The sequence below is a fragment of the Nocardioides immobilis genome (assembly GCF_003515065.1).
GTDB classification, from domain to species: domain Bacteria; phylum Actinomycetota; class Actinomycetes; order Propionibacteriales; family Nocardioidaceae; genus Nocardioides; species Nocardioides immobilis.
The window spans coordinates 1-56420 of record NZ_QXGH01000010.1 but is presented as its reverse complement, the minus strand read 5'-3'; the positions used below and the strand labels follow the sequence as shown (position 1 = coordinate 56420).

Sequence of the window (56420 nt, the reverse complement as noted above, 5' to 3'; positions counted from 1 at the left end):
TCTGTCCCTCGAACGCCGCGACCGACGCCGTGAGGATGCAGACGCCGCGATCACCGTCGACCGGCTCGTTGCGGGCCATCCGAGCGGCGGCCAGGCGCAGGACGTTGAAGGTGCCGATCAGGTTGATTCCCACGACCTCGGAGTAGAGCTCGAGGTCGCCCGGCGACCCGTCGCGGTTGACCAGGCGGACCGCTCCCCCACGACCGGCGCAGTGCACCAGCGCCCGGAGCGGAGCCGTCGCCTCGGCCGCGTCGTAGACGGCGTCCATCTCGTCGACGTTCCTGACATCGGCAGGCACGAAGGAGACGCGGTCGCCCAGCTCCTCGGCCACCACCTTGCCGTCGGACGAGGGCAGGTCGGCGATCACGACGGCAGCGACGCCTGTCTCGAGGAGCCGCTTCACCGTGGCCAGCCCGAGGCCGGACGCGCCGCCGGTGACGACTGCCGAGGATCCTGAGAGGTCCATCTGGACCAACCTTTCGTATTTTGAGGCTTTGTGTCTCTATATTAGGGGGCACGACCGACAGGGTCAATCAGAGTGAGACCACAAAGCGAGGGAGCACCATGAATCCGGACGACCACCTGCTCTGCGACCGCCGCGACGGCTACGCCGTCGTGACGCTGAACCGGCCGGACCGGTCCAACGCCCTCAGCCACGCCCTCGTCGCCGACCTGCGGGACCTGCTCGAGAAGCTCGAGGCCGAGGACGACGTCCGGGCGATCGTGCTCACGGGCGCGGGCCGCGCCTTCTGCGCAGGCGCGGACCTGAAGGGTGGACCGAGTGACGCCGAGGACGTGATCCGGCGGCTCTACGTCCCGCTCGTCGACCTGCTCACCGAGATGGGCACGCCCATGATCGCCGCGATCAACGGGGCCGCGGCCGGAGCCGGCCTCTCCCTCGCCCTCCACGCCGACCTCCGGGTCGCCGCTTCGACTGCCTCCTTCAGCATGTCCTTCGTCAAGGTCGGTCTCGTCCCGGACGTGGGCGCATCGTGGCTGTTGCCGCGCCTCGTCGGAACGACCCGGGCCGCCGAGATGGCGCTGCTCGGCCGGAAGATCACGGCTGAGCAGGCGCTGGCCTGGGGCCTTGTCAACGACCTGGTGCCGCCGAACGACCTGCTGTGGCGGGCGACCGCCCTGGCGGCAGAGATCGCCGCCCTCCCGGCCTCGGTCGGCTGGGTGCGCCGCCTGCTCCGCGACAGCGGCGCCGCCACGCTCGCGGAGCAGGTCGATGCCGAGGCGACCGCGCAGGGTCACGCGCAGCGGCACCCGCACTTCGCCGAGGCGAAGCAGGCGTTCGTCGAGAAGCGGGAGCCGCGGTTCTGGTAGCGGCTCAGCCCTGGACCGCGACCCCGCTCGCGATCAGGTCCTCCACCTCGTCGACGCCCCAGGCGAGAAGGACCTCACGAGTGTCCCGGCCGATCGCCGGCGGCGCCTCAGGTACGGCGGACGCCGTACGGCTGAACCGCGGAGCGGGCGCCGGCTGCACCACACCTCCCACCTCGACGAAGGTCGAGCGCTTGGCGAGGTGCGGGTGGTCGGCCGCCTCCCGGAGCGACAGCACGGGCGCGACGCAGGCGTCGGTGCCCTCGAACAGCTCTGACCACTCCGCCTGCGTGCGCGCGGCGAACGCATCTGTGAGAGCGCGCCTGATCTCCGGCCAGCGCTGCGGGTCCGAGCGGTCGGCGGCCTCAGGCTCGAGCTCGAGAATCTGAAGGAGCTCGGCGTAGAACTGCGGCTCCAATGCGCCGACCGCCATCCAGCGTCCGTCGGAGGTCTCGTAGGTGTCGTACCAGGGGACGCCGCCGTCGAGCATGTTCACGCCCCGCTGGTCGCGCCAGAGACCGCCGGCCATCATGCCGTGCAGCAGCCCGGTCAGCGAGCTGGCGCCGTCGACGATCGCGGCGTCGACCACCTGACCCCGACCCGAGCGAGCGGCCTCCCAGCACGCGGCGAGCACGCCCATCACGAGGAACGTCGAGCCACCCCCGAAGTCGCCGACGAGGTTGACCGGCGGCACCGGCGCTCCGCCGGCGCGCCCGACCGCATGGAGCGCTCCCGTGATCGCGATGTAGCCGATGTCGTGGCCCGCGGCAGCCGCCAGCGGTCCGTCCTGGCCCCAGCCCGTCATCCGCCCGTAGACGAGGCGCGGGTTGACTGCCCAGCAGTCGTCGGGACCCAGCCCGAGGCGCTCGGTGACACCAGGCCGGAACCCTTCCAGCAGCACGTCCGCCTGCGCTACCAGGCGCAGGACGGTCTCGACCCCCCGCGGCTGGCGCAGGTCCAGCACGACCGATCGCCGGTTGCGCCGCAGCACGTCCTGCTCCGGCGGCACCGAGCTCCCCTGCCTGCCGGGACGCTCGATACGTACGACGTCCGCTCCCATGTCTGCGAGGAGCATGGCGGCGTAGGGGCCCGGCCCGATGCCGGCGAGCTCGACGACCTTCAGGCCGGCGAGCGGACCCTCCCCGAACCGGTCCGCAGCACCAACAGTCGTCACTCGGCGTACAGCCCCTCGATCTGGTCGGCGTACTTCACGTGGATGATCCGCCGCTTGAGCTTGGCCGTCGGCGTCAGCTCGTCGGAGTCGGGCAGCCACGCCGACCCGAGCACGGCGAACTTCTTGATCTGCTCGTTGCCGTGGAGGCGCTGGTTGGCGCGGTCGACGATCGCTTCGACTTCGGCCAGCAACGCCGGCGACTCCACCAGCTCCTCGAGCGAGAGGCCCTCGAGGCCCAGTCGCTTCGCGTGCACCGGTGCCGCCTCGGGGTCGAGCGTGATCAGCGCGGTCACGTACTTCCGCGCATCGCCGATCGCGACGACCTGACCGATGAGGGAGCTCTCGCCCCGGACCGCGGACTCGATGTTGGCGGGCGACATGTTCTTGCCCGCCGAGCTGATGATGATCTCCTTCTTGCGGTCGACGATGGCGATGAAGCCTTCCTCGTCGATCGACGCGATGTCGCCGGTGTGCAGCCAGCCGTCGCTGTCGAGAGCGTCTGCCGTCGCCTCCGGCTGCTTGCGGTAGCCGGCGAAGTTGAGCTCGCCGCGGCAGAGCAGCTCGCCGTCATCGGCGAGGCGGACCTCGACGCCCGGGAGCGGCTTGCCGGCGGTGCCTGTCTTGTAGTCGTCGACGCGGTTGAAGACGTTGAGCGAGCCCTCAGTGAGGCCGTAGGCCTCGAGCATCGGGACGCCGACGGCGCGGAAGAACTGGGAGAGCTCGGGGCTCGACGGCGCGCCACCGACGAACGCCGCCTTGAGGTTGTCGAGTCCCAGCCTGCCCAGGAACGGCGCCAGCCTCGGGAGGATCGCCTCGTGGCGCTCGACGAGCTCGGCGGCCTCGGCTGTCGGGACACCGCTGCCGGCCTCGACCGCGCGGACCCGCGCCAGACCGACTTCCACGACCTCCTCGAGCTCAGCGCGCTGTTCGTCGGGCTGCGCGGCGATCATGCCCTCGATCGCGACCTGCAGCTTCTCCCACAGCCGGGGGACCGAGAAGAACGCATCGGGGTGCGCGGTCCCCAGTGCGATCGGCACCTCCTTCATGTCCGGGCAGGCGGTGATCGTCGCGCCGTACCCCAGAGCCATGTAGTGCGCGGTGATCCGGCCGCCGGCGTGAGCCATGGGGAGGAACGAGATGATCCCGTCCGTGGGCATCGGCAGCGCGGCGTCGAGCGCCCTCTGCTCGGCCATCACCGTGCGGTGCGTCCACTGCGCGCCCTTCGGCGGACCCGTCGTGCCGGACGTGTAGATGAGGGTGACCAGGTCGTCGGGCCCGACAGCTCGCCACGCCGCCTCGAAGTCGAAGCCCTCGGCCGGCGCGGCCTCGACCGTCGCGAGGCTGACGGTGCCGTCGACGTCGCCGGCACCGTCGACCAGGATGACCTGCTCCACCTGGCCGTCGAGCGATGCGACCGCCTCGAGCACCTTGGGCAGGAAGGCTTGCTCGGTGACGACCAGTCGTGCGTCGGCGTTGGCGAGCTGGTGGGCGATCTGCTCGGCCGGCGAGCTGTTGAAGATTGCGAACGGCACCGCGCCCAGGTGCACGGCGCCGAAGTCGACCAGGTGACACTCCGGGGTGTTGGGCAGCATGATCGCGATCGTGTCCCCGGCGCCGAGCCCGGCGCCGGCCAGACCGGCGGCGATGCTCCGGACCCGGTCGCCCATCTCGGACCACGTCAGCTTCACCGACCCGTCGATGCTGCGCAGGGCGAGCTTGTCGCCGTACTGGGCGACGGTCCTCTGGAAGGCCTCCGGAACCGTGGCGGCGTGAAGCGGGCGGACGGCGGTGTCGTTCATCTCATTCTCCTGATCAAGGGGGTTCACTTGACGAGTCGCGCGAGGCGGCGCCGGGCGGCGCACCTCCGGTGACGACCTGACCCGGCGCCCGAGCCGGCGTCGCCAGTCGTGCATGCCGAGCAGCCGGAGCGCCTTGTCGGTCACGGCCGCCTTGAGCGGGGTGTACGGGTACCAGTGGAGCTCGCGCTTCAGGTCGACGCGCTCGCTCACGAAGGCCTGCTGCCGGCAGTACTTCCGGATGCTGTTGGCGCCTCCGAAGCGGTGACCGAGTCCCGACGACTTCCAACCGCCCATCGGCAGGGGGAACTGGAAGACGTTCGTCATCGCGTTGTTGACGTTCATGCCGCCGGTCTCGACCTGGCGGCCGACGCTGAGCCCGCGTTCGGCGTCCTTGGTCCAGACGCTGCCGGCGAGCCCGTACGGCGAGTCGTTGGCCAGCCGGACCGCCTCGTCCTCGTCGGCGACCTTCATCACCGGCAGCAGCGGTCCGAAGGTCTCCTCCGTCATCGCGAGCATGGTGTGATCGACGTCGACGAGGACCGTCGGCGGGAAGAACAAGCCCTTGCTGCGCCGCTTGCCGCCGGTCAGGACAGTCGCGCCCTTCGCGACCGCGTCGGCGACGTGGCGCTCCACGATGGCCAGCTGCTTCTCGTTGGCCATGGCGCCGTAGTCCGTGCCGAAGGAGCCCTGCTCGTCATGGCCGACGCGCAGGCGCTCCACGTTGTCGACGAGACGGGCGACGAAGTCGTCGTACACGGCCTCCTGGACGTAGACGCGCTCGACAGCCACGCAGGACTGACCGGCGTTGAACAGCCCGCCCCACACGGCGCCGCGCGCGGCGCGGTCGAGGTCGGCGTCGTCGAGGACGATCATCGCGTCCTTGCCGCCGAGCTCCAGGCTCGCCGGGATGAGTCGCTCGGCCGCACGGATCCCGACCCGGCGCCCGGTCTCGGTGGATCCGGTGAACTGGATCATGTCGACCTGCTCGACGACCGCAGCACCCGCGTCTCCCAGCCCGGTCGCGACACCCAGGACCGGCGGCGCGCCGATCTCCTCGTTCCAACCGCGCACGACCTCCGCCCACGCCAGAGGCGTGACCTCCGAGGGTTTCGTGAGGACGGCCGCGCCCGCCATGAGGGCGCCGGGCACGTCCATCATCGGCATCGCCAACGGGTAGTTCCACGGAGTGATGATGCCTACGAGCTGGTGCGGACGCCGGATCAGTCGCAGCTTCTTCGTCATGGCGGAGACGTTGTGCGGCGCCGGGGTCTCCTCCGCCAGGAAGCTCGCACCGTTCTTCGCGCAGTAGTTGATCACCTCGACGGCCACGAGGAGCTCGATCTGGGCATCGCCCCAGCTCTTGCCGGCCTCGCGGTGGACCAGGCCGAGGATCCGCTCGCGGTTGTCCACGATCCAGTCCAGCCACGCGAGCAGGTGCTTCTTCCGTCCGTCCGGCCCCAGCGCCTCCCAGGCGGGCTGCGCCTCTCGCAGACGCGCGGCAAGGCTAGCCACGTCCTCGGCCGTCATCTCGGGGACCGTGCCGACGACGCTCCCGTCCGCCGGGTTCTCCACCGCGATCTCCGCCGCCACTGTCACGCTCATGGGAGCAGGTTATGAGAATACTCGTCTCAATACAAGACTTATGAGACTGGATCATCGATAATGATGGTGCCGGACACGGCGACGACGCCACACGGATTATGAGAGAAGGCGTCGGTAATCTGGAGCCGAGAGCCGCGACGAGCGGCACCCGCGCACAGCTGCCAGGGAGACACCCATGACCGCAGAACCGACGCCGAAGAAGACTCGTCCGCGAGGACGCCCCCGCCTCGACATCGACCCCGATGCCGTGGCTGACGCCGTCGCCGAGCTCTTCGCCGAGGGCGGTCTCGAGGCGGTGTCGATCCTCGACACCGCGGAGAAGCTGTCCGTCAGCAGGGCGACGCTCTACCGCACCGTCCCGACCAAGGAACACCTGATCGGCATCCTGTTCGAGCGCAGCACGGGCGAGCTCACCCGCAACGCCCGGGCCACCGTCAAGGAGATCGACGATCCCGCGGAGCAGCTACTCAACCTGGTCCGGCTCCAGGTCGACGCCGCGATCCGGATGCGGCGCTACATGCCGGTGTTCTTCGGTGGCGGCGACCTCCCGCCCGACGTCTTCGAGCGGTGGCACAAGTGGAGCCGCGAGTACGAGAAGATCTGGGTCTCCGTCGTCAAGGACAACATGGAGAAGGGCGCCCTCGCGGACGCCGACCCCGTGATCACCGCGCGGTTGCTGCTGGGCTCGTGCATCTGGGTGTCGCGGTGGTACCGGCCCAAGGACAAGTACAGCCCCGAGGAGATCACCGAGGTCGCCCTCAACCTGGTCCGCGCCCTGCAGTCCCCGGCCAAGCCGACCGCCGAGAAGCCGGCGAAGAGGGCTGGCGTCCGCGCGCCGCGGAAGTAGCTCGGATGGATCAGGCGCGGCCCAGGATGAGGTCCGACGCCCGCTCACCGATCATGTAGCACGGAGCGTTGGTGTTGCCGCCGGTGATGCTCGGCATGATCGAGGCGTCAGCCACGCGCAGGCCCTCGATGCCGCGGACCTTGAGATCGGGACCGACCACGGCTCGTTCATCGACGCCCATCCGGCAGGTGCCGACCGCGTGCATGACCGACACGGCACGCCGCCGGATCTCCTCCGGATTGTCCTTGCGCACCTCGGTTCCGGGGTAGATCTCCCCCTTCACCGACGACCCGAACGCCGAGCTGGCCATGATCGCCCGAGCCATCTCGGTGCCCTCGGCCAGGACCTTGAGGTCGTCGGGCTCGTTGAGGTAGCCGTAGTCGATGACCGGAGCGACCGTCGGGTCGGCCGAGGCCAGCCGTAGAGTGCCGCGGCTCTTGGGATAGATCAGCGTGGAGAAGACGCCCAGGGAGGGGCGCGGGTCGGGCTTCTGCTTGCCGTGATAGCCGGCACCGGGGTCGGGGTAGCTCCACGGAATCGCGTGCAGCTGGATGTCCGGCACGTCCGTCGCCAGCGAGCTGCGGACGAAGCCGACCGACTCGAAGATCGAGTGGTTGAGGAAGGTGTCCTGGCCGACGAGGTTCTTGGCCATGCCCTTGAGGAAGAACCCGGGCGTCGACTTGTGCGTGATGGTCGAGAGGTGGAACGACAGCGGGTGGAAGAGGTGGTCGTGCAGGTTGTCGCCTACCGGCAGGTCCGCGACGCAGGCGATGCCGAGGCTGGCGAGGTGATCGGCCGGGCCGATGCCCGAGAGCATGAGCAGCTGCGGACTGTTGACGAAGCCGCCGGAGACGATGACCTCCTTGCCGGCCCGGATGGTCCGGCGACCGCCGCCGCGACCCTGGTCGATGACCTCCACGCCCACGGCGCGGTTTCCCTCGAGGACGATCTTGGTGGCGAGCACCTCCGTCTGGACCTCGAGGGTTCGGGGGGCGAGGTCGTGGACGTAGCCGCGCGTGGAGGAGTAGCGAATGCCATCTCTCACGTTCTCCTGCAGGACGGAGATGCCTTCCTGCTCCGCCCCGTTGTAGTCGTCGTTGATCTTGACGCCCAGGGCCTCGGAGGTGGCCTGGATGAACTGGTGCGTGCCCTCCTGGACGATCCGGCTCCGCGAGACCTTGATCGGCCCACCAGCACCGCGGTAGGCGTTCTCGCCGTCCTCGAAGTCCTCGGACCGCTTGTAGGCGGTGTTGACCTCGTCGGCCGACCAGCCGGCGTTGCCCTCGGCGGCCCAGGAGTCGAAGTTCGCGCGGTTGCCGCGCACGTAGACCATTCCGTTGACCGAGCTCGAGCCGCCCATGACCTTGCCGCGCGTCACCAGCATCTCGCGGCCGCCTGCACCAACCTGAGGCGTGGACCTGTAACCCCAGTCGAACGCCTTCTCGAGGCGCTCCTCGAAGTGCATGGGCGCCACCATGCCGGGCTTCCGCGTGAAGTAGCCGTGCACTCCCCTGTCGTCGGACCTGCCGGCCTCCAGCATGATCACGCTCGCGCCCGACTGGGCCAAGCGGCTGGCGACGACAGCACCGGAGCTGCCAGACCCCACCACCACGTAGTCGGCTTCATTGCTGTAGGTCGGTCGCTTGGGCATGGTCAGGATCCAACTTTCCGGTACGGCACGTGGCGCGGCGTCAGCCGACGCAAGGACGGGTGTGAGAGGCAGGTCAGGCTGGAGCGAGGGCGGCCAGCGAGCGCTGGTAGCCGATGATGCTGCGGTTCATGTTGAAGGCGACGGCCCCGACGAGCTCCCCGTTGCGGTGGCCCTCCGCCAGCAGGGACGGCCTGTCCGGGTCCTCCTCGACGATGGTCCAGGTGTCGACCGCCCGCAGGAACCCGGCCGACTTGATCTTCACGTTGTACTGGTCGGACCAGAAGGTCGGGACGGACGCCAACGGGGCGCGCTCGCCCACGGGCAGCAGCAGGTTGCGGGCAGCGAGGTCGGCCATGTCCCGGGCGTTGGACCAGTGCTCGATGCACGCGGCGCCGTCGGCGTGCCGGTGTGGCCACGCCGCGATGTCACCGGCCGCGAAGATCTCCGGTACGACGGCGCCCTGGTCGTCGAGCACCGCGCAGGCGGCGTCGCACAGGACGACCCCGCGGTCCATCGCCAGGCCGGCGTCGGCGAACCACTCGGAGTTCGGGGTGGAGCCGACGGCGACCAGGACGACCGTCGCCTCGAGCAGTTCGCCGTCAGTGAGGCGGACGCCGGTGACCCGGCCGTCGCCTTCGATGGCTTCCACACCGCGCCCGAGCCGGAAGCGGACTCCCTCCGACTCGTGGATCCGCGCGGCCCGGCTGCCGATCTCCGGCCCCATGACCGGCATCGGGTGCTCGGCGACGTCGACGATGGTGACGTCGACGTCCTCCTTGCGGAGGGTGGCGGCGACCTCGCAGCCGATGAAGCCGGCCCCGATGATGACCACGCGCGCGCCGGGGCCGATGTCCGCGCGGAACGCGGCGGTGTCCGCCAGGCCCCTCAGCGTGTGGACACCGGCCGCCGGAACCGCGCCCTCCCACTGCCGCGCGCGACGTCCGGTCGCGATCAGCAGCCCGTCGTAGGCGACCACGGAGCCGTCGTCGAGGACGACGGCCCGACGCTCGCGGTCCAGCCGCACTGCTCGGCGACCCAGCCGCCAGGTCACGTCAGGTGCCTCCCCCGGCAGCGCGCACTGCGCCTCGGTGAACGTTCCGGCCAGCAACTGCTTGGACAGCGGTGGCCGGTCGTAGGGCAGGTGCTCCTCGTCGGCGACCACCGTCACCGCACCGTCGTAGCCGGCCTCCCGCAGCGTCTGCACGAAGCGGAAGCCGGCCAGCCCCCCGCCGACCACGACGACGTCACGCACGGTCTCAACCCTCGATCGTGATCGCGGCGACCGGGCACATCTTCGCCGCCTGCGCGACGGTCGCCCGGTGCTCCTCCCCCGGCTCGGCGTCGAGGACCTGGACGACCTCGTCGTCCTCCCCGATGTCGAAGATGTCGGGGGCAGCGACGACACAGTCGCCGTGGACCTCGCATAGGTTCGTGTCGACGGTGATCTTCATGGCGTGCTCCTGCAGGTTTCCGCTTGCGCTGGGTTGATGGGTCCCGTCACCGAGGGGTGACGGTGACGGGCAGCTCGTAGACGCCGCGCGAGTAGGCATCACGCACGTAGCTGATGGGGCCAGCTGGCTCGATGTTCGAGGTGCGCTGGAAGAGCTCCTCGAACAGGATCTTCATCTCGAGCGCCGCCACGTGCTGGCCGAGGCACTTGTGCGGGCCGCGGCCGAAGCTCACGTGCGGGTTCTCGATGCGGTCCGGCTGGAACTCCTCCGGCCGGTCGAACACCCGCTCGTCGAAGTTGCCCGCGGCGAACAGCATGGCGACGATGTCGCCTTCCTTGACCTGCTTGCCGTGCAGCTCGTGGTCCCGCGTCGCAGTGCGGACCAGGTGGGTGAAGGGGGAGGCAATCCGCACCATCTCCTGGATCACCGTCGGCGGCAGGTTGTTCTGGTGCGCACGCATCCAGGCCATCGCCTTCTCGTTGCGCATCAGCTCGTGCATCCCGTGCGACATCGCGGTGCGCGTGCTCTCGGCGGCGCCGCTGGCGAGGAGCGCGACGTTGCCCACGATCTCCTCGGGCGACATGAGCGGGTCGCCACCCTCGCCAGAGGCCACCAGGCGCGTCATGACGTCGTCGGCCGGATTCGCCCGCTTGAGCTCGGCGAGCTCCTCGGAGTAGACCATCAGGTTGCCGATGGCCTCCATCACCTCGTCGAAGGACGCAGTGATCCGGGTATCGAACGGCGCGGCGAACTTGTCCACCCAACCGAAGAACTTGACCCGGTCCTCCTGGGGCACGCCGAGGACGTCACCCAGCGCCTCCATCGGCATGTTGTGCGCGATGGTGTGCACGAAGTTGAACGTGCCCTTCTCCAGGGCGTCGTCGACGACGTCCTTGGCGTACTGGCGGAACTTGCCCTCGAGCTTGCGGACGTAGCCCGGCGTGAATCCCTTGGCGAGGACCTGGCGCTGGCTCCGGTGGCGCTCGCCGTCGGTCGTCAGCATGGCCGGCATGCCGCCGTTCTTCGGGTCGATCGGGACGACCTGCCAGATGTTGACGTAGCCGCGGTCGGCCGCATACAGCTCGGTGTTGCGGTCGACCTCCCAGATGTCCTCGTTGCGGCTGACCACCCAGGCCCGATCGATGAGCATCGGGTCATCGAACTCCTGGAGGTAGCACGGCTCCTCGTCACGGAGGTGGCGGTACTGCTCCAGCGGCAGCCCGAACGTCGTCGGGTCACCCTCGGCGTAGGTGTCGTAGTCGAAGATCCGGAGCTCCGGAACGGCGGTGGTGGTCATCAGCAGCTACCTCAAAGTATTTTCTAGCCCGTGTGTCTCATAAAGATACTGGGTGTCTCAAAAGGGTGTCAATGCACGCTGACACCCGAATCGGACGGGGATCAGGACTCGCGCCCGATCGAGACCAGGTGGCTGCGGTAGAGCTCGTAGGCCGGCTGGAGCGCAGGCACCAGCCCCATGAGCTTGGCGACGCCGCCGGACACCTTGATCTTGCGGCGCGCGAGGGCGACCGGGAGGTTGAGCTGGCCCATCCAGAACTTGTGGCCGTCCTCCGCCGACATGGTCAGGTCGACCTCGGCGGTGCGGCCCTCGGCGTCCTCGCCCACGTAGAGGACCGGCGGGTCGACGGTCGCGTCCAGCAGGAAGACCCCGTCGGGGTCCTCGTGCGCGACCTTGAACGAGGTGTTCGCCGAGACGAACTTCTTCCCGACGACCGGGTCGGTCGTCAAGGACTGCATGAACGGGGTGAAGACGGCGTACATGTCGTCGGACGACGTGAAGACGGTCATCGGGGTTCCTCTCGAGATGGGTGGGGTGGGCCGGCGGCGCCGGTCCGGTCAGACGGGTTCGAGGGCGCTGATGCGCCACTCGCCGTCGACGTACTTGGCGGTGACGGCGAGGCGGCTGCCCGAGACCCGCGGCTGGGCGAGCTCGGAGCTCCGCGTGGTCACGTTGACGAAGAGCAGCAGCTCGACCTCGTCGTGCTCGGCGGAGACCACGCCGCTGGCGGAGACGCGGGCGTCGGTGACGACCTTGACCTTCTTGGCCGCGGGGGCGATCTCGTCGGTCACCAGGGACGTGTAGTCGTCGGCGAAGGAGCCGGTCAGCCAGTCGCGCTCGCGGGCCAGGTCGTCCTCGATGTCGCGGTAGTCGTAGCTCAGGAGCTGCTCGACGTGGGCGACCACGTCCTTGCGGGCCTGCTCGCCGCCGTCCTCGTTGGAGTCATGGCGCGCGTTGGCAGCAAACAGGAAGGCCGCGACGGCGAACAGGACCAGGGGCACCAGCCACGGCCGCCAGCCGCCGGGGATCCTCCTGCTGAGAGTCAGCGAGGGGGTCGGCCGGGTGACCCTGACGGCGCGCCGCCCGGGCTTCGACTCGGTGTTATCGACGGTGTTCTCGCCAGTGTTGTGGACGGTGTTCTCGAGGGTCTGTGTTGGGTTGCTCATGCGACGAACTCCATTCCGGTGATGAGCCAGCGGTCGCCGTTGCGGTCCAGCTCGACCCGGACCCGGTAGTTCTTCGCGGTCGTCTTGTCGCTCTTGCCGTGGGCGACCTCGGCCGAGGTGGCGACGAGTACGACGGCCGTCTCACCGTCGTACTGGTCGACGGCCACGGACTTGACCTCACCGGTGGCGCGGATCTTGTCCTCGTTCACCACGTCGGCGAAGGTGTCGGCGAACCCGTCGAACTGCCGCTTGAAGTCGCCGCTGAGCCGTTTGCCCATCGCCTCGAGCTTGTCGTCGATGGTCTCGGAGTCCAGGGTGGTCAGGTCGAGCACCTGGTCCCGGGCGACTGCCACGGCCTCGTCGCGCCGATCGTCGTCTTGTCGGTCCTGGTACCAGACCATGCCCTGCCAGACGATCGCGGCGACCGCGGCCAACGTGACGACGAACAGCGCCGTGCGCGAGTCGAGCCCGGACAGCTTGGGGAGCTTGATGTTGGGCTTCATTTCTTCACCAGTCCTCGAACGAGTTCTTGCCAGGTCGTGGCGCCGGGTGGTTCGCCGGCGAGGAGGTAGGAGGTCAGGCCCAGCTCGACCGAGCCGGTCGGAGCCGGCTCGTCGCCGGCCTCGTACGCCGACCGACCGGTGCCGTCGAGTGCCGAGGTCTGGTCGAAGTGCAGGCCGCAAAGCGCTGCTGTGGCGCCGGTGCCTCCGTTGGGGCAGGGGTGGTTGCGTGCGCCGCGAGGTGCTCTGATGTCGTCGGGAGCGACCTTGCACCACGAGTTGTTCGGCGGGTCGGCGGGCGAGAGGTCGTCGGGGTTGCGCATCTTGTCCGCGTCCTCGAAGCCCTCGGTGCAGGTCGGCGGGTCGAGGCCGGCCTTGAACCACAGGTTGGCCGCCGACCTGGTTCCGCTCCGGCGCGAGACCGGGATGGCGGCGTTCACCGACGTGGTGACCGCGGGCAGCACGATCAGCAGGTGCTCGACCCCGTCGCGGTAGACGCGCAGGACCTCGCCGACCTCGGCAAGCTCGGCGACCAGCCCGGGCGCGACGCCGGTGAGGTCGACGGCGAATCCGCCCATCGCCTCCATGAAGGGCGCGCCGGCCTCGATCAGCCCGCGGAGGTCGTCGTCGTTGGCCTCGAGCTGGCCGGTGAAGGAGTCGAGAGTGGAGGCGTAGGAGCGGATCGCCGGGTCGAGCTCTTGCTGCGTGCCGAGAACGGTGGTGGAGTCGTCGATCAGCTGGAGGGTCTGCGGGAGGTTCTCGGCGGCGGCGACGTGGAAGGCGCTGCTCGCGTCGATGAACCGGCCGAGGTCGTCGCCCACGCCGTCGAGGGCTGCGTCGAGCTCGGCGACCACGGTGCGGAGGTCCTGGCGTGGGATCGAGGCGAGGAGGTCGTCGACCGAGGTGAGCAGGCTGTTGGTCGTGGTCGGCAGCACGGTGCGGTCGGCCGGGATGTTGGCCCCGTCTTGGAGGTGCTCGGTGGACGGGTCTGCGGGCGGGAGGAAGTTGACGTACTGCTCGCCGATGACCGATGCGCTGCGCACCTCGACCGTCGAGTTGGCCGGCAGCTGTGTGCCGTCGTCGACCTGGAGGTGGGCGACCACGTTGCCGTCGTCGGCGAGTTCGACGTCGGTGACCTTGCCGACCTCGACCCCGCGGTAGGTGACCATGGCTTGGGGGTAGAGCCCGCCGGCGTTGGTCAGCTCGACGGTGAGGTCGTAGCGGCCGATCCCGACCTGCTGGGGCAGCCGGACGTAGTAGAGCGCGGTGATGATCAGCGTGACGGCGGTGATCGCGACGAAGACCATCAGTTTGGCCTTGGTGACCTTGGACAGCATCAGTTGCCTCCCAGGAGCGGGTTCAGGAGACCTGAGAGGCCGCCGTTGTCATCGGCCGCGGGCTCGTCCTGGTTCTCGTTGCCGGGTGACCGGTCACGACCCCCGTCACGACCACCTTCACGGCCGGGGTCGCGGCCGCCGAGGAGCCCGTCGACGCCGTCGAGGAGCCCGTCCAAGGGGTCGGTGGACAGCGGGTCGTCGGCATCGACAGCAGGGCCGGTTGGTGATCCTTCGAGGACGGCCGGGAAGAGCCCGTCCAGCGGCGTTCCGCCGAGCCAGTGGTCGGTGAGGTTGCCCGGGCTGACCTCGATCTCGGAGATCAGGTTCATGTAGTCGCCGTAGATGACGTTGTCGGCGGCACGGGTGTTGAACGGGTAGGTCAGGCCGTCGAGGCTGTCGGCGAGGGTGTCGCCGTGGTCGGCGAGCTCGCGGGTGATGACGGCCAGGTTGTCCAGGTTCGCCTGGAAGTCCCGCTTGGTGCCGCTCACGACCCGGTGCGCGACGTGACCGAAGTCGTCGAGCGACTGCAGGGTGCGGACCAGCTGGCGACGCTCCTGGCTGATGGTCCGGAACCCGCGCGGGAGCTCTTCGAGGAGCCGTCCGACCTTGGTCTTGTCCGACACCACGGTGCGTGAGATGCGGTCCAGCTGGGTGAGGGTGGCGGCGATGTTGTCGCGCTGGCGGTCGAGCCGGGAGGTGAACCGGCTCACGGTCGTCATGAAGGAGCGGATGTCCTTCCCGCGGCCGCCGAACGCTGCGTTGAGCTCGTGGGAGATGGTCTGCAGCTGCGGGAGGCCGCCGCCGTTGAGGAGCAGCGAGGCCGCGGTGAGGACCTCTTCGGTCTCGGGGTAGCGAGAGGTGCGGTCGAGGCCGATCTCGTCGCCGGACTCCAGGTAGTCCGCGTCCCAGGCTGCCGGACGGTTGGCGGGGTCCTTGAGCTCGAGGTACTCCGCGCCGAGCAGGCTCTTCTGGGCGATGCTGGCGGTGACGTCGGAGGGCACCAGGACGTCTCCCTCGAGGCCGACGGTGAGGGTCGCGACCCAGTCGTCGAGCTCGATCTTGCGGACCGAGCCGATCGTGACCTCGCCGTACTTGACCTCGGAGTTGGGCACCAGGTTCGCCGCGTTCTCCATCTCCACGGTGATCTCGATGCGATCATCGCCCCCACCCTTGGTGAACGGCAGCGCGATGGAGTTCAGCCCGGTCCAGCTGCAGCCGGACAACGTCAGCGCGAGGAGCACCGCGACGAACCCGGTGCGCACGGTGCGCACGGTGGCGATCGTCTTCATCGTTGCCCTCCCAGGAGCTGGTCGAGCCCGTCCAGCAGGTCGGCGTCGTCGGTCGAGGGCGTCCTGGTGGTGCCGTCGAGGGTGTTGCCGTCGCCGGGATCGGCGACCCCGCCGTCGCCGGCGTCGTTGTTGGTGAAGCCGCCGATCCCGACCGGGGGGCCGTTCATCGCGAAGTACTTCAACAGCGGGCCGAGCGCCTCCTGGCACGCCGACCGGTCCCCGCCGGCCGCGAGCAGGGCCCCGCAGATGATCTGCGCCGGCGCTTGGAGGTTGTTGGCCGCGAGCGCGCCGGTGATGAGCGTGCCCGTGCTGCCGCGCGGGTCGAGGATCCGGTAGAAGTTCGAGAGCCCGATGGGCGCCGCCTGGAGGATGTCGGCGATCTGCTGGCGGTTGCCGGCCAGCATCGAGGTGGTCGTTCGGAGCTCTCGCAGGGTGCTGACGGTGAGGTCCCTGTTGTTCCGCACGAACGCATTGACCTCCTCGAAGGCCTGGTGCAGACCGGTCAGTGCGCCCTCGAGGGCGAACCGGTCGCTGTGCAGGATGGAGGCGACCTGGGCGAGCCGCTGGTTGAACAGCCGGACCTGGGCGTCGCTGCCCTTGATCGCGGTCACGAAGACCTGGAGGTTCCGCACCGTCGCGAACAGGTCGCCACTGTTGTCGGCCAGCGTGCTCATCGCCTCCGAGACGTCCGCGATGGTGCTGTTGAGGCTCGCGCCGTTGCCTTCGAGGAACCCGGCCGTTGCGGAGATGAGGTCGCTGGTCGCCCCGTCCTTGTTGGCGCCGGTGGGACCGAGGGCGGTGGAGAGCTCGACCAGCTGGTCCTTGATGTCGTCCCACTCGACCGGGATCGCGGTTCGCGACACCGGGATCGTGGCCCCGTCCTGGAGCGGGGACTCGCCCGAGTCGATGGTGCCGATGGGCCCGAGCACGATGGAGCGGACCGAGACCAGGGACGGCGCGACGACCGCGGCGCGGACGTCGGAGGGCACGGGGTGGTCGGAGTCGATCTCGATGACCACCTTGACCCGGTCGGCCTCGGGCTCGACCGACTGCACGGTGCCGATGGGCACTCCGAGGGCGGTGACGTCGTCGCCGACGTAGATCCCCTTGAACTGGGCGAAGTAGACCGTCACCCGCATCGATCCGGGATCGGCGAGGGCGAACGCGCCGCAGGCAAGGACGACGGCGACCGCGACCCCGACCTTGATGGCCTTGCTGTACTTGCGCAGGTGCTCACGCATCAGAACGCCCCCTCCCCTTCGAGCAGACCGGCCAGGCCGCCGGTGAACAGGTCCTCGGGGGACCCGATGTTGGCCACGTAGGCCTGGAAGAACGGACCGCTGGCCACCGACTCCCCGAGCGACCGGATGTAGCCGCCGGTGCTCTTCAGCGCCAGCTGCAAGGTGTCGCGGTAGTCGGTCAGGAGCTCCGCGGTGTCTCTGAGCTCGGTCAGCGCCGGCTTGAGCGAGAGCTCGTTGTCCCGCGCGAGACCGGTCAGCTGCCGGGCCGCCCGCTGGACGTTGCGCAGCAGGTCGCCGAGGATGACGCGGCGCTGCGTGAGCTCCTCGAACAGCAGGCTGCCGTCGCTCATGATCTGGGTGATGTCCTTGTTCCGGTCGGCCAGGATCGTCGACACGCTGCTCGCCCGCTTCAGCAGCGTCTGCAGCTCGGCGTCGCGGCTGCTGAGCGTGTTGGAGAGGGCGCCGACCCCCTCCAGGGCGCTGCGGAACTCCTCCGGGGTCGCGGCCAGCACCTCGCTCACCGACTCGAACGCCTTCGCCAGCCCGTCCTCGTCGATCTCCGAGGTCGCGGTCGTCAGCTCCCCGAGCTCCTCGTTGACCGCGAACCCGGCGTCGGTGCGCTCGCGCGGGATCTCGTGCACGTCGCCCTCTCCCGCCGGCTCGACCGACAGGAACTTGCTGCCGAGCGCGTTGTCGCTCTTGACGATGACCAGGGTCTCGTCACCGAGCTCGAGGTCCTCGAGGCCGAACGTCACCTCGACGTGGTCGCCCTTCAGCTCGACTCCGTTGACCTTGCCCACCTTGATGCCCGCGACCCGCACCTCGTCACCGGAGCGAAGACCACCGGCCTCCGAGAGATCCGCGGTGTAGCTCGCGTTCCCCACGAGCTCCAGGAGCTTGCCGATGTTCAGGGCACCGGCGAGCAACAGGGCGGTCAGGACCAGCCCGACGAGCCCGATCCTCCCCAGGTCCATCTCGCTGAACGCCTTGCGCTGCGGCCGCCGCGTACGACGGCCGGTCTTCGGGCCGGTCTTCGGGGTGGGCTTGGTGGTGGCCATCAGCGCTGCACCCCGCCGCATCGGCCCTTGTCGTCGATCGTCCACGGGGTGTAGACGTCCAGGTCCTCACCGGGCAGATCCATCTTGAGCTTGACCCCGCACAGGTAGAAGTTGAAGAAGGAGCCGTAGGCCCCCAGCCGGCCGAGCTTCCGGGCGAACGAGGGGTAGGTGTCCAGGACCTCCCGGATCTCGGTCTCGTTGAGGTTGATCGCCCGCGCGAGCTCACCCATCTGGTCGATGTTGGCCTTGACGCCGGGCCGGATCCGCGCGAGCAGATCCGCGGTGTCGGCCGCAGCCACGTTGATCGAGGCCAGCGAGCTACCGATCGCCTCGCGGTCCTCGGCGAGGCCGTCCATCAGGTCGGCCATACCGACCACGAGGTCGTCGAGGTCCTGGTGGTGACCATCGAGCACGCTCAGCGCCTCGGAGAGGTGGGTGATCGTGCGCCCGATGATCCGGTCCCGGTCCGCGAGCCGGGAGGTGAACGAGCCGACGTTCGCCAGCATCGCCTCGACGGCGCCGGCCTGGCCCTGGGTCACGTTGAGCACGTTGGTCGCGAGCTCGTTGACCTCCTCGGCGTCGAGGGCCCGCATGAGCGGGTCGAAGCCCTGGAAGAACTGGTCGAGGTCGAGCGCCGGGCGGGTCTGCGTCAGGGGGATCCGGTCGCCCTCCGCGAGCACCGCTGCCTTCGCCTCTGCGTTGGCGTCGTTGCCCGGCATCAGGTCGAGGTACCGGTCACCGGTCAGGTTCGCATACCGGATCCGGGCCTGCGTCGCCTCCGTCAGCGTGACGTCATCGGCGACGCTGAAGCGGACGACAGCGTGCCGGTCCTCACCCAGGGCGATCGACTTGACACTGCCGATGGCCACACCGTTGCCGCGCACGTCGCTTCCGACCGTGAGGCCGGAGGCGTCGGTGAAGACGGCTTCGAACTCGGTGCTCGGCTGGATCCGTACCCGGCCGAACACGATGCCGACCATCGCGATCATCAAGCCCATCGACACCACGAACGCGAGCACCTTGACCAGCGGTCCCTTGTTGATCCTCACTGCTCGGCCCCCTGGAGTGCCGGCAGCAGCGCGGAGAGCACATCAGTGCCGAACCAGTCCCCGACCAGGTCGGTGTAGACCTGGAGCGGGTCGTCCGCCGGGCCCGCCGGGCTGCCGGTGCTCGCTTCTGAGTAGGTGCCGGCGGTGCCGTCGTCGAAGTCGATGTGCGGGACCGTCGGGTCCGCGGCCGTCGCCTCCCGGTAGCACGCGGGCCCGACCCCGGTCACGAGCTTCGGCCGGTTCTCGGCCAGCGTGTAGGGCTCCGCCGACGGCAGGAACCCGGTCATCGCGTAGAAGTAGTGCTCGTCCTCTGCCGGGTTGCCGAAGAACTTGTCGAAGATGTGGATGTGCTTGTTGAGCGACTCGATGATGCATCCCACGGCCGGCGCGTACTCCGCGCCGAGACCGCTCACCGGGAGCCACTGCTCGTTGAACGCGAGCAACGGCTGCTCCAGCGCCAGCAGCAACGCCGCCGCGGCATCGGCGGCCTCCACCGTGCCACCGAGCAGGGCGTGGAGCTGATCCTGCCGCGCGGTGAGGGTCTCACTCGTGGTGGCGAAGTTGTCCCCGGTGTCGATGAGCTGGGGTGCCACGTCCGCGTAGGTGTCCAGCACCCCGGGCGCCGCCGCCAGGTCGGTCTCCAGCGCCCCCAGGTGCGGCTCGAGCGCCCCCAGGTAGCGGTCCCAGTCGGTGAAGAACTGGCCGAAGCGATCCCCGCGCCCGTCGAGTGCGGTCGAGGCCGCGGTCAGGGTCGAGTTGAGCTTGGCCGGTTGCACCGCCTTGAGCACGTCGAGCCCGTGGGCGAAGACGTCGTTGACCTCGACCGTCACCTCGCTCGCCTCGATCACCTCGCCGTCGCCGATCGCGTCAGCGGCCGACCCGCCCTCCGGGATGCGGAGGTCGACGAACTTGGCACCGAACACCGTCGTCGCGCGGATGCTGGCGACGACGTCGGCAGGCACGCTGTCGGCCTTGTCCGCCTCGATCGCCACGGAGACCCTCACCCGACCGTCGTCGGTCAGCTCGGTGCTCCGAACCTCGCCGACCGCGACGCCGGACATCCGCACTCGGGCGCCGGTGTCGAGCAGCAGGCCGCCGCGGTCGGTCTCGACCGTGACGTTGACGACGTCGGCGAAGGCTCGCTGATAGGTCGCGATCAGGAAGGCCGAGACCGCCACGATCACCGCGAGGCCGATGGCCCCGAGGATCTGGGTGTGGTGGCGCGCATGGGTGGCGCGGGAGGACGTCATCGTGTCATCACCCGGTGATGTTGAGGCTGTGGGACGTGCCGTAGAGCGCGAAGCTCAGCAGCATGTCCGCGAACAGGATGGCGATCAGGGACAGGCGCACCGCGCTGCCGACGGCTTGTCCGACGCCGGCCGGACCGCCCTTCGCGGTGTAGCCGTAGTAGCAGCACACGGCCATGATCACGACCGACATGCACATCACCTTCACGAACGAGAGGACGATGTCTCCCGGGATCAGGAAGGTGTTGAAGTAGTGCTGGTAGGCGCCACTCGACTGCCCGAAACCGACCGTGACGACAAGCCGCGTCGCGGCGTACGACGCCAGCAGCGCCATCGCGTACAACGGGACGATCGACACCAGACCGGCCACGATCCGGGTGCTGACCAGGTAGGGGATGGAGCGGATCGACATCACCTCGAGCGCATCGATCTCCTCGCTCACCCGCATCGCCCCCAGCTGGGCGGTAAACCCCGCGCCGACCGTCGCGGTCAACGCGATCCCGGCCAGGGCAGGCGCCGCGAGCCGGGTGTTGATGTAGGCCGAGATGAACCCGCTCAGCGCCTCGACCCCGATGTTGCTGAGCTGGGAGTAGCCCTGCAGACCCAGCTCGATGCCGGCGAAGGCGGTGAGGAACGAGACCACCACGACCGTGCCGCCCACCAGCGCGATCGCACCGCTGCCGAACGCGACCGTCGAGATCAGCCGCAGCACCTCCCGGCGGTACTTCATCACCGCGAACGGGATGCCCTGGAGCGCAGCGATGTAGAAGCGGACCTGCTCACCACTGTGGAACAGCGTGCGGGCCGGCGCAGTCACGACCCGCTTGATCGCCGCCGCCTGCTGCGACCGGATCTGCGCGCTCAGCGCTGACTTCTCCTCCGACATGAGGGCCATGTCAGCCTCCCAGCTGAAGGTAGACAGTGGTGATCGTCGAGTTGATGACCAGCAGCACCATCAGGGTCAGCACGACCGTCTGGTTCACTGCCTCGCCCACGCCCTTCGGACCGCCCTTGGCGTTCATGCCGAGGTAGCAGGCGACCAGCGCCGCTGCGACCCCGAAGAGGGCGGTCTTGATGAGCGCGGTGATGAAGGCACCGGTACCGGTCACCAGGGTCAGGTTGGACACGAACAGGCCGGGGCTCGCGCCGCCGAGGGTGACGGCGAAGATGTAGGTGCCGATCAGCCCGACCACGCAGACGATGCCGTAGAGGCCGACCGAGACCACGACGAACGCCAGGATCCGCGGCGCCACCAAGCGCTGCATCGGGTCGAGGCCCAGGACCTCCATCGCGTCGAGCTCCTCCCGGATCTTCCGCGCACCCAGGTCGGCACACACCGCCGTCGCCCCCGCACCCGCCACCACCAGGACGCTGCAGAACGGACCCAGCTCCTGGATCACCACCAGGCCCGCACCCGCGCCCGAGAGGTCGGTGGCGCCGATCTCCATGAGCAGCTGGTTGATGAAGAACTGGACGACGACGGTGAAGGGGATCGTGACGAAGATGGCCGGCAGGAAGGAGACGCTCGCGATGAACCACGTCTGCTCCAGGAACTCCCCCACCGCGAACGGCCGCCGGAAGATCGCTCGCAGGGAGTCACCTGCCATGGCGAAGAAGCCGCCCAGGGGCGTCATCTTTGCGCGAAGGCCTGTTGCCGGCATCGGTGATCTCCTGGTCGATTTATGCGACGGTATGACTCAATACTAAACGAAGACCTATGAAGTCCGTTACCCCTGAGCGCAATCTTTTTGAGACAGGCCGATTCATCGGCGCGCCGCGCCATCCCTGAACGGGTCAGGCGCGCGCCGGCCGAAGGCCGAACGTCGACGAGATGATGTCGCGCTGGATCTCGTTGGTGCCGGCGTAGATCGTCGCCGGGAGGCTGAGCCGGAGGTGGCGCTCCATGTCGAACTCGAGCGTGTAGCCGTATCCGCCCATCAGCTGCATGCCCTCGAGCGCGACCTGCTTGGCAGTCTCGGTGACCTTCACCTTGGCCATGGACGTCGCCCGGATCAGATCCTCAGGACGGCCTTCTCCGGCGGCGACCCGGCGGGCGGTGTCGTAGGTCAGCGCACGCGACGCCTCGATCTCGATCGCCATGTCCGCGACGCGGTGCCGCACCGCCTGGAAGGACCCGATCGTCGTCCCGAACTGCTCGCGCTGGCGCAGATAGGTCAGCAGGTCGTCGAACGAGCGCTGCGCCATGCCGAGACCCTGGGCCGCGCACACGATCCGCTCGCCGTTCAGCCCGGACATCACCTGCTTCCAGGCGCCGCCCTCCTCGCCGACGATCGCCGATGCGGGGACCTCGACGTCGGTGAAGAAGAGGTCGTTGACCTCGGCTCCGCCACCCATGGTGGCGATCGGCCTGATCTCGAGCCCAGGAGCCGTCGCCGGCACCTCGAACATCGTCAGCCCCTCGTGCGGCCGGTCACCTCGTCCCGTCCTCGCGACAAGGAGGATCTTGGACGCGAACTGGGCGTCCGAGCACCAGGTCTTCTGACCGGTGATCCGGTAGACGTCGCCGTCGCGCTCGGCGCGGCACGCGATCGCTGCGGCGTCCGAGCCGGCGCCGGGCTCCGAGATGCTGATCGACATGACCTCGCCCGAACAGATGTCACCGAGCGTGGACTTCTTCTGCTCCTCGGTGGCGTAGCGCTTGTAGACACCGGCGACGGTGTGCGAGGTCCCGGCACCGTGGACGGGGACCATGCCGCGCCAGAGCTCTTCGAACAGGATGACCTGCTCGATGATCCCGCCGCCGCTGCCGCCGTACTCCTCGGGGATCGAGACGCCGAGGTAGCCGGACTTCGCCAGCTTGGCGTACAGGCCCTCGTGGTGCTGCTCGCGGTTGCTGTCGGTCACGCTGACGCGCTGCTCGCGCGTGCCGCACTCCTTGGTCGCGAAGTGGCGGACAGCCGCTGCGAACTCTTCCTGCTCCTCGGTGAACCCACGCGAGTCCTGCGGCATCGTCAACCCTTTCGGAAACCACCTGCTCAGAATCCCGGTGGACGCTCGACTTGTTTCTGAACCTTACTGTCTCAATACTAGGAACCATCAGGTCATGCCGTCAACCGGCCCGCAGGAGGATCCGCCCATGCTGACTCGATCGATCTTCGACGCCGAGCACGACGAGTTCCGGCAACGGGTGCGGACGTTCCTCAACGACGAGGTCGTCCCGGAGTACGCCGAGTGGCAGGCCGAGGGACGCCCGTCCTCGCGGTTCTGGAAGGGCGTGGGAGCGATCGGCGTGCTCGGCATCGGCGTGCCGGAGGAGTACGGCGGGCTCGCCCGCTCGGACTTCCGGCACAGCGTCGTCGTCACCGAGGAGATCCAGCGCCTGGGCCTCGCGATCGGCGGCCTCCGCGTCCACACCGACATTTGCGTGCCGTACCTCCTCCACCACGCGTCGGAGGAGCAGCAGCGACGCTGGTTGCCCTCCATGTGCGCCGGGAGCACGGTCGTCGCCCTCGCCCTGTCGGAGCCGGGAGCGGGCTCCGACCTGAAGGCGATCAGTACGCGGGCCGAGCGCGACGGCGACCACTACGTGGTCAACGGCGCCAAGACCTTCATCTCGAACGGTGCGTCCGCCGAACTGGTCATCCTCGCAGTCAAGACAGACCCGTCCGCCGGGCGCGACGGCATCAGCCTGCTGCTGGTCGACACGTCGACGCCCGGCTTCGCCCGTGGGCGCCGGCTGGACAAGCTCGGTCTCAAGGCGCAGGACCTGGCCGAGCTGTCGTTCACCGACATGCGGGTCCCGGTCGACTGCCTGCTCGGCGAGGAGAATCACGGCTTCCGTTACCTCACGTCGAACCTGGCGCACGAGCGGCTCTCGATCGCGGTCAACTCCCAGGCGGCCGCCGCGGCGGCCCTGGAGTGGACGGTCGACGACCTCCGGCAGGCGAGGCCGGGACAGGATGCCAAGTTCACCCTCGCCGCCTGCGCTACCGAGGTCGCAGCCGGCCAGGCGCTGTTGGACCAGGCGATCGCCCAGCACGTCGCTGGCACGCTCGGCGTCGCCGAGGCGGCGCTGGTCAAACTCTTCTCGACCGAGCTCCAGGGCCGGGTCCTGGATCGTTGCCTCGCCCTCGCCGACCCCGCTACGGCGTACGCCGGCGAATCGCGGATCGGGAACGCCTACCTCGACGGGCGGGTGAGCCGGATCTACGCCGGCTCGAGCGAGATCATGAAGGTGATCGTCGCCCAGCACCTCGGTCTGTGACACTCCCCTGAGCGCTACCGTCCACTGAACGTCGGGCGGCGCCGCTCGCGGAACGCAGCGACGCCCTCGAGAAGGTCCTCACTGGCGAGGGTCTGCTCCTCGAAGGCCAGCGCGAGGTCGACCACCTCGTCGGCCCGCTGACGCGACACCTGGTTGAGCGCCCGCTTGGTCCCCTGGACCGCCAGCGGAGCGAGCCGGGCCATCTTGCGTGCGATCGCGAGCGCGGCGGGGTGCGCCTCCGCCGGAGTGTCCACCAGGTCGGTCACCACGCCGAGCCGCAGGGCGGTCTCGGCGTCGAGCGGGTCCCCCGTCAGCAGGTGCCGGCGGGCGAGCGTCATGCCGACAGCCTGCGGCCAGACCAGGCAGCCGCCGTCGCCGGCGACCAGCCCGACCGCGACGTGGGTGTCGGCGAGAACAGCAGCGCGCGCGGCCACGACCGCGTCGCAGAGCATCGCCACGGTCGCTCCCAGTCCGATGGCCGGTCCCTGGACGGCGACCACGATCGGCTGCGGCAGCCCGAGGAACGCGTCGAGCAGCCTGCGGGCGTCGCCGATGATCTCGCGGCGTACGTCGGCGTCCTTGTGGGCCGACTCCATCAGCTCGAAGTCGCCACCCGCTGAGAATGCCGAGCCCGTCGAGGCGAGGACGACGGCACGCACGCTCGTGTCGACGGCGATGTCGCGCAGCGCGCGGGTCAGCTCGTGGTGCAGCTCGGGATCGAACCGGTTCATCAGCTCCGGACGGGAGAGGACGATCTCGCAGACTCCGTCGTCGCCGACCGTGAGCTGGAGTGTCTGATAGCTGGAGCTCATCGAGATCCCTTCGTTGCCACGCTGCGCTGCGGATCCGCTATTATTGCGACAGTCAGGATCAATAAGCAACCGCGCAGCGCAGGAGCCACAATGGACACGACCGCCGGCATGCGCGCCATGCCGCGCCACGAAGCTCCCAACGACGAGTGGCGCGCCTGGGCAGACGGGTATCCGAGCTTCGCGTCGGCAGGGCTGCGGTGCGTCGAGATCAGCGACACCACCGCGGTGTTCGATTTCGGCGGCACCCCGTTCCCGCTCAACCCGAACGGCGCCGTCAACGGCGGCATCGTGGCCCTGGCGGCGGACCAGATCATGGGAGTGCTGGGCGCGCGGCTGGCCCCGACCGGGAGCATGCCGGTGACCGCGGTGCTGCAGGTCCAGTACCACTCTCCCGCCGTCGCACCACTGACCCTGACCGCGCAGGCGGTCCACAGCGGCCGCACCCTCCAGACGATCGAGGTCGTCGTGCACGACGCCCGCGGACGCCGGTGCTCGACCGCGACCGGGACGATGTCGGTCGGCGCCCTCGAGCAGCGGATCGCACCGGCGGTGGGGGCATGACGCTCGTCGAGGTGGAGCCAGGCGTTCGCGTCTTCGCCCAGGACCTCGGCGGCGGACGAGACCGGCCACCCGTCGTCCTCGTCCCGGGCTTCGGCATGACGCACGAGGCGTGGGACCGGCAGGTGCGCGTCCTCACGACGGCCGGGCACCGCGTGGTCGCTGTCGACCAGCGCGGGCACGGCCGCTCCGACAAGCCGCTCGACGGGTACGACGTACAGCGTCTCAGCCTCGACCTCGTCGCCGTGCTCGACGCTCTCGGTGTCGACCGGTGCTCACTCGTCGGCTGGTCCTTCGGCGGCCAGGTGGCGTTCCGCACCGCCGCGGCACACCCGGAGCGGGTCCATCGGTTGGTGCTGGTCGGGTCCAACGCGGTCCGGGCCAGCCGGAGCGCCGACTTCCCCTTCGGCCACGAGCCCGGGCCCACCATCGAGGCGATGGTCGAGCTCGAGGTCCGCGACCGGTTCGCCGCCCGGCGGTCGACGATCCTCAGCGGGTTCGGCGGCGCGCCCGATCCGAACGTCCTCGACTGGATGACCGCGCAGTCGTTGCTGATGCCCTCGTGGGCCGCGGTCGCCTGCTACCACTCGATGCTCGGCACGGACCTGGTCGCCGACCTGGCGAAAGTGACGATGCCCGTGCTGCAGGTCATCGGCGAGGACGATCCGGTGCACTCCGCCAGGGGCGGCCGGTGGCTGGTGGAACGGCTGGCGGACTCCCGCCTCGTCACCCTGGCCCACTGCGGTCACTACCCCATGTTCGAGGCACCGGCAGCGCTCGACCAGCACCTGCTGGACTTCCTCGACGCCTGACCGCCTCTCAGTCCACGAGGACCGAGGGCACGGCGAACTGTCGCAGCTCGCGGCGGAGGCGGTCGGGGTCGTCGTGCTCGCCGAGCAGGAATCGGGTCAGCACGCCCTGCAGCCAGCGGGATGCGAGGTCGACGGTCGCGCCGGGGCGCAGGCGGCCGCTGGCCGCGGCGTCGTCGAGGATCGGGCGCAGGCTCTGCCCGATGAGGACCTCCAGGGGACGCGACCCACCGAACACGGACCATCTCCGCTCGTCGGGCAGTGCTGCCGAGAGCTGCGCGAGCTCGACGGAGGCGGCGGTCACCTCGATCGCGTTGGCCAGGAACTCGGCCAGCCGGTTCTCGAGGTCGCGGTGGGCTGCGTGGTCGAACGCATCCACCTCGGCCTGGAGCTCCTCACAGACCTGGACCATGGCGAGCTCGACAAGGTCGTCCCGGTTCGACACCGACTTGTAGACGGTCTGTCGCACGACGCCCGCGGCCCGCGCGACGTCCGCCATCGTGACTGCCTCGATCCCGCGAGCGAGGAAGGCCGCGCGCGCCCCGCGGACCAGCCGGGCGGTGGGCGCATCCATTCGACGGAGCCTAGTGAGCGGCCTCAGCCGGGTTCGCTGCCTTCGAGGATCTGGCGGGTCAGCGCGCGGTGGACCTGGTAGCTGAGACAGCCCATCCAGATGGCGAAGGCCGCGAGGGGGATGTAGATCCCGACGATGCCGTCCCAGGCGAACGGGCCGTCCTTGAAGAACAGCACCATTCCTGCCGGGGTGATCAGGACCGCCGCCCAGGCGGTCAGGTAGGCCAGCCAGCGCGGGAGGATCGGCTCGGGACGGCGATCGATGAAGATCGCGGCGGTGATGCACCACATCTGCACCCACAACGACCAGATCACGGTGACGAAGAGGATCCAGCCGACGTCGTGCAGCGCCTCGGTGACGACAGCCGGGCGCTCGTCATACCGGAACGCGGCGGCCATCCACACCCCGATGGGGGTGATGAACTCCAGCGAGAGCAGGCCGCACGACACGAGCTGGGTGGCCGCGAGGATGCGCGCTCCCTCGATCCGCTTGAGCTGACCCGAGATGGCAGCCGCCCACGGCACCAGCAGCGCCGACGCGGCCATCACGACCACGAGGCCGAGGCGGATCAGGGTCGGGTCGTCGGCGTAGAGCTGCTTGATCTCCTCGGCGCTCGCGCTCGGCGCCGACGGCGGGAAGAATCCCATCACGAAGATGAAGGTGGCGAACCAGACGCCCACCATCAGGGGGCCGGTCCAGATGAGGACCCGGTGCACGCGAGCTTCCATGGTGATCTCCCTCTGGAGGGTGGACATTCGGCCGTTCCGAGACGAGACTACTCAGAAAGGCGTCACTTGTACAAGAACTGTCATAGTGACGCCCCAACATCCAACGAGGCGCATAGGGGTCTGCCATGGCATCGAGTCACGACTTCGTGGTGATCGGGGGCGGGCACAACGGCCTCAGCGCGGCGTGCACGCTGGGCGCCGCGGGTGCGTCCGTCCTCGTGCTGGAGCAGCGACCGATCCTGGGCGGGCTCTCGACCAGTCACCCCCATCTCACCGCCGCACCCGACCACTGGTTGAGCCTCGGTGCGATGGACGACATGTTCATGTCCTGCACCTCGATCGTCGACGACCTCCGGCTGCGCGACCACGGGTTCTCCACCATCACCGTCCCTGCCCCCTACGGATGGCTCGGACCGGACGGGGAGACCCTGCTGCTCTTCGCCGATCTCGACAGGACGCTGGCCGAGATCCGCCGCTTCTCGGCTGCCGATGCCCGCGCGTACGCCGACCTGCAACCAGCGCTGTCGTGGATCTTCCGCGCACTGGTGAGCGTGATGTCCCGCCATCCCGCCGCGCTGCCCAAACGCGAGCTCGGCCGTCACCTGCTGCGTCTTGCGCCCGACCGCAGCACCCGGCGCCGGCTCGGTCAGATCATGACGAGCAACCTCGTGGAGCTGATGGCCGACACTTTCAAGAGCGACCAGATGCGATCTCTGGCCACCTACTGGGGCAGCATGATCGGCCCGATCGACGCTGACGGCGGTGGCTTCTACTGCGTCGGCCTCGCGGCCGTGCACAGCAAGCCCGGTGTGCAGCGGCCGCGCGGCGGCATGCGCTCGATCATCGGCGCCCTCGAGGGCCGCGCTCGCTCCCTCGGCGTGGAGTTCCGAACCGGCGCCGAGGTCGCCAGGGTGCTGGTCGAGCAGGGAGCAGCACGAGGTGTCCGCCTGGTCGACGGTACGACGATCCGCGCACGCCGCGGCGTGCTCGCCGCCGTGCCCCCCCAGTCGGCGTACGGATCCCTCTTGCAGGACGGCGACGTCGACTCGAGCGTCCGGACCAAGATCGCGATGCTGCCGGCGAGCGGCAACAACTCGGCGACGTTCAAGGTCGACCTGGCGCTCGGGGCGCGAGTCGGTTTCCCCGTCGCCCAGCCGAGGCGCGACAGGATCGACGGGCACGACCTGCGCACCGTGTCACTGATGACCGGCACCTTCGACGAGCAGATCGAACAGCTGACGCTGATCCGGCGCGGCCAGTCCCTTCCGCAACCACCGTGTTACCTGGCCGTCCTCTCCGGTCTCGACCCGAGCGTCGCTCCGGCAGGACAGGACGTTCTCTACGTCGCCTCGAACGTCCCGGCCCAGCCGCGGGACGGCTGGGCCGCCGAACGCGGCCACTATGCCCAGGCCGTGCTCGACTCGGCGTCGGCGCACCTCTCCGGGCTCGACACCGAGATCGGTCGCGTCGTCACCTCGCCCGCCGACTTCGGCACCCAGTACGCGACGCCCAACGGCTCCTACTTCCACGTCGACATGACACCGCTGCGACTGGCGATGAACCGGCCCGCCCCCGGCCTCGGCGGGTATCGCGGCCCGGTCGCCCAGTACCTTCATGCGGGAGCGGGGTCGCACCCTGGTGGCGGCGTCAGCGGCTGGCCCGGTCGACTCGCCGCACAGACCGCCCTCGAGGACTGCTGAGCGGAGGCCTGCCGTGTACGACCCGAACGACGTGATCGCGCGGATCAACGATCCCTACGTGCCCTTGCTGCTGTTCACCGCTGTCGCCTGGGCGACCGGCTTCGTGCAGATCGTCCAGGCCTTCCGCTGCGGCCGGCGTGACCGGGTGCCTGCGGCACCGATCGGGATGACGGCGTTCCTCGTCGCCCACGACAGCACCTTCGCGCTCCGCGCGGACTACTGGCTGCACGAGGTGGACGTCTGGTACTTCACGATCTTCTGGGTCGGGATGGTCGTCTCCGTCGGCATCGAGCTGATGCTGGTCCGCCAGTACCTCGCCTTCGGGCAGCCCCTCGTCGCTCCCGACCTGCCGCGATGGATGTTCGTGGCGTCGTACGTTCTGCTCCAGGCCTTCGCCTTCGTGGGCCTGTGGTGGCTGCAGTCCGTCATCGACGATCCGCTCCGGCTGATCAGCCTTGCCGCCACCCAGGTCGTGGCTGTGGTGTTCCTGGTGCCCTGGATCCTTGCGCGCGGATCTGCGCGCGGCCAGTCCCGCGCCTTCGCGTGGGCGACGGTGCTCGGCCCCGGCGGTCTGGCACTCGGCCTCTTTCCCGCCCTGTCCCCGGAGCTCTTCAACAACGTCCACTACTGGGCGCTGGCGGGATCACTCGTGACCCTGTCGGTGAGCTATCTCCTGCTCCTCGAGCACCACCTGCGGAAGGATCCCGGCCAAGTCGCCGGGCGACTCAGAGACCCAGCGCCGCCGCGACCGCGGTCCGAGGCTCGCTCGCCCCGGACGCGGTGACGCGGACGAAGCGCGCGTCACCGAAGGCGTGCGAGATGGGGTACTCCCGCATGTAGCCGTAGCCCCCGTGCAGCTGCATCCCTTGGTCGACGACCGCGTCGTGGACCCGCTCGGAGACGATGCGTACGGCGGCCGCGAGCTCGGGAGTGAGCCCGTCGCTCGCGAGTGCGTCCAGTGCACCGTCGAGCAGGCCCTGGGCCGCCGCGAGCTCGGCACCGGCCTCGGCGAGCCGGAACCGGGTGTTCTCGAAGGAGGACAGCGGGCGACCGAAGACCGCGCGCTCCTGCACGTAGTCGACGGTGAGGTCGAGCGCGGCCCGCGCTGCGCCCAGGCTGACGACCGAGGTCCACAGGTCGAGGGCGCCGTACAGCTGGTCGACGGAGTCGAGCGTCGGCGCGACGGCGAGGACGGCCGGGTCGACAGTGACGTTCGCTACCGCGGCGTCAGCGCCCCCGAGCAATGGTGTGGCCTCGATCGTGACCACGTCCCCGGTCACGACCACGACCCGCTCGGCATCCGCGAGCACGAAGAGGTCGGCAACGGCCGCCCCCGGCACCGCCGAGGCCGTCGCATCGGGCTTCAGCACTCCGACACAGGCGACGAGCTCGCCGGCGGCGAGGCCGGACAGCCACCGCGCAGCGTCCTCGGTCTGCTTCGCGTGCGCTGCCACGACCGGAATGACGACGCCCAGCTGGCGGGCGACGACCAGCGCCAGCCCGGTCGCCCCGCTCCTGGCCAGCTCCTCGACGAGGACCGCGGGGAACCGAGGGTCGTCGACCCCGGCGCCACCGTGCTCCTCGGCAACAGTGGTGCCAAGGAAGCCTTGCTCCCCGGCATCCGCGAGCAGCGCGACGTCGAACCGGCCCTCGGTTCGCCAGCGGTCGAGCTCGACACCGACGTGATCGGCCACGAAGCGCCGTACGGAGTCGCGGAATGTCGCGTGGTCGTCGTCGTACCCGGCCCTGCGGACCAGCTCCATCTCAGGCTCGCTGGTCGAACCGGCGGCCGAGGTACTCGGAGACGATCCGGGTGCGCTGGATCGTCGGGGTCCCGCCCGCGATGGCCCAGCCGACCGCGTCGCGGTGCATCCGCTCGATCTCGTACTCCTCGGAGTACCCGTAGCCGCCGTGCAGCTGGATGGCGAGGTCCGTGACCCTCTTGACCATCTCGTTGGAGTAGCACTTGGCCAGCGACGCTTCGAGCTGCTCGGGCGCGCCGGTGCCGGCACCGAGCGCCGCGCGGTAGACGAGCAGCCGGGCGATGTCGACCTGGCTGACCATGTCCGCGAGCGAGACCTGGTTGGCCTGGAACTCGATGATCTGCTTGCCGAACTGCTCACGCTCCTGCACGTACTTCGCGGTCCGGTCGAGCGACTCCTGGGCGATCGCGAGGCACATCGTGCTGTTGCCCAGACGCTCGATCGAGAAGGCCGTGAAGAGCTTGTTGAAGCCGCCCTCGGGGATGATCACGTTCTCCAGCGGGACCCGGACGTTGTCGAAGAACATGTCCGCCGAGCCGACGCCGCGGTGCCCCATGAGGTGCTCCTGCGGGCCGAAGGTCAGGCCGGGGGTGTCCTTGTCGACGACGACGGCGCCCATGCCCCTCCCTCCGGGCACGTCGCTGAAGCGGACGTAGACGAGGTACTGCTCCGCGACACCGCCGCCCGAGCACCAGCGCTTCGTGCCGTTGATGACGACCTCGTCGCCCTCGATCCGGGCCTTGGTCTTCACGTCCGTGGCAGCCGAGCCCGCGTCGGGCTCGGAGATGGAGATCGCGATGACCTTCTCGCCCGAGGCGACGGGCTTCAGGAACTTCTCCTTCTGCGCCTCGGTCCCGAACAGGTGGATCACCCGGGCCGGCCCGGCGTTCGCCTCGAAGATCGGCCACGCCGACAGCGGACTCGCCTTGGCGAACTCCTCCTGGACGATCAGGGCGTCGATCAGCGGGCGGTCGGAGCCGCCGTACTCCTCGGGGAGGCAGAGGGCCAGCAGGCCGAGCTCGGCCAGCTTCTCGCGCTCCTCGCGCGGGAAGTGCGCGCGGTCGCGGTCCCACTCGCGCGCGAGCGGCGCGTACTGGTCGCGGGCCACCTTGCGGGCCAGCTTGCGCAGCTCCAGCTGCTCGTCAGTCAGGTCGAACACGGGTGCAGTCCCCTTCAGCTCAGAATCGCTCGATGATGGTGGCGTTGGCCATGCCGCCGGCCTCGCACATGGTCTGGAGGCCGTAGCGGCCGCCCATGGCCTCGAGGCCGTTGAGCATGGTCGTCATCAGCCGGGCACCCGAGGCACCCAACGGGTGCCCCAGCGCGATGGCGCCGCCGCGCGGGTTGAGGCGCGCCGGGTCGGCACCGAAGTGGTGCGCCCACGCCAGCGGCACCGGGGCGAACGCCTCGTTGACCTCGTAGTGGTCGATGTCGTCGAGCGCGAGGCCCGACCTCTTCAGCACCTTCTCGGTCGCCGGGATCGGTCCGGTCAGCATGTTGATCGGGTCGTCGCCGGCGAGGCCGAACGAGTGGAACCGCGCCCGCGGGGTGAGACCCAGCTGGGCTGCGCGCTCCTCGGACATGATGAGGACGGCGGCCGCGCCGTCGGTCAGCTGCGAGGAGTTGCCTGCCGTGATGTGCCAGCCGATCTCGGGGAACCGCGCGGCCATCTCCTCGGACCAGAAGGACGGCTTGAGGCCGGCCAGGCCCTCGACCGTCGTGCCCGGGCGCGGCGTCTCGTCGGTGGAGACGACCGTGCCGTCAGGGAGTACGACGGGAACGATCTCGCCGCTGGCGTCGGTGGTGCTCGCGAGCTCGTGGGAGCGCGCGGAGAACTCGTCCAGTGCGGTGCGGTCGAGCTGCCACCGCGCGGCGATGAGCTCGGCCGAGATCCCCTGCGGCACCAGGCCCGGGGCGTACCGCTCGGCGACCGACGGCCCGAACGGGTCCTGCCCCATCCGCGCGGTGCCCATGGGGATCCGGCTCATCAGCTCGACACCCGAGGCCACGACCACGTCGTACACGCCGGCGATGACGCCCTGCGCCGCGAAGTCGGCTGCCTGCTGGCTGGAGCCGCAGGCGCGGTGCACCGTCACCGACGGGACCGTCTCGGGAAGCCCGGCGGCGAGCCATGCCCAGCGACCGACCGGCCCTGACTGCTCCCCCACCTGGCTGACGCAGCCCGTGATGACGTCGTCGACGGTCTCGGGGTCGAGGCCGTTGCGGTCCACGAGCTGGCGCATCACCTGGCCCAGCAGCTCGGCCGGGTGGAGGGAGGAGAGCGATCCGCCCGGCTTCCCGTCCCGGGGCGCACGGCCCCGCCCGAGGGGTGAGCGGACGGCATCGACGATGACAGCGGTACTTGACATGGTGCTCCTTGGTGTGGGGGACCCGCGGTCAGGCGGGCTGCGCCTGCATCAGCGCCTGGCAGGCGGCGGTGTCCCAGTAGTAGGCCCGAACCTCGGTGACCAGGCCCTCGTCGAAGGTCCAGAGCTCGAGCGCACCGGACGAGATCGTGGCCCCGTTCGCCCGCCAGTCGAAGGCGACCTGCACTGCGATCTGGCGGCCGCCGTCGACGACCGAGACCACCTCGAGGTTCTCGGGACCGAGGACCGGCTCAGGGGTGGCTAGTGCCGCGAAGACCTTCCGGAGGGTCGGAGCGCCCTCGACTCGGCCGCCGTACGGCAGTCCGGCGGGCCACTCGACCGCTGCGTCTACGTGGAACGAGTTCGTGACCAGCTCGACGAGCGCCTCTCCGTCGCGTCTCGACGCGGCGTCGTAGAAGGCCTCCACGACCTGAATCGGCTGCGCGCTCATCCGAGCTCCTCACGATCTTGGATTAATGATCTTGCATGTCTCAGAATAGCCACCGCCGAGGCGCCCGTCAAAGCAACCTCAACGGCCGAGCGCGAGGACCTCGTCGAGCCCCTCCTGCAGGCACTCCCATAGAACGTCGGTGTCCGGGAAGACGTCGCCGTCGACGTTGACCCCGATGCAGCACACGCCCTCGTGGGTGCAGAGGGCGGCGCACATCGAGGTCCCCGGCAGGGGGCCGAAGACGAACATCCGCTCGAAGCGTGAACCCGCCCAGTAGGTCTCGAACGGAAGGCCCTGCCAGCTGCTGGTCGTCAGCGTCGCGCCGGCATTGAGCCCGGAGATGGCCGCGGCAACGAGTGGAGTCGGCGCCAGGTTCATCAGCGGCGTGACCTTGTTCATGATGTCCAGCGCCGGCTCCTGCCGCACCCGCAGCACCCGGTCGTGCATCGCGCGGATCCGCTCGGCAGGATCGGCGATCCCCGAGGGCGCCGAGAAGAACGCCCCGGTGAAGCGGTTGCCGCCCATGGGGTCGTCCTCGCGACGCATGGAGACCGGCATCGAGATCGGTACGTCGCCCAGCGTCGCACCGTGCCGGTCGTGGTAGTGCCGCAGCCCCCCGAGGACCGACGCCACGAAGGCGTCGTTGACCGTGCCCCCGACGGCCTTCGCGGCCTTCTTCAGCTCCAGGACGTCGCACTCGAGCGCGCCGAAGCGCCACTTCGTGCGCGGACCCGGCTGGAGAAGCTCGCTCGCCGCCCGCGGCGGAGGTGTCGCGACCCGTGGGACAGACGAGACGTACGCGCTGGTCTCGCGAAGGGCACCGAGGGGATCGGCGGCGACCTGTCCAACGACGCGCGCGCTCTCACGGAGCACCTTCGCCGCGGCGGACGCCTGCCACCGGAACCCCTGGCCGGTGGCGGCCTTGCGGGAGACCTGAGGGCGGTCGGTGGGGTCGGGCATCCCGACTGGCGCCTGGTCCGGCGTACGGTCGAGCATCCGGGACAGGAGCTGCGTCGCTGCGGCACCGTCCATCAGGACGTGGTGTGCCTGGAGGAGGTAGGCCGCCCGGCCGCCCTCCAGCCCTTCCACGAAGGTCGCCGCCCACGGCGGGCGGGACCGGTCCAGCGGGGTGACGGCCATGCCTTGGGCGAGCTCGAGCAGCTCGGCCATGGACCCACTGCCCGGCAACCGAACCCGCCGCACGTGGTAGTCGAGATCGAACTTCTCGTCCGTGGTCCACATCGGCGGGCCAGTCGGGACGATCGGCTCCACCACGCGCTCGGCGAACCGCGGGGCGACCTTCACGCCCCATCGATGGGCCGCCTTGACGCGCTCCCAGCTGGGCGTCTCGCTCAGCACCATGACCACGACGCCGGTCCAGGAGTCGGCCGGCGGTCGCTCGGTCCGCCACATCAACGCGTCCAGCGGGTTGAGCTCCGGCTCTCCCCAGTGCGTCAGCTCCGCCCGCGCGCGTGCGATCTCGTTGTCATCCAGCGTTGCCATCGCCGTACCTCTCTGCTGATCCAATGTCCATGCGGGGGGCATCCCACGAGCTGGCCGATGCACGGCCGACAGCCGGTCCGTTCCGGTCCACGAGCTGCATGTCCAGGAAGTTCGTCGCGAGCCCGAGGAACTCGTCCGGATCTTCGAACATCGCGCAGTGACCGGCGCCCTCGACGACGACGAGCCGTGACTGCAGCAGGCTGCGGTCGAGCTTCTCGCCCGCGGCGACCGGAAGGATCCGGTCGTGCCGACCCCAGACCAGCAGCACCGGTGCCGTCACGAGGCGCAGATCGAGGACCGTCAGCTGCTCCGACCCACGCCGCACAGCGTCCATGAAGCCGGGACTGACGCGTTGCGGCACCATCCTGCGGAGAAGGTCCGGAGGTACGCCGCGCCCGGCGTGCACCGCCGGCGACATGACCAGCCGGCCGATCACGCGCGTCGTCAGCAGGCGGTGAGCGCCGGGGACCGCCAGGACCGCGGCGAGGCATCGGAAGACGATCTGGATGGCACGCAAACGGATCGACGACAGCTCGACGCCACCACCGGACACGAGAATCACGCAGCGCGTCCGGTCCGGCTCCTGCGCGGCGAAGCTGAGCGCCACCAGGCCACCGAGCGAGTGCCCCACGATGGCAACGCTAGGGATGGCCAGCTCGTCCAACAACGCGCGGAGCGAGCTGACATAGCTGCCGAAGGAGTCTTCCGTGGGCAGCGGTTCGGAGCCGCCGAAGCCGGGCAGGTCGACCGCGATCACCCGATGGCGCTCCCCCAACGCAGGGATGTTCGCCAGCCAGGTCTCCCAGGAGCCGGCCATGCCGTGAACCATGAGAACCGGCGGGCCGTCGCCGTAGTCGACGTACGTCAGGCGACGACCGTCGACCGTGACCTCGTTCAGATGAAGGTCCCAGTCGACTCGTCTCCAAGCTTCTGCGGTTGCCACAGGCTCTCCCATGCGTCGCGGCGTTGCTGGATCCTAGCATTTTCCAGACGCGGCGTCTCATTTATATCAGGAGGTGCTCAGGCTCCGACCTCGTCATGGTGCTCGGCCACCCAGGCTGCGACCGAGGCACGCGACGAGAAGCCGAGCTTGCGCAGGATGTTCTCGACGTGAGCCTCGGCGGTGCGGGTCGAGAGCACCAGCCGCTCGGCGATCTGCTGGTTGCTCAGGCCCTCCTGCACGAGGAGGGCGACCTCGCGCTCACGTGGTGTCAGTGGCGACTTCTTGGAGGCAGACGAGTCCGTGGACCGCTGACCGCTTCCTGTCTTCGCCCGGGGCGGATGCTCGTCCAGTGCGAAGGTGATCGCATCTGCCGTCCCCATGTTTGCGCCCACTGCGGCCGACTTCTCGTACGCCTCCGCCGGCTGCATCGACCTGGCCGCCAGCTCGCTGTCGCGGCGCCGCTCGGAGAAGTGAGGCAGGGTGTCGAGCGAGACGCCCAGCAGGTTCCACACCGAACCGGCCGCGCCCAGCAGCGTCGCCGCGCGCTCTCCCTGGTCGTCGGCGACCGCCGTCCACGCCAGGAACTCCAGGATCAGGGCCGTCCCCAGCAGGTCGCCGAGCTCACGCTTCAGCCGGAGAGCCTCGTGCAGCTTCTGGGTGGCCGCGGTCGTGTCACCCTCGGCCAGCGCCAGCACGCCGAGGATGGCAAGCGCGAACGAGCGCATGTAGACCTCGCCCTTCGGCTCCGTCAGCGCTACGCAACGGTGCTGGGACTCCCGTCCGCGATCCACGTGACCGGTGAACCCGGCGAGCATGCCGCTCACAACCAGCGCGAAAGCCCTGGTGGAGAGCTCGCCGGTCTCCTCGAAGCCCTCGACACTGCGCTCGATCAGCTCGACACCACGCTCGGTCTGCCCCAACCACGCCGCCAGCAGGCCCTCAGCGAGCTGGGCCTGCGCCTCCGTCTCCCGGTCCGGCTCGGAGCCGGGCTGGCCGACGAGGACCCGCATGCCGTCGACGACTGCCGCGGCAGCGTCCATGTCGACCTGGATGAGGGCGAACCAGGTGGCCACGCGGAGCGCGACCGCCAGGCTGGGCACGTCGCCCTGGGGTGTCTCAGCAAGCGCGAGGTCCAGCCAACGGCGGGCTTCGCTGACCGCGCCGCTCGTGATCCAGAACGGCTCGAGGCAGCTCAGGATCCGTAGTGCCTTGTCGGCGTCCGACTGCTCGACCGAGTACTGCAGTGCAGCGCGGATGTTCGCGTGGTCGTCCTGCATCTCGCTCAGCCACCCGACCTGCCGCGGTCCGGTCCACTCCGCCTCGAACTGCACGGCCCGCGCCAGGAAGTGGTCGCGATGCCGGCGACGAACCTCATCGACCCTTCCGGCCCGCTCGAGCTCGCGTTCGCCGTACAGCCGGAGGGTCTCGAGCATCCGGAAGCGCACCCTGCCGCCGTCGTCCTCCCTCCGGACCACCGAGCGTTCGACGAGGGAGTCGAGCACGTCGAGGAACGAGTCGTCCTCGAGGTCCTCACCAGCGACCGCCTCGGCGCCGTCGTACCCGAAACCACCCCGGAACACCGACAGGTCGGCCCACAGCCGTCGCTCGGCCTCCGAACAGAGGTCGTAGGTCCAGCTGACCGACGCCTCCAGCGACCGCTGACGGTCCGGGACATTGCCTCGGAAACCCCGGTTCAGCAGCTGGTAACGATCCTCCAGGCGATCGACCATCGCCTGGGGAGAGAGGACCCGCGTGCGCGCAGCCGCCAGCTCCAGCGCCAGGGGGATGCCCTCGAGGGCGCGGCACAACTCGACGATCGACGCCGCGTTGCCCTCGGTCACCTGGAAGTCGGGGTGGATCGCGGCGGCACGGTCGACGAAGAGTGAGATCGATTCGTACTGATGCAGCCCCTCGGGCGGCACGTCGGCGCCGGGGTTCGGCAGGGTCAGCGCGGGCACCTGGAACAGGCTCTCCGCGGCGAGCCCGAGCGCCCGCTGGCTGGTCGCCAGGACGCGGAGACCAGGGCAGGCGACCAGAAGGCGCTCGACCAACGCCGCGCACGCTTCTACGAGGTGCTCACAGTTGTCGAGAGTCAGGAGGACCCGCCGGTCGCCGAAGAACTCGGTGAGAAGCGCCGGATCGAAGTCGGCCGACTTGACCTGCACCCCGATCGCTCGCGCCACGCTGTGCCCGAGCAGGTCAGGGTCCTGCACGTCGGCGAGCTCTACGACCCAGGCGGCGTCCTTGTAGACCCGGGCGAGGTCCGCGGTGACCCGGCGGGCCAGGCGAGTCTTCCCGGCGCCGCCCACGCCGGTGAGTGTGACGAGGCGGTGGCCCTCGAGCAGGCGCTTGATCGTCTCGAGCTCGCGTCGCCGTCCGACCAGCGGGGTCGCATCCACGACCCGCCCCATGACCATGAGGCCATCACACACGTAGCGCACACACTGTGCAAGCCTGCCCGCGAGGCGGACGAATCGGCACCAGGCCGTGCGCCTCGGCGTCGGTGCCTCTTGATCTACGTACGGGTCTACGTAGTCCAAACAATGCGGCCGCCATGACGGCCATCACAGACTGCTCACAGGTCGGACGCCTCCCGTCTCCGGCCATCGACCAAGACCTGGAGATCGCCATGACTGCAGCACTCATCGCCCCCGAGATCGCCGGCACCCACGTGTTCGGCAACGAGCTGACGCCCCGCTTGGTCGTGGTGCTGGTCGCCCCGACGGGCGCCCTGCCAGAGTGCGACGCGGCGATCGAGAACCTCGTGCTCGCCGGCGCCATCACCGTCGCCTGCGAGGTGGACACCGACGACGACATGCTCGCGACGGCGCTGAGCACCGTCCTGAGGACGGTCGACGACGCCTCCGCTCTCCGCCCCGGGCTGCCCGTCGTGCTCGTCGGGCACGCCGAGGCGCGCGGCATCACCTCCCTTGCCGCCGAGGCCTGCGGTGACGACCTCGCAGGCCTGGTCATGTCGGACCAGCACGGCCACTCCGGCCCGACCAGCCGGGCTGCCTGAGGTTCGCTCCGCGCTCGCGACGACGCACGGGGGCGTAGCCGGATCTTTTTGAGATCGCTCGTTGACAAAATATTCGGGACCGCTCTAGCCTCCGGAGCAAGTTGACGGCATTCCAACGGACAGGTCGTCACGGCTAGGGGAAAACGGGGCGAACCGACCGAGTGGCCAGGAGATCCGCGATGCGACCCGACAAGAGCCGGATCGAGCTCGCGTGCGCGTGGGCTGGTGTCGTCTTCCTGGCCACCTACCTGATCTTCTTCCTCGCCGTCGCGCAATGGATCCCCCCGCATCCGCCGAGCTGGAGTGCGGACCGGGTCGCCGAGCTCTACCAGGACCACACGACCGGGATCCGCATCGGGCAGATCGGTGCGATGTTCGCGTCGTTCCTGCTCTTCCCGCTCTGGGCGCTGATCAGCACCCACATCGCCCGGATCGAGCTGGCCCGCGGCCGGATGCCTCTGCTCGCGCTGATCCAGTTCGGCTGCGCCGCCCTGCTTCAGGTGTTCTTCGTCCTGTGCAGCATGCTGTGGCTGGTCGCGGCCTTCAGACCCGGGCTCTCGCCCGAGACGCTCCGCGTGCTTCATGACGCCGGTTGGCTGATGTTCGTGATGATGGCACCCGGTTACCTGATCCTGATGATCTGCATCGGCTCGGCCGCGTTCATCGATCGCTCCCCGGACCCGGTCATCCCACGCTGGGCCGGCTACTTCCACCTGTGGGTCGGCCTGGCCGGTCTGGGCGGATCGCTGGCCGTCTTCTTCAAGGACGGGCCGTTCGCCTGGAACGGTGCCGTCGGCTTCTACATCCCCGTCGCCGTCTTCGCAGCTTGGCTGGTTGTCATCACCCGCCTGCTCCACCGGCGTGCGGTGCGTGGCGAGGTCGCCGGCCATGAAGCGTCCCTGGAGGCGACCGCCGAGCCGGCACCCGTCTGACCGACGCGCCCGCGCCCACCAACCGAGCCCGCCTAGGAAGACGCCATGTACACCGACGGATTCGACCCACGGGTCATCAAGTTCTGCGCCTGGACCGGTTTCGCCTTCGCCTTCTTCTGGCCGTTCGCCGCCTTTGTTGTGGCGCACGGCCACTACATCCTGCCGCCCTCGGCCGCGGACTCGGCGGCAAAGGTGGTCGCCGACTACGAAGCGCACCTGACCGGCATCCGCATCGCGACCGTGATCTTCATCTTCTCGAGCATCCTCTACACCACGTGGAGCATGGCGATCACGCAGCTGGTCCGGCCGCGCGAACGACAGTGGCCGATCCTCTTCAACATCATGGTCGTCTCCGTGGCGTGCGAGGTCGTCGTCGTGATGTTCATCGGGTTCTTCTTCGGCGCCGCCGCGTGGCGCCCAGGAGAGACCAGCCCCGAGGTGACCCAGGCATTGAACGACCTCGGCTGGCTGGGCGTGCTCTTCACCGGTGCACCGTTCGCGCTCTTCCAGCTCGCCCTCGCTGCCACGACGCTCCTCGACAAGTCCGGCCGGGCGCCGTTCCCGCGATGGTCCGCGTACCTCAACCTCTTCACGAGCGTCTTCATGGTCGAGGCGTGCCTCTTGCTGTTCTTCAAGACCGGCCCGATGTCGCAGGACGGGGTCCTGGTCTTCTACGTGCCGATGATCGTGTTCTTCGCGTGGATCCTGGTGTTTTCTATCCTCACCCTGAAGGCCGTCGACCGCGAGGTCGCGCTGCGGGGCGGGCGAGGTGCCGCGCTCGGTCGTGACGCCGTCGGTGCAGCCGTCTGAACGCCAGCCTCGCCTGTTCGAGGGCGTGGGAGTGTGACCACGATCGACAACCAGGGCGGCCCGGTGCCCTTCGGCAGATCGCGGAACTGTCGGGACGTGGGCGGCCACGTCACCGCGGAGGGGCTGCGCGTACGCCGTGGACTGCTCTACCGGTCCGACCTGCCGGTGCTGGACGAGGAGGACCGGGCGGAGCTCGACGCACTCGCCCTCGCCACCGTGATCGATCTCCGAGAGGCGGAGGAGCGCGACCTACGCCCCTCGTCGGCCGAGGGCAAGGTCCGCCGAGTGATGCCGATCCCCCTCGGCCTCGGGCCGTTGGTCGCAGCCGACCCGGCCAAGGCCGCGTCGCTCCGTGAGCTGTACCGAGCAATGGTCCTGGAGCTGGGCGTTCCGATCGCCGAGGTGGTCTCGGAGCTGTGTCGACCTGGCGCCCTGCCGGCGCTCGTGCACTGCGCCGCCGGCAAGGACCGCACCGGGGTCGTTATCGGCCTCGTCCTCAGCGCCCTCGGCGTTGCCGACAGCGATGTCGCCGCGGACTACGCCGCGACCGCAGACAACCTCACGCCGGCGTTCTTCGCCTACCTCAATGCGGACGGCCACAACGCGCGGGTCGACCTCACCAGCCTGACCGGCTCCGACGTCGGCGAGATGCTGCGCGTGCTCGCGCTGGTCCGGGAGGTCGCGGGCGACGCCTGCTCCTACCTGACCGACCACGGCGTCGCACCGGAGGATCTCGACCGGCTGCGCGCCCTTCTCCTCGGATCGGACTAGGTCCTGCGACCTCGCCTACGACCCGGCGTCGACCGAGAGGTAGCGGTTCATCAGGTCGTCCTCCGAGGTCTCGGACGGCGTACCGGTCCAGCTGATCCGACCCCGGTCGAGGACGTAGACCCGGTCAGCCATCGCGAGGGCCTTGCCGACGTACTGCTCGACCAGGAGGATCGCGACCCCCGATCGGGCGAGCAGCTGGAGCGCGTCGAAGATCTCGTCGACGATCCTCGGCGCGAGGCCCATCGACACCTCGTCGAGCAGCACGACCTGAGGATCGGTCGTCAAGCAGCGCGCCAGCGCCAGCATCTGCTGCTGACCGCCGGACATCAGCCCAGCACGCTGGCTGCGCCGCTCGGCGAGGATCGGGAACGCCTCGAAGACCCGTTCCGCCGCCTCGCGGCCGCTCCTCCCGTGCAACCGGATGTTCTCGGCGACCGTGAGGTTCGGGAAGATGGCCCGCCCCTCCGGGACCAGGCACAGGCCGGCCCGCGACCGGCGGTGCGACCGGGCGCGCGTGACGTCGGATCCCCCGAGGTAGACCGAGCCGCTCACGCCAACCGGCAAGCCGGCGGCAGACCTCAGGAGGGTGGTCTTCCCCGCGCCGTTTGGCCCCAGCAACGCGACCGTCTCGCCCGGGCGCACCGACAGGTCGACGTCACGCAGCACGACCGAGGGCCCGTACCTGGCCGAGACTCCGCGGAGCTCGAGCGCAGCGGCGTTCGCGGCACTCATGCCATCACCTCCAGCTCGGCAGCCTCGTCGAGCCCTTCGTCGAGCCCCTCCGCGTCCCCGAGATAGGCAGCCCTGACCACCGAGGACCGGGACACCTCCGTCGGCGTGCCCTCGAAGATCAGGTCGCCGAAGTCGAGCACGTAGATGTAGTCGCAGATGTCCATGACCAGGGGCATGTCGTGCTCGACGAGGAGGATCCCGACACCTCGCTCCGCAACCGCCCTCCGGAGGATCCGACCGAAGTGCCTGGTCTCCTCCTGGTCGAGCCCGGACGAGGGTTCGTCGAGGAGCAAGATCGCGAACTCGCCGGCCAGGCAGCGCGCCAGCTCGACGAGACGGCGCTGCCCGGTGGACAGCGACCCGGCCTGCCGGTCGGCAAGCTCGACGAGGCCGCAGAGTCGGAGCGCCTCCGCCGTGCGGTCCCGGACCACACGACCCTGGGCCGGTGAGGACCAGAGGTGGGACAGCGGGTTGAGGCCGGCGCTGGCGCCCTCCGCTCCCATCGCGACGTTCTCGCGCACGGTCAGCGAGTCGAACAGCTCCATCCGCTGGAACGTCCGCCCGATGCCACGGCGAGCCCGGAAGGCAGGGCCGCGGCGCGTGACCGACGATCCGCCGATCGAAACCGACCCTGACTCGGGTCGCACGAGCCCGCTACAGGCGTTGAACGTGGTGGTCTTGCCCGCGCCGTTGGGACCGATCAGACCGGTCACGGCGCCGGTGGCCGCGCTGATCGAGATCCCCTTCACCGCCCGGATCCCGCCGAAGCGGATCTCGAGGTCGCGGACCTCGAGCGCCGTCGGCGCCACCGGTGCTCGTTCGACCGACGTCGCGGGCGGCAGCTCGGACGGCCCCCGCCTGCCCAGCCGATCGAGCAGGCGCCTCACCGAGCTCGGAACCGACCGGGCACTCGCCGGCAGGACCGCGACCAGTACGGCGGCCGCGCCGAACAGCAGCTGGTTCACGTGGGTGATCTGCGGGGAGTCGACGTACGCCGGGCCGAGGAAGAACGCTGCTGAAGCAACGACGGCGCCCCAAGGTCCGCCACCGACCACGATGATCAGCGCGAACCACACCAGGGAGGTGAGCGGCTGGTACGCCGTACCGGACACGCTGGTCTGGGCCACCGCCAGCAGCGCGCCGCCGATGGATGCCAAGAACGCCGAGAGGCAGAAGGCGAAGACGCGGGTGACGTTGACCTCCGCGCCCGCAGTGGCAACAGCGGTCGGCGACTCGGCCAGGCCGCGCATCAGACGACCCATGCGGGACCGGTTGAGGAGCACCACCACCAGCACCGTCAACGCCGCCACCACCAGGACCAGGCGGTAGAAGCCGGAGTCCGAGCTGACGTCGAGGAAGCCCCAGTCCGGCCGCGGCTCGACCAGCGCGTCGCCCGTGCTCCCGAACATGTAGTCCTGCGTGTAGAACATGCCCTGCAGGAGGATGCCGAAGCCGAACGTCGACAAGGCCAGGTAGAGGCCGGTCAACCGGATCGCGGGCACTGCGAGGAGGGCACCGACCGGAACGGCCACCAGGCCCGCCAAGCCGAGGGCGATGACCCAGGGCATTCCCTTGTCGACGGTCAAGTGCGACAGGGTGACGGCGCCGATCGCTGTGAACGACACGTGCGCCAAGGACACCTGGCCCGATGTGCGCACGAGCAGGCTGAGGGAGAGGAACACCACGATCCCCGCCACCGCGAGCGTCCACGAGGTCAACCGGACGCCGGCGAAGGAGGGCACGAACCACAAGCCCGCGAGGACGAGCAGGCCAACGACGCCTTGGATCAGACCGGGAACGCTCCACGCGGCGGCTGACCGCCGCGGCTCGGTGGCGCGCCCCACCAGCCGGCCGCGCGGGAAGACCAGGATCACGGCGAACAGCACGAGGAACGGCAGCGCTACCGGTAGCCCGGCCAGCAGTCCCGACGTGAACCACTTCGTCGACAGGGCCGCGAGGACACCGATGGCCAGCCCACCGAAGAGGGTCAGCGAGAGGCTGCTGAACGCTCCGATCGCCGCGGCGCCGAACGCGGCAGCCACCAGGAGCGTCAGCTGCAGCGGGTTCAGCGGCAGCAGGGGGGCGAAGAGCACACCGGACGCCGAGACCAGCACCGCACCCAGCACCCACGACATCCGACGGGTGGCGAACGGGCTCACGCCGTACAGCGACAAGAGCTCCGGGTTGTCGACGACTGCCCGCATCGTGAGGCCGCGGCGGGAGAATTTGAAGAAGGCGGCAAGGGCCAAGGTGACCGCCACCGAGATGCCGATCACCGTGGCGTCGGCCACTCTCACGGTCGTGTCGGCGATGACGAACGTCTCCGTGGACAGGAAGGTCGGTACGACGCGGACGACGGTGCTCTCGTACTGCAGCTCTGTGGCCGCCTGGATCACCAGCAGCAGGCCGACGGTCGCTGCGACCTGGTGGGCCAGCGCCGATCCGGAGATCCGCCGGGCGATGAGCTCCAGCAGCACGCCCATCACGGGCCCTGCCACGAGGACCGCGATGGCCGCCGCGACCGGCCAGGAGACGCCTCCGAGGACGTAGAGCTCGTAGAAGACGTACGCCGCGACGGTCGCCAGCGCACCGTGGGCGAAGTTGAAGACCCCGGAGGTCTTGTACGTCAGCACCAGCCCGATGCCGGCCAGTGCGTAGACGGATCCGGCCGTGAGGCCGGCAATGATGAACGGTAGGTACTCAGCCATCTCGGCTCCCCTGCTGATGATGAGTCCGCGCGCGCGGCCGGTCCCTCCCGGACCGACCGCGCGCGCGGTGATCGACTAGCCGAGCTGCGAGAGCAGCTCGGTCATCTGCTCCAGCTGGGCAGGTTCGAGGCAGACGGGCTCCGTCTGGACCGCCTTGAGGTCGCCGCCGGTGATCTGGCCCCGGAAGTAGCAGGCTGGGAAGGCAGGCTGTCCCTCGGCAAAGGTCAGCGGAGCCACCATGCCGCCAAGGGTCTCCCCCTTCAGCGCGTAGAGACCCGCGTAGACGTCCTCCGAGGTGGAAGTGGCGTCCAGGCCAGCTGCGTCCGCAACGGCCTCGAACAGCTTGCCGCCCGACCAGGAGAACTGCGCGATCGCGTTGAACCCCGCGGTGTCGACGAATCCCGGGTTGTAGGCCTCCATGGCCTCCCGGTACTCCGCCACGCCGGGCACGGACTCATCGGTGTACATGGCCATCGCCCCGGACAGCACAGTTCCCTCGAAGTTGGGGTCCTCGATCGTGTCCTTGTCGAGACCGTTCATCAGCGAGACCTGTTGGGGCTCGAAGTCGTTCTGCACACAGCTCGCCGCAACCCGCTGGACAACACTGGAGTTGTGGGCGATGAAGAGACCGTCGACGCCGTCGTCCTTGAAGGTCAGGCACGGCGCGTTGTAGTCAGGCGATGCCGCGGCGATCTTGGTCGATTGGTAGTCGATCCCGAGCTGCGCGGTGAAGGCCTGGCCGATCCCGTCGACCTGCGCACAAACCGGCGTCTCCGCGCAGAACATGACGCCGATACGCGTGACGCCTGCTTCCTTGGCCTCCTGGACGGCGCCGAAGGTCTGCAGGATCGCGTTGGCGGCCGACGGGAAGAAGTCGGCGCTCGTGACGAACGTCGCCTCGCTCGACAGGCCCCCCACGACCGGGATCTTCTGCTCCTCGACGTAGGTCTGCCATGCGGCGTCGGTGGTGCTCGTCATCCCGACGATCGCGATCGCGCCCTCAGAGACGAGCTCCTTGGCCATCTGGAGGCCCTTGGCGGGGTCACCCGCGTCGTCCTTGACGATGAGCTCGACGGGCGCGCCGTTGAGGCCGCCGCTCTTGTTGACCTTGTCGACCCAGGCCGAGATCCCTTGGGTCGACTCGGCCAGCACGGCCGATTGGTCGCTCGAGCAGCTGCAGATCGTCCCGATGACGATCGGGTCTCCCTCGAACGTTGCGATCTCCGGTGCTCCCTCCGGGCCTCCCCCGTCGTCGCCGCAGGCTCCCAGTCCCATGACGACGAGTCCGGCGCTGATCGCGGCGGCACTCCACTTCCTCAACTTCATGTTCTCCCTCAACTCGGGCGGTGCCCGCGGTTCGTGTCGTAGCCCAAACGCCCGAGAGATCTATTTCTGAGATCTGGCGCCTGAAAACTAAGGTGCCGTGCATCACATGTCAACCTTTACAAGATCGATCGTCTCAGAATAGTGTCCGACAGCATGCACCTCATCAAGGAGGCACGGTGAACCCCAAGCTGCACCTGGCCCGGAGGGGGTCGAGGTCGGCGGCCACATGGTCGGCGAGCGAGTGCGCGCGCCCAGACTGGTCGACGCGACGGACGGGCCGCGAAACGGGACCGACCTGAACACGACCTGGCTCACCGCGGCCCTGTGCGCCAACACCCCGGGCGCCAGGGTGATGGCGTTCTCCTGTCCCTGTGGGAGCGTCGGCACCTCGACCCGCACCGCCCTGACGCCGCGCACTTCGGGCACCGAAGCAGGACTCCACGCGGAGCGCGCAGGATATTTATGAGACGCTATTGTGCAAAATTCGATTCCCCAATAGCATCCACTGACGTCGATCGCAGCGATGCTCAACGAACCCAAGGGATCGCTCGGGGCGGCACACCATGGCGGACGTCGCCTGCCCCACGAACGGAGCCGAGCGCCCTAGGCAGCGCGAGGCGGCCCTGCCTCTCGTGGCCCATCGCTAGAGCAAGAGGAGAGACCCATGACCAGTCCGATCCGCGTCCTTGTCTGGGGGCCTGGTGGCCTCGGGAACCTAGCGATCCGCGAGATCATGCGCCTGCCGGAGTTCGAGCTCGCAGGCGTGCTGGCCTACTCCGCGGACAAGAACGGCGTGGACGCCGGGATCGTTGGGGGCGCAGGCGCCCCGGCCGGGGTGGCGGCGACGACCGACCTCGACACGGCGATCGCGACTGAAGCCGACGTCGTGCTGCACGTCGCTCGCGACTTCGGCCGTTACGGGGACGTGCCCAAGATCGCGAAGTTCCTGCAGGGGGGTCGCAACGTGGTCTCGGTGCACCCGTACCAGCACCCGGAGGCGATGGCATGGACGGCCGCGAAGGAAGACGTCGTCGACATCATCACGTCCGCGGCCACCGAAGGGGGAGCCACGTTCACGTCGACCGGCATTCATCCCGAGTGGGTGGCCGACCGCATGGCGCCGACGCTCAGCGGGATCTGCACCGACGTACACCGAGTCACGATGTACGAGAACTGGGACATGAGCCAGTACGACGCAAAGACCCTGACGGTCATCGGGTTCGGCCAGGACCCCGATGTCATGGAGTCCAACCCGGCGGTCGCGCAGATGACTGACAACTACTGCCTGCAGAACCTGTACGGTCTTGCATCCGGTCTGGGCGTCGAGCTCGACCGCACCGAATCAGCGCACGAGTACGCTGCCGCGCCGGTCGACCTTTCGTTCTGGTCGCTCGACGTGCCGGCGGGCACGATCGGACGCCTCACCCACACGTGGCACGGTTACCGAGCGGGTGAGGACAAGCCTATCGTCACCGCCGAGGTCAACTGGATGATGGGCCGGGCCGAGATGGTTCCGGCGGGGATGGATCCGGCTCACTACTACGTCGTGAGGATCGAAGGCACGCCGTCGGTCGTGATGGGCATCTCGATCCTGGGCTCGCTCGACGAAGAGCTTCCGAAGGTCGTACCGGGCGACCCGAGCTCCGAGCCCGGCTACTACGGCGTCATCGCCGCGTGCCTGCAGTCCATCCCGAGGGTCCTTGACGCCGAGCCCGGATGGCTCGGTCCGGTCCGGCCGGAGACGCACTGGGCGCCCGACTTGCGCTCGTTGCGGCGCGAGACCCCAGTGACGCCGTCGGCGCGCTAGCCGTCGAAGAACTGGGCAACAAGGTAGCGGATCGCCACGCCCAATCAGTTCGGCCAAGCCGAACCAGACGGCGGCCAGGCCGCGTCGGCCGATCGCACCTGCAGCGGGGCGGCACTGCCGCCGACCGTCTTCAGGGCGCGCCTCACGGACTTCGTCGTGAGCTCAGGATCCAGAGATACCACGCTGCGGGCATTCATGCTGCGCGTCAGTCGTCGCTGTCCTCCGCAGGCGGCCCGCTGCGGTGGTCCCACCCGTCGAAGACCAGTGCCAGGCACTCGTCGACGATCTCCTGGCGGCTCGGTCGTCCGGTCGAGGGGAACAGCAGGTCGCCGTACACGGCCAGGGACAGGAGCATGCCGAACGTGGCGCGGATGGTGACCACAATGTTGATGGGGCCGAAACCTGCGATGGGCTGTTCTCGGCGGGAGAGTTCGTCGAGGGGTTGCAGGGCCGTGCCGAGCAGGTCGCGGGATCGGCTGTATTCACCTTCGGTGCCGGTGTCGAATGAGGCGGCCGCCAGGTAGGCGGCCAGCAGTCCGCGGTTGTCGTGCAGGACGTCGTAGAGGCCCGCGATGAAGGCTGCGGTGGGGGCGCGGACGTCGGTGTGCTCCTGGTCGAAGTAGCCCTGCCAGCTCGCGATGTGCTCGCGCAGGAAGCCGGCCACCGTGTCCACGACGGCGGCCTCGAACAACCCCGCCTTCGAGCCGAAATGCCGGAAGATGACCTTCTCGACTACGTCGGCCTGTGCGGCGATGTCCCTGGTGCGGGTGTTGGCGTAGCCGTGGCGCTGGAACGCCTCCCGTGCTGACTGCAGTATCAGCCGCTTGACCTCGGGTGTGGTCCGTCGCGGCCGCCTCGTCCGTGGCGGGGCCGGCGTCTGAGGGCTCGCGGATGTCATCGGCGTGGTCATCGCTCCAGCCTTTCAGGTTGGATGGCCCGCAGCCTATTGACAGCAGGCGCTGTTTATCGAACGATAGACAGCAGACACAGTCTATAGACCGGGCCGGGAAAGGCCGTGGAAGAGGAGACCAAAAAATGCGTGATCCATACCGGGTGATCCTGTGGGGCCCTGGTGCCCTGGGACGTGCCGCGCTGCGCGAACTGTTGCGGCGGCCGGAGTTCGATGTCGTGGCCGCCGTGGGTTACGGAGCCGAGTCGATCGGCCGGGACATCGGAGAACTTGTCGGCCAGCCGCCGGTGGGGGTCGCGGTGACGGCGTACGCGGACAAGCAGACGGTCATCGACATGGACGCGGACTGCGTCCTGTGGGCGGGGATGTTCCCGTTTCCGCAGATTGCCGAGCAGATGGATCGGGATGTGATCAGTCTGCTCGAATCCGGCAAGAACGTCATCAGCGCCACCACATATCACTACCTGCCCGCTCAGGGCGCGGACTACTTGGCCAAGTTCGAGAAAGCCTGCCGCAATGGCAACAGCTCCTTGTTCGGCACCGGAGAGAACCCAGGATTCTGGTTCGAGCGGGTCGCACTGACCTTGACCGGCATGTGCACCGACGTGGACTACGTCGAGCTGAGCGAGTACGCCGACTGTGAGGGAAGCGGGTCCTCCCCGGAATTCCTCACCGGGTGTGGCTTCGCGCTTTCGCCGCAGGACGCGGCCGAGCTGAAGACGCTCGCCGCAGTGTGGGACGAGCGATACTTCGTGGAGAGCCTCTCCTTCGCCAGCACCGCGCTGTACGGCAAACCGCTGGAGAAGTTCGAACGAGACGCCACCTTCTACGCCACCGACGAGGAGCTGGTCTTCGACACGCAACGCGGCGATCGGATCGACCTGGTTGTGCCGAAAGGCCATGTCAAAGCGCAGATGCATCACTTCCGGGGCTACGTCGACGGTGTCGTGAAGCTGTCGATCAAGACCTACTGGTTCCTCGCCGATCGGACATCACCGTTCACCGGGAAGAATGACAACACGTGGGAGATCCGGATCGACGGTTCCCCGGCCTCGCTGACGAGCAGCTTCGAAGTGCGCACCACCGCGTTCGACCCGGAGGACCGGACCACCGCCACCTGGTACATCACCGCACTCACGATGATTCAGGGGATTCCAAAGGTGTGTGCCCACGAACCCGGCATCGTGTATCCGACTGTCTTCGCCCACGGCGCGTCGGACTTCCGGATGCTGGAGTCGAGCTGATATGCGACACGCCGGAGGTGTGCCAGTGACGAGTTCCGGGTCGACGGAATCGAGCAATCTGGTGGAGCTCCCCGAGGGTCTCGACGCAGCCAACCTGAAGAATCGGACGGACTGGCCGATGGACCGGATCGCTCAACGTCTGTGCCTCGGCTGCGGGCCGTTGTTCATGGTTGTGTTCGGTGCAGGGTTCATCCTCGCGGGCTGGCTACCACCGCCGGACCCCCAGAGAGATGCGGCGGCGGTCGCGGCGGTGTTCCAGGAGGACACGACCCGCATTCGGGTGGGGATGTTGCTGTGCATGCTCGGCGGTGGGCTCATCGCACCCTGGGCAGTCACGATCTCCGCTCAGCTCCGGCGGACCGAGGGGCGCTTCCCGGTCCTCACCTACGCGCAACTTGCCTGCGGAATCCTTGTCACCGCATACGTGATGCTGTCCGCGATCATCTGGGCGATTGCCGCTTTCCGGCCGTCCGACTACCAGGCTGACACCGTCCAGATGCTCAACGACCTCGCGTGGTTCCTGTTCCTGATCCCGTTCCCGCCGTTCGTGTTGTGGTGCGCGGCCGTCGCGGTGGCCATCCTGCGTGACCCTCACGAGGTGCCGGTCTTCCCCCGGTGGGCCGGGTACTTCAACGTCTGGGCAGCCCTGGCGGTCGCCCCGGCAGGACTGATCATGTTCTTCAAGAGCGGGCCGTTCGCCTGGAACGGGTTCGTGGCGTTCTACGTCGCGATCGGAGCCTTCTTCGGCTGGATCGTCGTCATGACCGTGCTCGTCGCCCGGGCCATCAACGACGAGTCGCGACGTGCTGCGGCATAGACCCCGACGTTGCGGTGTGGCCAGGGCGCTGGCGCTATCACCGGCCGGACTGCTCCCTCGTGACCGAAGCAAGTTGAAATCATGACCCTCGACGATGCGGTCGACGAGGAGTTCCGCTGCTCGCGCTGCGGTGGCCAATGAGAGTGGACGGCGATCGGCCAGTCACCTTTGATCGACTGGCCGAACCTCGGAAGGCGGCCGTTCTCGTTGGCGCGCTGCTCGCCTTGGCGTGCACACAGACCTCGGCGCACTCCGAAGAAGAGCGATCGGGCCAGCCACCTGCTGCCCAAGGGGTCCCCGAGCGCGCTGACTGCGGTCCGGGTTCGAGGCCCGAGACCGGTGTGCAGGGCCAGGTTCCCCTGAGAGAACGCCGCAACGGCAGGAGCCGGGAAGGTTATTCCTGCAACCTGGCACTCATCGGGCAATACCAAGGCGAAGGCGCCACGTGGGTCAACCCGTCGTATGGCGACTGCGCGTACATGGGAACGTCGCTCGGCGGGCTTCTGACGAAGAAGTCTCCGGGCACCCAGGTCGTCGACGTGTCCGACCCGCGGGCTCCGGAACTGAGCGGCAACCTTGACAGCCCCGCGATGTTGACCGACACGTGGGAAACGCTCAAAGTCAACGAATCGAGGAAGCTCCTCGCAGGTGTCTCCGTGGGGCCGGCGCTGTCCGGACTCTTCTTCGACGTGTACGACGTGTCCGAGGACTGTTCGAAACCTCGACTCCTCAACTCCTTCAACGGCACCAAGCTCACCCTGCCTGCCAACGTCCTCGGCCACGAAGGGAACTGGGCTCCGGATGGTCGCACGTACTACGCCAGCGGGCTGGTCGCCGGGTCGATCACGGCCATCGACACCACCAACCCTCATCGACCGCGGATCGTGTACACCGGGGTCGCCGGGGTCCCGGCCAACCACGGTTTCTCGTTCAGCGGGGACGGCAACCGGATGTACATCACCCGGCTGGCGCCGGCCGGGGTGGACATCATCGACACCAGCGCCATCCAGCGACGCGACCCGCTGCCCGTCCTGAGGCACGTCGGTTCGGTCACTTGGTCCGATGGGGTGATCACACAGCACACGATTCCGATCACGAAGGACGGCAGGCCCTACCTGATCGCAGTCGACGAGTTCGGTTCGGGTGGGGTCAAGTTCATCGACATCAGCGACGAACGCGACCCGGTGGTCACCGACCGGCTGCGACTCGAGATCAACACTCCAGCCCACGCCGCCGAGCGACGAGCGGACACGACCGGAAACGGGCTGTTCGGCTACGACGCCCACTACTGCTCGGTCAACCGCGAGTACGAGCCCAGCCGGCTCGCCTGTGGGTTCTTCAACTCCGGCGTACGGGTCTTCGACATCACGGAGCTGTCGGCCCCGAAGGAGATCGCGTACTTCAACCCGCCCGCCCAGGTCGGCCAAAGCCAGCGCCTCCAAGGCTCCGAGCACGCCGCAGGCATCGTTACGGGACGGCTCAGCGGGCTCGCGCTCTCCGACATCGCCAACGGAAACATCGGCGACCCGTTCCGCCTGGCCGAAGCCTTGAAGCCGGCGAACCTGACCGCGGACTGGTGCAGTTCACCACCCCGGTTTGTCCGTTCCGACCAGCTGTGGGTGACCTGCCAGGACAACGGCTTCATGGTCCTTCGCTTCACCAACGGCGTCTCCGGACAGTGATTCCTCATGCACCCGAGGGCGAGACGCCGTCTGATCGTCGGGGCCTTGGCCGCTGGCGTCGTCGCGGCTGTCCTCGGTGGCCGGCTCACAGACGACGGGCCGGTCGAAGGACGCCCATCTGCCGTCGATGTCGGCTTTGCCCAAGACATGATTTCGCACCACCAACAGGCCGTCACGATGTCGGACACCCTCGCGCACCAAGACAACCCGCGACTGCGGCTGTTGGCTGAGCAGATCAGGTCCAACCAGCTCATGGAGATCGGTCAGCTGCAAGGGCTTCTGATGGCGTGGGGTGAACCGCTGATGGGGGCTGCGGCCCCAATGGAGTGGATGCACGAGGGGCCGGGCCGCACCGGATCCCACGGTTCCCATCCGTCCCACGAGACCACGTCACCGGACGAGACAGTCATGCCCGGCATGGCGACGCAAGCCAAGCTCAACGAGTTGAATGAACTCACCGGATCGGCACAGGCGACGTTGTTCTTGCGCCTGATGATCCGCCACCACCAAGGCGGAGTCATCATGGCCACCGACGCTGCCAAGCGTGCATCGACGCCGGCAGTCAAGGAGATGGCTCAGCGGATGGCGTTCGTTCAGGTCGAGGAGATCGACCGCATGAGGCGGATGCTTGGCGACGAATCGACTCCTTCCGCGCGGTGAATCTCGCGTACTAACGTCAAGTGAAGGGTGATTCTCCACATGGCTGAGCTGGAAAGACCGATCGAGGTTGGACCCTATGAGGGCATCTGGGGCGGTAGCGACGGACACCGATGGCTGGTCAAAGCGACTTTCGGGCTCGTTGGCGAGCGGCAGGAGGTCGTCGGATCGGGTGTCCGCTCCGTCCGGCTGCCGCGTGAGGGCCGCCGCCTCGCCGCCCATCTGCCGGAGGCCGCAAGTGGCACTGGGACTGCGCTCAACTCCAAGGTGTGGAGATCAGTGGGCGCTTTGATCCCAGAGATGCGTCGTCACTACTTCGATACTCTCAACGAGTCGGCCTGATCAATCGGCCTGGCAATGAGAAAGCGGCTGCCACATGGCTTGCACCGAAGGATCGAGCTGGGGTGGCCCTTGCGGAGCTGGTAGCCGTCTGTGAGGCTGCAGTTGAAGCCGAGCAGAGTACGACGCTCGCGGTGAGCAAGCACTTCGGCATCTCGCCGTCGGCGGCAGCCAAGCGTATTCAGCGTGCGCGCCAAGAAAACGTACTTCCGCCCGCACGAAGAGGGCGTCCCGCCCGTCGCCAGCGCTGAGCCTCGCCAGGAACACTTCCCTCACCCAGCCTGGGACACGAATTGGTACGGCACACGGCAAGTCTTGACTCGGTCACGTCGGCCGGCCCCGCCAGCGACGTGCATGTCATGGAGTCCAAACTTCGAACCTCGTTGGACGTTCCGTCGAGAAGTCCTGCCAGATGATTGCTCGCCAACTCACGCTACCCTCCGGCCGACTGAGGTCGATTGGCCCGACCCGCAAGAGGCTTTAGTCGTCGCACTTGCCGCTGCAGTTGCCCGTTGGAAGGAGCGTGTATTGCTTGCATTTCGGGCAGGTGCCGTAGTCGAGTCGCGGGTTGCCGGCCTTTTCCCGCCGCCACGCCACGTCCCGTGGACTGGGTGACTGGTGGATCTGTGGACGTCGGCCAACCCCACGTCCGCTAACGTCCGAGATCGTCAATCGACGGCCAGTTCCGTCGCGGCGGCGGTTGCCGCTGATTTGCCGCGCAAAGCGAGATTGCGACCGATCAACGGGAGTTCGAAAGGCCAGGAATCCCGTGGAACTCCGGGCCTTTCTCTTTGGTGTACGGGCGTGCAGCACGGCGAGCAGCGAGCCAGCGGCTGTGAGACCCGGAGCATTAGCTCCTGGAGGCCTTGATGTCGTCACGTCCAAGCGACATGAACGCAATGATGGCGCGCGCGACCAGAGCTGGCGGCAGCGTCTTGAGGATCCCGGCGAGCAGTCGGTTGACGACGGATGTGTGCTGCACAATGCGACCGGCGTCGACCCCGTCGATGGCGATGCGAGCGACGTCCGCTGGGGTTTGAATCATGAACCGCGGCATTCGGCCCACTATCTCGCGGTTGGTCGGCGTGTCGATAAACGCCGTGTCCGTCGTGAACGGGACGGTGGCACTGAAACGTACGCCGCTACCCCGGTACTCGGCGTCGAGGGTTCGGGTCAGGTTCACCACGAGCGCCTTCGATCCGGCGTAGACGGTGATACCAGGAAGGCATGGCCAGTAGGCCCCGAGCGAAGAGATTGTGAGAACCCGTCCGTCGCCGCGCTCAAGCATTGCCGGCAAGCAGCAGTGGATCAGTTCGGCAGGGTTGACCGCCAAGAGATTGACCGAGCCCGTTTGCTCGGCGGTGGCGAAGTCGAGGTATCGACCTTCGAGCGTCGCGCCGGCGTTGTTGACCAGCAGCGTCACTTGTCGACCACTGTCCACGACCTGTTTATGCAGACTGCGAGCTGCGCCCGGCAGGCTGAGGTCGCAAGCCAGAACAAGAACGTCGACGCCGTGCGAATTACGTAGGCGTTGGGCGAGGTCCTCCATGAGCTCGGTCCGGCGCGCGGCGAGAACCAAGTTGTGGCCACGGCTTGCGAGGAGCCTCGCGATCTCGACGCCGATGCCGGACGATGCCCCGGTTACCAATGCCACGTCGCGAACGTCAGACCCAGTCATGCGGTGCTCCTCTGCTGTGCGCGGCTGCCGCAGACCGAGGGCAGCGCGCAACTCTCGCTCGTCGCCGTGGGCGATCGATTCGCTCACTGTGCCTCCCGCTCTGACGCCCCCGCTAGGAATAATATTGAACTTTGGTGTCTCACAATGTATTCACGGCTGCGGGATTCGTCAAGTGACGAATGAGCGTGTGCCTTCCGAGTTCACCAAGAGGTCGCGGGCCGCCCAGCTCTGGTCAGGCTTTGAACACCGAAGGCAGCGCGAACGTGCGAAGCTCATGACGGAGTGCGTGTCAATGGCCATGTTGCGGTCCCCGCTGGTGGCCAACTGAAAGTCCCCACCCTCCGCTGAGGTTCAGTGGGTGTTGAGTCGGGTTCCTCCCTTCGCTCGGGCCTGTCTCATGCGGTAGGAGTCGCCGTCGGTGACGATGGTGTGGCAGTGGTGCAGGAGTCGGTCGAGCATGCTGACCGCGGTGGTGTGCTCGGGCAGGAATCGTCCCCAGGACTCGAAGGGCCAGTGGGACGC

The 56420-nt window shown here is 68.6% G+C and carries 51 protein-coding genes (1 of these 51 running past the window's edge); 16 read left to right on the top strand and 35 right to left on the bottom strand.

What is annotated here, in order from left to right:
- Positions 1 to 466: the 5' portion of an SDR family NAD(P)-dependent oxidoreductase gene (locus D0Z08_RS03950; RefSeq protein ID WP_118922903.1), read on the bottom strand. 302 nt of this gene lie to the left of the window's left edge; the window shows 466 of its 768 coding nt (coding positions 1–466); it begins with the start codon at positions 464 to 466; its stop codon lies beyond the left edge, outside the window.
- 98 nt (positions 467 to 564) lie between these two features.
- Here D0Z08_RS03950 and D0Z08_RS03945 point away from each other — a divergent pair, with 98 nt between their 5' ends.
- Positions 565 to 1329, top strand: a complete 765-nt coding sequence (locus D0Z08_RS03945) for an enoyl-CoA hydratase/isomerase family protein (protein WP_118922902.1) — start codon at positions 565 to 567, stop codon at positions 1327 to 1329.
- 4 nt (positions 1330 to 1333) lie between these two features.
- Here D0Z08_RS03945 and D0Z08_RS03940 read toward each other — a convergent pair whose 3' ends face one another.
- Together D0Z08_RS03940 and D0Z08_RS32550 are read right to left on the bottom strand one after the other, a co-directional pair.
- A complete protein-coding gene (locus tag D0Z08_RS03940; RefSeq protein ID WP_118922900.1) occupies positions 1334 to 2500 on the bottom strand; it encodes a CaiB/BaiF CoA transferase family protein in 1167 nt (388 codons plus the stop codon).
- Positions 2497 to 5901: an aldehyde dehydrogenase family protein gene (locus D0Z08_RS32550; protein ID WP_220454024.1), complete on the bottom strand. Its 3405-nt coding sequence runs from the start codon at positions 5899 to 5901 to the stop codon at positions 2497 to 2499. The genes D0Z08_RS03940 and D0Z08_RS32550 overlap by 4 nt, the downstream gene beginning before the upstream one ends.
- 175 nt (positions 5902 to 6076) lie before the next feature.
- Here D0Z08_RS32550 and D0Z08_RS03925 point away from each other — a divergent pair, with 175 nt between their 5' ends.
- The gene (locus tag D0Z08_RS03925; RefSeq protein ID WP_118922898.1) at positions 6077 to 6748 is read left to right on the top strand and encodes a TetR/AcrR family transcriptional regulator; all 672 of its coding nucleotides are present in this window, start codon (positions 6077 to 6079) and stop codon (positions 6746 to 6748) included.
- A 10-nt stretch (positions 6749 to 6758) separates the two neighbouring features.
- On the opposite strand, the gene D0Z08_RS03920 is transcribed toward D0Z08_RS03925, so the two are convergent.
- The 16 genes from D0Z08_RS03920 to D0Z08_RS03845 form a co-directional block, all read right to left on the bottom strand.
- Positions 6759 to 8399 carry a GMC family oxidoreductase gene (locus D0Z08_RS03920; protein ID WP_118922896.1) on the bottom strand — a complete coding sequence of 547 codons (1641 nt, stop codon included), beginning with the start codon at positions 8397 to 8399 and terminating at the stop codon, positions 6759 to 6761.
- A 73-nt stretch (positions 8400 to 8472) separates the two neighbouring features.
- Positions 8473 to 9651 (bottom strand): NAD(P)/FAD-dependent oxidoreductase, encoded by a 1179-nt coding sequence (locus tag D0Z08_RS03915; RefSeq protein WP_118922894.1) that lies wholly within the window; start codon positions 9649 to 9651, stop codon positions 8473 to 8475.
- Between the two features lie 4 nt (positions 9652 to 9655).
- Positions 9656 to 9850, bottom strand: a complete 195-nt coding sequence (locus tag D0Z08_RS03910; protein ID WP_118922892.1) for a ferredoxin — start codon at positions 9848 to 9850, stop codon at positions 9656 to 9658.
- Positions 9851 to 9896: 46 nt separating this feature from the next.
- Positions 9897 to 11147: a cytochrome P450 gene (locus tag D0Z08_RS03905; RefSeq protein WP_118922890.1), complete on the bottom strand. Its 1251-nt coding sequence runs from the start codon at positions 11145 to 11147 to the stop codon at positions 9897 to 9899.
- 101 nt (positions 11148 to 11248) lie between these two features.
- Complete coding sequence (locus D0Z08_RS03900; protein ID WP_118922888.1) at positions 11249 to 11656, bottom strand: SCP2 sterol-binding domain-containing protein; 408 nt, start codon at positions 11654 to 11656, stop codon at positions 11249 to 11251.
- 48 nt (positions 11657 to 11704) lie between these two features.
- On the bottom strand, positions 11705 to 12313 hold the full coding sequence (locus D0Z08_RS03895) for a hypothetical protein (RefSeq protein WP_118922886.1): 609 nt from the start codon (positions 12311 to 12313) through the stop codon (positions 11705 to 11707).
- Positions 12310 to 12816, bottom strand: a complete 507-nt coding sequence (locus D0Z08_RS03890; protein ID WP_118922884.1) for a hypothetical protein — start codon at positions 12814 to 12816, stop codon at positions 12310 to 12312. The genes D0Z08_RS03895 and D0Z08_RS03890 overlap by 4 nt, the downstream gene beginning before the upstream one ends.
- A complete protein-coding gene (locus D0Z08_RS03885; RefSeq protein ID WP_118922883.1) occupies positions 12813 to 14150 on the bottom strand; it encodes an MCE family protein in 1338 nt (445 codons plus the stop codon). The genes D0Z08_RS03890 and D0Z08_RS03885 overlap by 4 nt, the downstream gene beginning before the upstream one ends.
- Positions 14150 to 15439 carry an MCE family protein gene (locus D0Z08_RS03880; protein WP_118922881.1) on the bottom strand — a complete coding sequence of 430 codons (1290 nt, stop codon included), beginning with the start codon at positions 15437 to 15439 and terminating at the stop codon, positions 14150 to 14152. The genes D0Z08_RS03885 and D0Z08_RS03880 overlap by 1 nt, the downstream gene beginning before the upstream one ends.
- Positions 15436 to 16680: an MCE family protein gene (locus tag D0Z08_RS03875; protein ID WP_118922879.1), complete on the bottom strand. Its 1245-nt coding sequence runs from the start codon at positions 16678 to 16680 to the stop codon at positions 15436 to 15438. The genes D0Z08_RS03880 and D0Z08_RS03875 overlap by 4 nt, the downstream gene beginning before the upstream one ends.
- Positions 16680 to 17738: an MCE family protein gene (locus tag D0Z08_RS03870; protein ID WP_182481139.1), complete on the bottom strand. Its 1059-nt coding sequence runs from the start codon at positions 17736 to 17738 to the stop codon at positions 16680 to 16682. Before D0Z08_RS03870 ends, D0Z08_RS03875 begins: the two co-directional genes overlap by 1 nt.
- The gene (locus D0Z08_RS03865) at positions 17738 to 18787 is read right to left on the bottom strand and encodes an MCE family protein (protein WP_118922875.1); all 1050 of its coding nucleotides are present in this window, start codon (positions 18785 to 18787) and stop codon (positions 17738 to 17740) included. The genes D0Z08_RS03870 and D0Z08_RS03865 overlap by 1 nt, the downstream gene beginning before the upstream one ends.
- Positions 18784 to 20037, bottom strand: coding sequence for an MCE family protein (locus D0Z08_RS03860; RefSeq protein WP_118922873.1), 1254 nt, complete (start codon positions 20035 to 20037; stop codon positions 18784 to 18786). Before D0Z08_RS03860 ends, D0Z08_RS03865 begins: the two co-directional genes overlap by 4 nt.
- 7 nt (positions 20038 to 20044) lie before the next feature.
- Positions 20045 to 20929 carry an ABC transporter permease gene (locus tag D0Z08_RS03855; RefSeq protein ID WP_245993619.1) on the bottom strand — a complete coding sequence of 295 codons (885 nt, stop codon included), beginning with the start codon at positions 20927 to 20929 and terminating at the stop codon, positions 20045 to 20047.
- A gap of 1 nt (position 20930) precedes the next feature.
- Positions 20931 to 21695, bottom strand: a complete 765-nt coding sequence (locus D0Z08_RS03850) for an MlaE family ABC transporter permease (protein ID WP_220454023.1) — start codon at positions 21693 to 21695, stop codon at positions 20931 to 20933.
- Between the two features lie 133 nt (positions 21696 to 21828).
- The gene (locus tag D0Z08_RS03845) at positions 21829 to 23004 is read right to left on the bottom strand and encodes an acyl-CoA dehydrogenase family protein (RefSeq protein WP_118922869.1); all 1176 of its coding nucleotides are present in this window, start codon (positions 23002 to 23004) and stop codon (positions 21829 to 21831) included.
- Positions 23005 to 23131: 127 nt separating this feature from the next.
- Here D0Z08_RS03845 and D0Z08_RS03840 point away from each other — a divergent pair, with 127 nt between their 5' ends.
- Positions 23132 to 24259: an acyl-CoA dehydrogenase family protein gene (locus D0Z08_RS03840; protein WP_245993617.1), complete on the top strand. Its 1128-nt coding sequence runs from the start codon at positions 23132 to 23134 to the stop codon at positions 24257 to 24259.
- Between the two features lie 14 nt (positions 24260 to 24273).
- On the opposite strand, the gene D0Z08_RS03835 is transcribed toward D0Z08_RS03840, so the two are convergent.
- Positions 24274 to 25071 carry an enoyl-CoA hydratase-related protein gene (locus tag D0Z08_RS03835; RefSeq protein ID WP_118922867.1) on the bottom strand — a complete coding sequence of 266 codons (798 nt, stop codon included), beginning with the start codon at positions 25069 to 25071 and terminating at the stop codon, positions 24274 to 24276.
- Positions 25072 to 25161: 90 nt separating this feature from the next.
- Here D0Z08_RS03835 and D0Z08_RS03830 point away from each other — a divergent pair, with 90 nt between their 5' ends.
- Both D0Z08_RS03830 and D0Z08_RS03825 read left to right on the top strand, forming a co-directional pair.
- Positions 25162 to 25632 (top strand): PaaI family thioesterase, encoded by a 471-nt coding sequence (locus D0Z08_RS03830; protein ID WP_118922865.1) that lies wholly within the window; start codon positions 25162 to 25164, stop codon positions 25630 to 25632.
- Positions 25629 to 26441, top strand: coding sequence for an alpha/beta fold hydrolase (locus tag D0Z08_RS03825; RefSeq protein WP_118922863.1), 813 nt, complete (start codon positions 25629 to 25631; stop codon positions 26439 to 26441). The genes D0Z08_RS03830 and D0Z08_RS03825 overlap by 4 nt, the downstream gene beginning before the upstream one ends.
- Before the next feature lie 7 nt (positions 26442 to 26448).
- Here the strand turns inward: D0Z08_RS03825 and D0Z08_RS03820 are convergent, their stop codons facing one another.
- Positions 26449 to 27012 (bottom strand): TetR/AcrR family transcriptional regulator, encoded by a 564-nt coding sequence (locus D0Z08_RS03820; RefSeq protein WP_118922861.1) that lies wholly within the window; start codon positions 27010 to 27012, stop codon positions 26449 to 26451.
- A gap of 23 nt (positions 27013 to 27035) precedes the next feature.
- Positions 27036 to 27740, bottom strand: coding sequence for a hypothetical protein (locus tag D0Z08_RS03815; RefSeq protein ID WP_118923466.1), 705 nt, complete (start codon positions 27738 to 27740; stop codon positions 27036 to 27038).
- A gap of 125 nt (positions 27741 to 27865) precedes the next feature.
- Here D0Z08_RS03815 and D0Z08_RS03810 point away from each other — a divergent pair, with 125 nt between their 5' ends.
- A complete protein-coding gene (locus D0Z08_RS03810; RefSeq protein WP_118922859.1) occupies positions 27866 to 29440 on the top strand; it encodes a phytoene desaturase family protein in 1575 nt (524 codons plus the stop codon).
- 13 nt (positions 29441 to 29453) lie between these two features.
- Positions 29454 to 30224 carry a hypothetical protein gene (locus D0Z08_RS03805; protein WP_118922857.1) on the top strand — a complete coding sequence of 257 codons (771 nt, stop codon included), beginning with the start codon at positions 29454 to 29456 and terminating at the stop codon, positions 30222 to 30224.
- Here D0Z08_RS03805 and D0Z08_RS03800 read toward each other — a convergent pair.
- The 7 genes from D0Z08_RS03800 to D0Z08_RS03770 form a co-directional block, all read right to left on the bottom strand.
- Positions 30166 to 31203 (bottom strand): acyl-CoA dehydrogenase family protein, encoded by a 1038-nt coding sequence (locus D0Z08_RS03800; protein WP_118922855.1) that lies wholly within the window; start codon positions 31201 to 31203, stop codon positions 30166 to 30168. The two genes, D0Z08_RS03805 and D0Z08_RS03800, sit on opposite strands and share 59 nt — an antisense overlap.
- 1 nt (position 31204) lies before the next feature.
- Positions 31205 to 32362 carry an acyl-CoA dehydrogenase family protein gene (locus D0Z08_RS03795; RefSeq protein WP_118922853.1) on the bottom strand — a complete coding sequence of 386 codons (1158 nt, stop codon included), beginning with the start codon at positions 32360 to 32362 and terminating at the stop codon, positions 31205 to 31207.
- A 19-nt stretch (positions 32363 to 32381) separates the two neighbouring features.
- Positions 32382 to 33572 (bottom strand): thiolase family protein, encoded by a 1191-nt coding sequence (locus D0Z08_RS03790; protein WP_118922851.1) that lies wholly within the window; start codon positions 33570 to 33572, stop codon positions 32382 to 32384.
- A 28-nt stretch (positions 33573 to 33600) separates the two neighbouring features.
- Positions 33601 to 34020 (bottom strand): nuclear transport factor 2 family protein, encoded by a 420-nt coding sequence (locus tag D0Z08_RS03785; protein WP_118922849.1) that lies wholly within the window; start codon positions 34018 to 34020, stop codon positions 33601 to 33603.
- Positions 34021 to 34098: 78 nt separating this feature from the next.
- Positions 34099 to 35523, bottom strand: a complete 1425-nt coding sequence (locus D0Z08_RS03780) for a wax ester/triacylglycerol synthase domain-containing protein (RefSeq protein ID WP_182481138.1) — start codon at positions 35521 to 35523, stop codon at positions 34099 to 34101.
- Positions 35507 to 36466 carry an alpha/beta fold hydrolase gene (locus D0Z08_RS03775; RefSeq protein ID WP_182481137.1) on the bottom strand — a complete coding sequence of 320 codons (960 nt, stop codon included), beginning with the start codon at positions 36464 to 36466 and terminating at the stop codon, positions 35507 to 35509. The genes D0Z08_RS03780 and D0Z08_RS03775 overlap by 17 nt, the downstream gene beginning before the upstream one ends.
- Positions 36467 to 36543: 77 nt before the next feature.
- On the bottom strand, positions 36544 to 38865 hold the full coding sequence (locus tag D0Z08_RS03770) for a LuxR C-terminal-related transcriptional regulator (protein WP_182481136.1): 2322 nt from the start codon (positions 38863 to 38865) through the stop codon (positions 36544 to 36546).
- Positions 38866 to 39095: 230 nt separating this feature from the next.
- Here D0Z08_RS03770 and D0Z08_RS03765 point away from each other — a divergent pair, with 230 nt between their 5' ends.
- The 4 genes from D0Z08_RS03765 (at position 39096) to D0Z08_RS03750 (ending at position 41998) form a co-directional block, all read left to right on the top strand.
- Complete coding sequence (locus D0Z08_RS03765) at positions 39096 to 39485, top strand: hypothetical protein (protein WP_147381307.1); 390 nt, start codon at positions 39096 to 39098, stop codon at positions 39483 to 39485.
- A 179-nt stretch (positions 39486 to 39664) separates the two neighbouring features.
- Positions 39665 to 40417 (top strand): hypothetical protein, encoded by a 753-nt coding sequence (locus D0Z08_RS03760; protein ID WP_118922839.1) that lies wholly within the window; start codon positions 39665 to 39667, stop codon positions 40415 to 40417.
- 45 nt (positions 40418 to 40462) lie between these two features.
- Positions 40463 to 41227 (top strand): hypothetical protein, encoded by a 765-nt coding sequence (locus D0Z08_RS03755; protein WP_118922837.1) that lies wholly within the window; start codon positions 40463 to 40465, stop codon positions 41225 to 41227.
- 33 nt (positions 41228 to 41260) lie between these two features.
- Positions 41261 to 41998: a tyrosine-protein phosphatase gene (locus tag D0Z08_RS03750; protein ID WP_118922835.1), complete on the top strand. Its 738-nt coding sequence runs from the start codon at positions 41261 to 41263 to the stop codon at positions 41996 to 41998.
- A gap of 15 nt (positions 41999 to 42013) precedes the next feature.
- On the opposite strand, the gene D0Z08_RS03745 is transcribed toward D0Z08_RS03750, so the two are convergent.
- The 3 genes from D0Z08_RS03745 to D0Z08_RS03735 form a co-directional block, all read right to left on the bottom strand.
- Positions 42014 to 42730 carry an ABC transporter ATP-binding protein gene (locus D0Z08_RS03745; RefSeq protein ID WP_118922833.1) on the bottom strand — a complete coding sequence of 239 codons (717 nt, stop codon included), beginning with the start codon at positions 42728 to 42730 and terminating at the stop codon, positions 42014 to 42016.
- A complete protein-coding gene (locus D0Z08_RS03740) occupies positions 42727 to 45438 on the bottom strand; it encodes a branched-chain amino acid ABC transporter permease/ATP-binding protein (RefSeq protein ID WP_118922831.1) in 2712 nt (903 codons plus the stop codon). Before D0Z08_RS03740 ends, D0Z08_RS03745 begins: the two co-directional genes overlap by 4 nt.
- Positions 45439 to 45513: 75 nt before the next feature.
- Entirely contained in the window at positions 45514 to 46764 is a 1251-nt protein-coding gene (locus D0Z08_RS03735; RefSeq protein WP_118922829.1) for an ABC transporter substrate-binding protein, read from the bottom strand.
- Positions 46765 to 47428: 664 nt separating this feature from the next.
- Here D0Z08_RS03735 and D0Z08_RS03730 point away from each other — a divergent pair.
- Complete coding sequence (locus D0Z08_RS03730; RefSeq protein ID WP_118922827.1) at positions 47429 to 48571, top strand: hypothetical protein; 1143 nt, start codon at positions 47429 to 47431, stop codon at positions 48569 to 48571.
- A 205-nt stretch (positions 48572 to 48776) separates the two neighbouring features.
- Here the strand turns inward: D0Z08_RS03730 and D0Z08_RS03725 are convergent, their stop codons facing one another.
- Positions 48777 to 49481: a TetR/AcrR family transcriptional regulator gene (locus D0Z08_RS03725; protein WP_118922825.1), complete on the bottom strand. Its 705-nt coding sequence runs from the start codon at positions 49479 to 49481 to the stop codon at positions 48777 to 48779.
- A gap of 125 nt (positions 49482 to 49606) precedes the next feature.
- Here D0Z08_RS03725 and D0Z08_RS03720 point away from each other — a divergent pair, with 125 nt between their 5' ends.
- The 4 genes from D0Z08_RS03720 (at position 49607) to D0Z08_RS03705 (ending at position 53884) form a co-directional block, all read left to right on the top strand.
- Positions 49607 to 50725 (top strand): hypothetical protein, encoded by a 1119-nt coding sequence (locus D0Z08_RS03720; protein WP_147381306.1) that lies wholly within the window; start codon positions 49607 to 49609, stop codon positions 50723 to 50725.
- 61 nt (positions 50726 to 50786) lie between these two features.
- The gene (locus tag D0Z08_RS03715; RefSeq protein ID WP_118922821.1) at positions 50787 to 51542 is read left to right on the top strand and encodes a hypothetical protein; all 756 of its coding nucleotides are present in this window, start codon (positions 50787 to 50789) and stop codon (positions 51540 to 51542) included.
- A gap of 479 nt (positions 51543 to 52021) precedes the next feature.
- Entirely contained in the window at positions 52022 to 53224 is a 1203-nt protein-coding gene (locus tag D0Z08_RS03710) for an LVIVD repeat-containing protein (protein WP_118922819.1), read from the top strand.
- A gap of 45 nt (positions 53225 to 53269) precedes the next feature.
- On the top strand, positions 53270 to 53884 hold the full coding sequence (locus tag D0Z08_RS03705; RefSeq protein WP_182481135.1) for a DUF305 domain-containing protein: 615 nt from the start codon (positions 53270 to 53272) through the stop codon (positions 53882 to 53884).
- A gap of 1186 nt (positions 53885 to 55070) precedes the next feature.
- Here D0Z08_RS03705 and D0Z08_RS03700 read toward each other — a convergent pair.
- Together D0Z08_RS03700 and D0Z08_RS33640 are read right to left on the bottom strand one after the other, a co-directional pair.
- Positions 55071 to 55985, bottom strand: coding sequence for an SDR family NAD(P)-dependent oxidoreductase (locus D0Z08_RS03700; protein WP_147381305.1), 915 nt, complete (start codon positions 55983 to 55985; stop codon positions 55071 to 55073).
- Positions 55986 to 56249: 264 nt separating this feature from the next.
- On the bottom strand, positions 56250 to 56420 hold a 171-nt coding region (locus tag D0Z08_RS33640), incomplete at its 5' end, for an ATP-binding protein (protein ID WP_182481134.1).

Excerpts from the sequence above, each read along its gene's own strand:
- D0Z08_RS03945 (WP_118922902.1), top strand. The coding sequence starts at position 565 with ATGAATCCGGACGACCACCTGCTCTGCGACCGCCGCGACGGCTACGCC.
- D0Z08_RS32550 (WP_220454024.1), bottom strand. The coding sequence starts at position 5,901 with ATGAGCGTGACAGTGGCGGCGGAGATCGCGGTGGAGAACCCGGCGGAC.
- D0Z08_RS03925 (WP_118922898.1), top strand. The coding sequence starts at position 6,077 with ATGACCGCAGAACCGACGCCGAAGAAGACTCGTCCGCGAGGACGCCCC.
- D0Z08_RS03920 (WP_118922896.1), bottom strand. The coding sequence starts at position 8,399 with ATGCCCAAGCGACCGACCTACAGCAATGAAGCCGACTACGTGGTGGTG.
- D0Z08_RS03910 (WP_118922892.1), bottom strand. The coding sequence starts at position 9,850 with ATGAAGATCACCGTCGACACGAACCTATGCGAGGTCCACGGCGACTGT.
- D0Z08_RS03905 (WP_118922890.1), bottom strand. The coding sequence starts at position 11,147 with ATGACCACCACCGCCGTTCCGGAGCTCCGGATCTTCGACTACGACACC.
- D0Z08_RS03900 (WP_118922888.1), bottom strand. The coding sequence starts at position 11,656 with ATGACCGTCTTCACGTCGTCCGACGACATGTACGCCGTCTTCACCCCG.
- D0Z08_RS03895 (WP_118922886.1), bottom strand. The coding sequence starts at position 12,313 with ATGAGCAACCCAACACAGACCCTCGAGAACACCGTCCACAACACTGGC.
- D0Z08_RS03890 (WP_118922884.1), bottom strand. The coding sequence starts at position 12,816 with ATGAAGCCCAACATCAAGCTCCCCAAGCTGTCCGGGCTCGACTCGCGC.
- D0Z08_RS03885 (WP_118922883.1), bottom strand. The coding sequence starts at position 14,150 with ATGCTGTCCAAGGTCACCAAGGCCAAACTGATGGTCTTCGTCGCGATC.
- D0Z08_RS03880 (WP_118922881.1), bottom strand. The coding sequence starts at position 15,439 with ATGAAGACGATCGCCACCGTGCGCACCGTGCGCACCGGGTTCGTCGCG.
- D0Z08_RS03875 (WP_118922879.1), bottom strand. The coding sequence starts at position 16,680 with ATGCGTGAGCACCTGCGCAAGTACAGCAAGGCCATCAAGGTCGGGGTC.
- D0Z08_RS03870 (WP_182481139.1), bottom strand. The coding sequence starts at position 17,738 with ATGGCCACCACCAAGCCCACCCCGAAGACCGGCCCGAAGACCGGCCGT.
- D0Z08_RS03860 (WP_118922873.1), bottom strand. The coding sequence starts at position 20,037 with ATGACGTCCTCCCGCGCCACCCATGCGCGCCACCACACCCAGATCCTC.
- D0Z08_RS03855 (WP_245993619.1), bottom strand. The coding sequence starts at position 20,929 with ATGGCCCTCATGTCGGAGGAGAAGTCAGCGCTGAGCGCGCAGATCCGG.
- D0Z08_RS03850 (WP_220454023.1), bottom strand. The coding sequence starts at position 21,695 with ATGCCGGCAACAGGCCTTCGCGCAAAGATGACGCCCCTGGGCGGCTTC.
- D0Z08_RS03845 (WP_118922869.1), bottom strand. The coding sequence starts at position 23,004 with ATGCCGCAGGACTCGCGTGGGTTCACCGAGGAGCAGGAAGAGTTCGCA.
- D0Z08_RS03840 (WP_245993617.1), top strand. The coding sequence starts at position 23,132 with ATGCTGACTCGATCGATCTTCGACGCCGAGCACGACGAGTTCCGGCAA.
- D0Z08_RS03835 (WP_118922867.1), bottom strand. The coding sequence starts at position 25,071 with ATGAGCTCCAGCTATCAGACACTCCAGCTCACGGTCGGCGACGACGGA.
- D0Z08_RS03830 (WP_118922865.1), top strand. The coding sequence starts at position 25,162 with ATGGACACGACCGCCGGCATGCGCGCCATGCCGCGCCACGAAGCTCCC.
- D0Z08_RS03825 (WP_118922863.1), top strand. The coding sequence starts at position 25,629 with ATGACGCTCGTCGAGGTGGAGCCAGGCGTTCGCGTCTTCGCCCAGGAC.
- D0Z08_RS03820 (WP_118922861.1), bottom strand. The coding sequence starts at position 27,012 with ATGGATGCGCCCACCGCCCGGCTGGTCCGCGGGGCGCGCGCGGCCTTC.
- D0Z08_RS03815 (WP_118923466.1), bottom strand. The coding sequence starts at position 27,740 with ATGGAAGCTCGCGTGCACCGGGTCCTCATCTGGACCGGCCCCCTGATG.
- D0Z08_RS03810 (WP_118922859.1), top strand. The coding sequence starts at position 27,866 with ATGGCATCGAGTCACGACTTCGTGGTGATCGGGGGCGGGCACAACGGC.
- D0Z08_RS03800 (WP_118922855.1), bottom strand. The coding sequence starts at position 31,203 with ATGGAGCTGGTCCGCAGGGCCGGGTACGACGACGACCACGCGACATTC.
- D0Z08_RS03790 (WP_118922851.1), bottom strand. The coding sequence starts at position 33,572 with ATGTCAAGTACCGCTGTCATCGTCGATGCCGTCCGCTCACCCCTCGGG.
- D0Z08_RS03785 (WP_118922849.1), bottom strand. The coding sequence starts at position 34,020 with ATGAGCGCGCAGCCGATTCAGGTCGTGGAGGCCTTCTACGACGCCGCG.
- D0Z08_RS03780 (WP_182481138.1), bottom strand. The coding sequence starts at position 35,523 with ATGGCAACGCTGGATGACAACGAGATCGCACGCGCGCGGGCGGAGCTG.
- D0Z08_RS03765 (WP_147381307.1), top strand. The coding sequence starts at position 39,096 with ATGACTGCAGCACTCATCGCCCCCGAGATCGCCGGCACCCACGTGTTC.
- D0Z08_RS03760 (WP_118922839.1), top strand. The coding sequence starts at position 39,665 with ATGCGACCCGACAAGAGCCGGATCGAGCTCGCGTGCGCGTGGGCTGGT.
- D0Z08_RS03755 (WP_118922837.1), top strand. The coding sequence starts at position 40,463 with ATGTACACCGACGGATTCGACCCACGGGTCATCAAGTTCTGCGCCTGG.
- D0Z08_RS03745 (WP_118922833.1), bottom strand. The coding sequence starts at position 42,730 with ATGAGTGCCGCGAACGCCGCTGCGCTCGAGCTCCGCGGAGTCTCGGCC.
- D0Z08_RS03740 (WP_118922831.1), bottom strand. The coding sequence starts at position 45,438 with ATGGCTGAGTACCTACCGTTCATCATTGCCGGCCTCACGGCCGGATCC.
- D0Z08_RS03735 (WP_118922829.1), bottom strand. The coding sequence starts at position 46,764 with ATGAAGTTGAGGAAGTGGAGTGCCGCCGCGATCAGCGCCGGACTCGTC.
- D0Z08_RS03730 (WP_118922827.1), top strand. The coding sequence starts at position 47,429 with ATGACCAGTCCGATCCGCGTCCTTGTCTGGGGGCCTGGTGGCCTCGGG.
- D0Z08_RS03725 (WP_118922825.1), bottom strand. The coding sequence starts at position 49,481 with ATGACCACGCCGATGACATCCGCGAGCCCTCAGACGCCGGCCCCGCCA.
- D0Z08_RS03720 (WP_147381306.1), top strand. The coding sequence starts at position 49,607 with ATGCGTGATCCATACCGGGTGATCCTGTGGGGCCCTGGTGCCCTGGGA.
- D0Z08_RS03710 (WP_118922819.1), top strand. The coding sequence starts at position 52,022 with ATGGGAACGTCGCTCGGCGGGCTTCTGACGAAGAAGTCTCCGGGCACC.